The sequence below is a fragment of the Marinobacter persicus genome, assembly GCF_002934325.1.
Classification (GTDB): Bacteria; Pseudomonadota; Gammaproteobacteria; order Pseudomonadales; family Oleiphilaceae; genus Marinobacter; species Marinobacter persicus_A.
Genome location: NZ_PTIV01000008.1, coordinates 1 through 57,671, shown reverse-complemented (window position 1 = coordinate 57,671; position 57,671 = coordinate 1). Strand labels below are relative to the sequence as shown.

Sequence of the window (57,671 nt, the reverse complement as noted above, 5' to 3'; positions counted from 1 at the left end):
AAAACCACCAGGCGGCCGTCGCACAGCTCATCGGCCAGATCACTCATGCGCTGAGTAAGAATGGCAAAGCCCGTCTCATCCATGGCGCAGATCATGTCGAGGTAATGGCAATCGAAACCCGAGGAAACCAGCAGGATATCTGGCTGGAATGCCTTTGCAGCGGGCTTCACCACTTCGTCGAACACCTTCAGAAGTGCCGCGTTTCCGCTGCCCGGAGGCAGGGGGACGTTGAGCTGAGAGCCGACGCCTGCTCCGGCCCCGGTGTCATGGAGTAGCCCGCTGCCCGGATAGAACGGCGCCGCGCAGTGGCTATCAACCACCAGCACGGAAGGATCGGAGTAGAAGATTTCCTGCGTGCCATTACCGTGGTGCATATCCCAGTCCCAGATCATCACCCGCTGATAGCCAAGGCTCTCACGCGCATGGGCAGCGGTAACCGCAATGTTGTTATACAGACAAAAGCCCGAGGCGTGGTCGGAATGGGCATGATGGCCGGGTGGCCGCAAAACACAGAATGCCCGCCGCGCGGCACCCCCCGAGATGGCCTCCACAGCGCTGATTCCCGCTCCTGCAGCCAGGGAGGCCGCTTCCACACTGCCTGGCGAGATAGCAGTGGTATCTTTGGCCAGCCAGCAAGATTCGCCCGCCAGAGACTCTATTTTGGCGACATAGTTTTTGTCATGAACCCGCTCGATTTGAGCCGTGGTGGCCGCCGACGGCAGCATCCAGCGCACCCCTTCAATTGGCTCAAGCATCAGTCGGTCAACGATCGCTGTCAGTCGGTCCGGGCGCTCCGGGTGGCTGTAGGTTTGCAGGTCGCTGCCGGGATATTGCAGCGTAATCATCGCCTTGACCGCCTCGGTCCAGGCAGGGTTAGCGGGATCCCATCCATGTGGATTATGGCCGAGCATGCGCATGTCGTAGTAGAGCAAGACGGGTGTTGTCATAACTATCATCCCTATTTCGGGCCACCGGTCTAAACATTTCTTTACAGCTCACAACCGATATCCGTGCTTTGAAGTCAGTACTCTTCTGCGATGAATAGTCCTCTGATGGCAGCCCCCTTTCCGGTCAGGACTGGGTAGCATCCCGATCACGACAAACCAGACGGTATTGGTCAAGGGTATTCCTTCAAATTCGCAAACATGCCAGAAGCCTGTTCGTTTGGCCCAACTTACCCCAAAAACAGAACGGCCTCTGTGCGCTAACGCACCTGGACAGGTCTGTCTTGGTTCGCGCACAGACAGCCCCAACGCTTCAAAAGACGATAATTTTTTCTACGCTATGTGGCCCAGCGTACAGACCAGGCAACGCTGGTACCTCAATCTAGACCTTGATGAGGCAATGGAGCGGCCAATACACGGAGTTGCATCATCCGCCGCAAGGAACGCGGCGCAACCAAAATTGCAGTTTCTGGGAAAGGTAATCTCTCATGAACAACATTGTTTATATCGTCGGCGCAGTCGTTATCGTTCTAGCAATCCTTTCCTTTCTTGGTTTTCGCTGAACCGAGGCGGGTTGATTAGCGCAACTCGGAATTCACCGAATTCCTTACGTGCTGGGCGGAAAATTGACAATCAGGTTGGTCAGATCGACCGACTCCAGCCCCATCCACACGACAAACACCCCATACATCACCAGCAAGCTCCAGGATTCTTTACGGCTTAAAGTCATATCAGTCCGCATCATCAGGAACAGCGCCAGTGTGGCCAGGGTCAGAACAGCCATCAGTGGGGCAGCGACAGAATAATTGATGACGGCACTTCCGGCGATCAGCACGCCAATAGGGATACAGCAGAGTAAATCAAAAATGTTGCTACCCAGAACGTTAGCGGTGCTGGTTATGCCTCTGCCATGACGCGCAGCGCGAACCGATACGAAGGCATCAGGAATCGAGGTTCCTGCGGCTACGATGGTAATGCCCCACAGGAAGCTTGGAGTGCCCAGAATATCGCCAAAGTTAACGGCTGCCCTAACCAATCCCTCGACACCGATTAGAATCAACACCAGACCGCCAGCCAGACGCCCCCACTCTCTTCCGGGGCGAATGTGCGACACGTCCTCATCGGACTGATAGTCCATGGTGTCCTGGTACTGAACAAATACGTAAATCCCATAAAGCGCCAGCGGCATGATCGCAAGCCAACGGGTGAGCTCACCACGCAGGACTCCACCCGCCGCTTCAACCGGGTTGTAAATCACCGCAAACGAGAACATCAGAAGCAGCGCGGCCACGGCGATCATGTAGAACTGCGCTTCTTTATAAACCAGATCCCGATTGGTCATTAACTGATCTTTGGCAACCAGCCCGCACAAGGCAGGTATAACCATGATATTAAACAACGCTGAACCTACGATGGCCGCAACGCCCAATTCGAATTCGCCATGCACCAACGTGGATACCACCACTGTCGCCAGCTCTGGAAAACTGGAACCGATAGCCACAACAATCGCGCCCTGAACGATCTCCGGCAGGCGGTAATAAAGAGACAAACGCTCGCTGGCAGATTCCAGCAGACCACTGCCCTTCCAAACGATTCCCGTGCCTATGACAGCGACCACGGTCCAAACTAGCAGTTGTAAAATACATCCTCCCGATAGCCGGCTTAGAGGGCCAGTTCCAGGTTCATTGGTCGCAATCCGGCTGAGGGAATCGTGTTCCGCCCGAACGCGAATTCAGTTGTTCTATGTTAGTCGGCGATCCTTCCCTGTCCAGATCCACCACGCCAATACCCGCATTGTTCCAGAGCCTCTCCCCTGCTTCGCGGCCCTCTGGCAGTCGGGGCGTCACGCGCATACGCCGTCGCTTGGTAAACCAATTGAGTGGTGACCAGGGTGCATAGAGCCATCGATTCATCCGGTCCAGCCACTCCAGAAGCGTGTGGGGAAACTCGTTCTTGATTCCACTGCTGGTAATCTGCCAGATTCTGGGCTGATCCGGCCGATGCCGAAGGCGCACATCGTAGGCGAAGGAATAGTGAACGTCACCGGACAGTATCACGAAGTTTTCCGGCGTACGGGAATGCCGGAAGATGTTCAGTAACACGCTGGCGGCACCGCGATGGGCCATCCAGTTTTCGGCATCAACCACCAGAGGTTTGCCAAAGAAGGTAAACACCTGCTGGATGGTTTCAATCAGCTTCACACCGAACATGGGGGCCGGAGAAACCACGACCACGGCCTTTTGGCCAATGATTTCCTGCTGAAACTCAGTCAGAGCCTCCCAATCCATCAGCCCTGATGGGCGGGCTCGATTAAGCTCGCTTCGCCAGCGGCGGGTGCGTGAATCCAGCACCACGATTATGGGCGATGTCTTCAGCGTGTAGTGCCAGCCCTCAAACTGCAGGAGATCATCAATTAACGCATCCTGGCGGGACGGACAGTAAACAGCGCCCTGTCCAGCCGATTCCGACAACGCCTGGATGGATGGCAGGATGTCATCGAAGGCGTCGGGGTTATTACCCCACCCCTGGCACAGCAGATAGGCAATCAGCGCGTTACCCACGATGCGACGGGCGAAGGGGTGCTCATAGGTTGTTGTCTCCCATAGTGCCGATAGGTTCCAGTCATCGGTGATGTCGTGATCATCGAAAATCATATAGTTCGGAATGTGGGCAAGTGCTCGTGCAGCACGGGGCAAGCCGCTGACAAACTCATCTATCGCTGCGCGCTGCTCCAGATAGGTATTGGCGTCCCCCGCGCTCAGAACTGGTTGCTTCATGTCGACCAGACGCCAACACACCGGCGACCAGACCAAAAGGTACATGGCCATGACTTCACTTAGAGAGATCAGATGGTTGTGCGCATTGGCAGTGCTGAATACCGGTTTCCTTACCCCGCCGAAGAATCGCTCGATTAAAGCCTCATTGCTACGGACATCCGGCAACAACTTCTCGCGGTGAAAATAGGTATCCGGGTTATCCCGCAGCTCCTTGCTGTCGTTGACCAGGCTGCCGTTCAGCGCTTCGTCGTAAAGCCCCAGGCAGCCAATCAGCTCATGGATGGCCCGAAGCATGGGACCTGCAACATCGTCGGCATAGATCTGATCACCGGTCATGAGCATAAAAGCCGGACGTTTGGCGCTATCCTCCTGAGTCTCTTGAAGCAACTCGTCGGCTCGTACCAATCCGTCAGCGGCAAAGGAATGGGGCCTGCGGCAGGATCCATGAATAAGCCGCTCCAGCCGATCCTTGATAATAAAGTCCGGCCGGCTTTTCCCCGACATGTAAAGGTGTGGCGCCCAATCCGCTATCCAGGACTCTTGATGGTGTTCCGGACCGCTCGAAGCTGGGTCAGAAACACCCAGGTCATATTCAATGCGGGTATTGAGAGGCAAAGCATCGTCCAGAGTGAGATCGATCAGGTGTAACCAGGCCGAAGTGCCAAAACGAACCCGAGTGACTTCCTCTGCCGTCAGAATCCTGTCAAAACACGGCTCATCATACGGCTCCTGGTAAAGTCGTATGCGTACCGTCAGCGATGAGGAACCTACAAGCCAGATCGTTACCCTATCGGAAGTAGTGTGCCTGAGAATTGGCCCCGCCAATACTGGCGGCAAAGACGATAAAGACCGCTCACTCATTGATTTCCCCCAGCACACCTTGATGGTTTATCAAAACACCCATTCTCCCAGCCAGGTCCAGTGTTTCCATAAGGACCACCAAATCCTTTACCCTTTTTGAAACCTTCCCAATACATCCTGTGAATATGGGACAAGGAGACCGACATGGCCGAAAAGCCGCTCGATATTCAGCGCCTTGAACGCTACAGCAGCATGCAGACTGAGTACACCCTCGCGATTATTACAGACGAAGATCACGCTTCCGAGGTAGAACTTGAAGATGGCCAAACAGCCTGGAAGTCCACCCTACGCTTCGACAAACTCTATCGCGAAATAGATCCAGACACGGGGAAAGCCTTCTACAGGCTGGAAGAAATCCCCGAAGAGCAAGGGGGCGAACATCATCTAATCAGCCTGATTGCCGAAGGTGGCCGAGGTGCGGAGTTCTCCGAACTCGTCCAGTTCGGCGAGCGCTTGGTCACCTTCGACGACCGAACGGGGCTGGTATGTGAAATCCGCAACGACAACCAATTGGTGCCCCGCCATATCCTGATGACAGGCAGTGGCGACGAGAAGTTCAAGGGATTCAAGAGCGAATGGGCCACCCTCAAGGGCGATGAAATGATTGTCGGCAGCCACGGAAAGAACGCAAAAGAAGAATGGATCAAGGTTCTGAGTCGAAACTATGGCCTGGAGAGCATCAATTGGCACAACCACTATCAGCGCATCAGAGATGCCCTAAATGTCGGCGACCAGGGTTACGTAACCCATGAAGCCGCAGAATGGCACCCCTATCGCAACTGCTGGCTGTTTTTCCCGCGCAAAATTTCCCAGACACCCTTTGAAGAAGCCATCGACGAGAAGGAGCGCGGCGGCAATACGCTTATTATTGCGAACGCCGACTTCACGGATATCAAGACACTGGAAATTGGCCAGCGAATGCCCGAGCGTGGGGTATCGTCCTTCAAGCTGATTCCCGGTCGAACCGACGAATGCATCGGTCTTAAAAGCGTGGAAATCGGAGATCGTACTGAAACCTACCTGTTCTGTTTCGACCTGGAGGGCAACGTATTGCAGGACGATACATTAATAGGCCGTTATAAATGTGAAGGAGTGGAAATCCTCTGAAGCCGGCTATTAGACGGATTTCACTGCAATCTTAATAATGCGCAGCAATATTGCCTCAAAGTGAACGGGTATTAATAGTACTTTAAATTGCGGAATCTGTTATTAGCGTTGTGAACAGAGGCAAAAGATGTAGTGCATGAAAACATTGCCCGAATTCATACACCCCGAGATCAAAAAGGAGATCGGATTATGAAACGCACAACCCTTTCTCTCGCAATCGCTTCAACTCTTGCGCTAGCGCCGGCCGCCGCTCTGGCTGAGGAAAGCCCGTATCTTGCTGCGGATGGCTCATGGATCACCCTGAGCGGGAAAGTGACGAGCACCACCGCAGACAGCTTCAAGCTGGACTATGGCGAGGGCTTGGTCACAGTTGAAATGGATGACTGGGACTGGTTTGAAGAAAGCGGGGAAGTGTTGCCAGGTGACGAAGTCACCGTTTACGGCGAGGTAGACGACGATACTTTTGAATCCGCCAAGATAGAAGCCAACAGCGTCTATGTCGATAACCTTGGCACTTACTTTTATGCCAGTGACGCAGATGAAGAAAGCGTCAACGACCTTGATATCGCTCCAACCATCGATCTTGGTCAGATTGTCCTGACTGGCACGGTGACCGGTGTTGACGGCTCGGAGTTTACTATTGATTCCGGCGACCAGAAAATGACGGTAGATACTGCCTCTATGCCTTACGATCCCATGGATGACGAAGGTTACCAGAAGATTGAAAAAGGCGACCAGGTAACCGTTACCGGGGATATGGAAACTGACACCCTGGAGGCTGCCGAACTGATGGCGGACAGCGTCGTTACACTTGACGATGACAGCAGTTCTTAATAGCTCCAGCCCTACCAGCCCCGCCCAAGGCGGGGCTTTATCTCGCCCGGTTCGTCAACGGCACCGGAGGACGTCCTGCAAGCTTCTAATCGTAGTTCAGATCCGACAGAAACTGCTGCAAGCGGTCAGTTTCGGATAAATCTCCGTAGAGCACTGACACATCACCGCCTTGGCCCACTTTCATCAAAGCCGGTGTGGCAAACACAGAGTGCTTAACCCCCTCTTTGGGCTTTTCCAGCAAGTCGATCTCATGGGGCTGGATATCATCACGCCCGACTTGCTCCAACATCCGAGCCAAGTTCACCCGAGCGCGCTGGGAGCGCGGTGCGGTACCGGTAACGAATAGCAACAGTACCGGCATGGAAAACTCCGTTGATTCCGCACGACGACTCATGACAGATCTCCTTCATCAGTACCCTTATGCACCGAGGGTATTTCGCACTCAGGATCACGGCGTTCTCTTATTTTGCTGCGGTAAACCTGGGCTAATGACTCTGCGTCGGCCAGTTCCTCTTCTTCCAGTTTTAACTCGGCCTCAAGACGGCGGCGCTCCTGTTCAGCAAGCTCCATTCGTCTCTCCAGCTCCAGTCGACGTTGCTGGTGCTCCAGCTTTTGCCGACGTTCCTTCAGGGCAGCTTCATTTTCCATAGCCACTCGGGCGGTACCCATCACAACATCGGTACCCAGCTCGTAAACATCAGCCAGGTCAATCCCGGCATCCGAGAGCAGCAGTTCACGCTGTTGATTGGAGTGGGCCGATCCTCGTGACTTGATGATCGATAAAGAACGGTTTCGCTCACCGGCGCGGACGTTGTAATCAAGAACCATCCAGCTATCAGCAATGGTCGAGACCTGCCCCCGGGTGGCCTCTCCTTCCGGATCCTGCAAACCAGTCAGCGATGTAAGTACGGTGGTGATACCCCGTCGCCGGACCAGATCCATCAGGTGCTCGGTCACCATGCAGGCTTCTTCCGAAGCCGTTGCCTTGAGCAACGCGGAGACCGGGTCAATGACAAGACATTGAGGCTCGAATTCATCGAGTAGCCGGCGCAGAGCAAAAAAGTGCTCCGTAACCTGCGACGCATGAGCTGAAAGACTCACAAAACGTAGCAACCCGGCTGTCATTGGGCTGCGCAGATCAACACCCACAGACGCCAGATTGCGCACATAAGGGCCCGCGAGCTCGTCAAAACTGACGTAAAGGGTACGCTCACCGCGCCGGCAGGCGGCTTCGGCAAAATGGGCCGCCAGCGTACTTTTGGCAGTGCCGGGGCGGCCGGAAATCAACAGGCTGGATCCCCGGTAAACGCCTCCATCAAGCAACTTGTCCAGCTTGGGAATCCCGGTGCTGACACGTTCGGTGCTTGCTGTGGCATCCGCCCCCGGCAACGGCTCATGGAAAGGGAACTCGATGCCATCATCGTCCATAATCATCGGCAGCTCATCGGTGACATGCCCGGAGCCCCGGAACTTGGCAATCCGCAGGAAGCGTTTGAGTTGATGATCACACACCTCAGCGGACAAGATCAGGGTTGCCGACAGCAAAAACTCAATCCCGTCCAGATGAGCCGGAGTCATACGACCACCATCGGTTTTTCCGGTGAGCAGCAAGGTCCAGCCCCGCGCCTCACAATGATCGCTGATGCGACGAACCTGTTCGACGGCAGCCCGCTGACTGGGCTGGTACTGTAAAAGCTGGTCGATGCCATCAAACACGATCCAGGTTTCACTGGCATCCTCCACCGATGCGCCAACCACACTGAGAAGCCCCTCGATGTCGAACTCGCCGGCCACCTGTGCATCAGGGTGCGGGCGGGCATCAATCAGTTGCCATCGCTCAGAGCCAAGCAGCTGCCCGGCCCAACTGAATGAGCAGGCATCACGCTTCACCTGGGCCGTCGATTCCTCAAAGGTGACAAACACAGCCGATTCGCCGCGTTCAATGGCATTCGCCAGAATCTGCAGGCCCAATACAGTCTTGCCGGCTGCCGCCTGACCCAAAACAAGGGTGGCCTGACCAGACGGCAGACCACCACCGGTAACACTGTCGAGACCTGGAATGCCGGTTCTGCGTTTTTGGAGTTTTGTTTGTTCTGGGTCCACTTTAAGCACCTTGTAAGTATCGACAACGATCCCTGGTTATTAACTCTAATGCCTGCCGAGCGGCAGCAGACTGCGCTGTTCCAACAGCCAGCAAAAATCTTCTGCCTCCAACGGCATACTGTAGAAATATCCCTGACCAGAGCGGCAGCCGATAGCCAACAGGGCCTGAACAACCTCGTCCGACTCAATGCCTTCGGCAATAACCTCTGCATTCAGCGCCCTGGCCAGCATCATTACCGCTTCAATAATATTACGGTTGAAGGGGGCGTCCAGCATGTGAAACACGAAGCCCTGATCAATCTTGATTTCATCGAACGGGTATCGTTGCAGGTATAGCAGCGAAGAATACCCCGTACCAAAGTCATCCAGAGAGAGCCACACCCCCATATCTCGGAGTTCGCACATCTGTGCCAGAAGCACATTGGACTCCTGCTCAAACACACTTTCAGTGACTTCCAGTGCCAGCTCCTGCGGCGCCACACCACATTCCTCAAGCACAGCACGCACCTGACCGGCAAAGTCACCCATCTGGAACTGCACCACGGATACGTTGACGGCGACACGCACGGGCTGCAGACCCGCATCGCGCCACTCCCGCAGGTGCTGACAGGCACGGCGCAATACCCACTCCCCGATAGGCGCAATCAGTTGGCTTTGCTCTGCAATGGGGATGAAAACACCGGGCGAGACCAGGCCCCGTGTTGGATGATTCCAACGAATCAGCGCTTCGCAAGCAATAAGCGTCCCGGTTGCCAGATCGACCTTGGGCTGGAAATGCAGTTCAAACTGGTTTTCGGCAATGGCCTGTCGAAGTTCACGAGTCAGTGCAATGCGCTGTTCATCCTCTTCACGCAGGCGATCACTATAAGCAACCCACGGTTGGATGGCTTCGGAACCATGCCGGAAAAGAGCCCGCTCCGACTCTCGCAGCAGATCTTCAACCGGGCGAGCACGCTCTCCCAAACGCGTGTAACCAAGCCTAACCCCGATTTCAATCACAATACCGTCCAGCTCGAAAGGGGCCAGCAGCGAATCGACCAATCGTCTTAACTCAGCTTCCAGCGCTTCCGAAGACTCGGGAAGCAAAAGCAGGGTGAATTCATCACCCCCTAACCGGCCCGCCAGATCGGGCTCCTCCGATTCCTCCTGCAGCCGTCGGGAAAATTCCGCAAGCAACTGGTCGCCAATCTCATAGCCATAGGCGTCGTTGATATTCCTCAGCCCGATAATGTTTATCACGGCCACGGCCGCCGACGATTGCCAGCCATGCGTTTCCATGTGATGCTGCAATTGCCAGTTAAAGCCGAGCCGTGACTGAAGGCCGGTCAGCCGATCTTCAAATGCCATTCGGCTCAGTTGCTGCTCGGCCTCCTTGAGGGCGGTTATGTCCTGTTTGATCGCGACATAATGAGTGATGCGCCCCAACTCGTTCTTGAGTGGCGAGATAACCTCGGATTCCCAGTAAGGCGTGCCGTCCTTGCGACGATTCTTCAGCTCCCCTTTCCAGATCCGGCCAGAACGAATGGTGTCCCACAGCTCCCGATAAATGGTTGCGGAAGTATCTCCGCTCTGGATAAGCGCAGGAGTTTTGCCGAGGAGCTCACCCATTGAGTAACCAGAGAACTGCTCGAAGGCGGGATTCACATACTCAATGTGGCCTTCGAGGTTGGTAATCGCGATCGCTGCCGGGGCCTGCTCCACGATATGAGACAACCGGCGAAGTTCTGCCTCTTTCTTCCGCTGTCCGCTAATATCCTGAAAGGCTCCCTGCACCTGGGTAATACGGCCCTTCTCATCAAACACGGGCTCGCCCACCTCGCGTACCTGCAGGGGCTGCCCCCGGGCATCGATGATCTGCAACTCTTCGTCGTACGGCGTCCCTTTTTCGACGCATTCATTGAACACAGTGCGGATGCGTTCGCGACATTCCGGAGCGTAAAACGACAGCGCCTCACTGATCGGCGGAGCGTAGCCATGCGGCATGCCGTGCATTTCCGCAACCACGTTTGACCACTGGATCTGACGGTTTTCCAGGTCCACCAAAAAGCCACCAAACCGGGTAACCGTGGCAGCCATGTCGAGCAGATCCGCCTGGCGCAATAACTCGCTTTCAATCTCGCGGGTTTCGGTGACATCGGCAATAACCGCACCAATGCACTTTTCCAGACGGCCTGGCACATTAATCGGGTAGTAACGGATCAGAAGCTTGCGGGGACCGAGGCGACGGTATTCCCGTTCAGCCTCGTAGCGCTGGGTTACACCGGTCAGACAGCGATCCATTCTGGGCTGGACAACCGCGCGGAAATAGTCTGCGCCAAGCACCTCAGGGACACTGAGTCCACGCATGCCTTCACGCTTGAGGTCATGCCAGTCGCGATAAGCCTTGTTGGCCCAGATATAGCGATAGTTGGCATCAACTATGGCACAAAGATCTTGGGTAACCTCCAACAGCGCATCGACCAGGCCTCCCAGGTCACCAATAGTGTCATGGCTTAACGTCTTGTTATCCAATGAACCTGAACCGTCAACCAAAAGGAGGCTCTCCAGCCGATAAAAAAGCATTGAGTTATATTTGAATGTACTACACCAGTTGCACGTCCAATTCAATGCCACTGATTGGGCACCTTAACAGTCAACCGGATTTTATGTCGCTTTTATCGGGCAACCGCACTTGAACGGACCGTTTTCTTCAAGCAGCATCCCCCTGCGGTCGACCCTGACAGAACACAAATAAGGAGCCTGAATGGAGAACAAGCGGCCAGGTGCAGTCTTTTACATCTCACTGCTCATTCTAATCGGATTTGTTACAGTGGGCGCACTTTATCCCGAGCGCCTGGCAGCAAACGCCTCGCAAGCACTCGGCTTCACCACGGATCACTTCGGGTGGCTCTATCTGTTTGTAACCACCGGTTTTTTGTTGTTCTGCATTGGCGTGGGCCTGTCGGATTACGGCCACATCCGCCTGGGCGCCGACGGTGAAAGCCCCGAATTCCCCTACCCGGCCTGGCTGGGCATGATCTTCTCCGCCGGTATGGGCGTGGGGCTGGTATTCTGGGGCGTGGCCGAGCCGATGACCCACTACAACCAGCCACCGCTGGGCATGGCGGAGCCACAAACCCCTGACGCCGCCAGCCTCGGCATGCGCTATTCGCTGTTCCACTGGGGCTTTCATCAATGGGCAAACTTCGCCCTGGTGGGGCTGGCTATCGCCTATGTACGATTCCGCCGTCAACGGCCGGGCCTGATCAGCGAGGCGTTTCGGGCCACCATGGGAAATCGCGTAGACGGCGCATTTGGTCACGGTATTAATATCCTGGCGGTGGTTTCCACCGTTTTCGGTGTTGCCACCACGCTCGGGCTGGGGATTATCCAGATCAACAGCGGCCTGGGTTCGGTGGCCGACGTCGGCTTCGGGAGCACCCAGCAACTGGCCATTCTCGGCGGTGTTGCCGTCATCTTTTTACTGTGCTCACTGATGCCCCTGGAGAGCGGCGTTCGCTACGTCAGTGATGCCAACATGGTCCTGGCGGCCGCCCTGCTATTGTTTGTTTTCGTCATTGGCCCGACCGATTTCATCACCGCCGCCATGACCAACGCCATTGGCGAGTATTTCAGCAACATGATCGGCATGAGCCTGGTGATGACGCCATACACCGGCGAAGACTGGGTGGAGCGCTGGACCATCTTCTACTGGGCCTGGGGGCTGTCCTGGGCACCGTTTGTAGGGAGCTTTATTGCCCGAATTTCCCGCGGGCGCACCATTCGCGAATTCATCCTCGGCGTGATCGGCATGCCGGTGTTACTGAGTATTGTCTGGTTCGCTACCTTCGGTGGTTCGGCTCTCTTTTATGAGATATTTGAGAATGGCGGCATTGCCGCCTCGGTCAGCAAGGAAATCAGCTCCGGGCTGTTCCATATGCTCGAATTCCTGCCCTTCGACAACGTGACCGGCCCGCTGGTGCTTCTGCTGATCATCCTGTTTGTGATCACCTCGGCCAACTCCGCCACCTTTGTCCTGGGCATGTTTACCAGCCATGGAACCATCACCCCAAAGCCGCTGATGCGAGTGCTATGGGGTGTCGTGCAGGTGATGGTGGCCGGAGTTCTGTTGATGAGTGGTGGGCTACAGGCGCTGCAAACCATCTCCATCGTCGCGGCGTTGCCGTTCATGATATTGATGATTTTCATGGCGGCTTCCTTGCTCAAATCCCTTAGGGAAGAAAAAAGGCAGGCCGAATTCCATGAGGCCCTGCAACGCAGCCGGATGGAGCGCATGCTGGAAGAATACGAGGATGCAAAAGCCAACGCAGATCCCGATCCGTGGAACGCGCCAATAGAGCAGCCCAAGGACTACGTTGACCATACACTCTAGTGTCCCGTCTGGTTAATTCATTGACCAGACGGGACACTAGTTGGCCAACGAAAGGGTAAAGATACCGCGTTTCACGACGCCGTCACGGAAGGTGATAACCGGCGGTCCCAGGACCGCTGGATCGCTTCAAACAAGCTGTCGGTGGTCAGTGCCAGCAGGCCAATCAGGATGGCCCCTTGCAGCACATACGCCGTATTACCGTTGACCAGCCCGGCAATAACCGGGTCGCCCAAGGTCCGGGCACCGATGGTGGAACCAATCGCTGCCGTGGCAATGTTGATCGTAACGGAGGTACGTATGCCAGCAAGGATCACCCGCCCGGCCAGGGGCAGTTCCACCTGCAGCAGTACCTGCATCGGCGACATGCCCATACCGCGTGCGGCCTCGCGCACGGCCGGATCCAGCCCCTCCAGCCCCGCCAGGGTGTTGCGCAGGATGGGCAGCAACCCGTAGAGAATCAGCGCCACCACAATAGGTGCTTCGCCAAACCCCAGGGCCGGCACTGCCAGCGCCAGCACTGCCACCGGCGGAAAGGTCTGGCCAATAGAGGCGACCTGATTCACCAGCGGCAGATGGTTCTGCAGCAGGAACAGGAAGCTTTCCCGCTTGTAGATCACCCCCTGCTTGTCCGGTTGCAGCCACTGGAACAGCGGCTGAAGGGTATCCATTCCCACACTCAGGCCGCACAGCAGCAATGCCAACAGCAGCGGTGGCAACCAGATCCGCATCAGGCGCCTCCCTGCATCAGGCGTTCACGGGTGACAAAGCCAATCTCCTGGCCATCGGCATTCACCACCGGCACCTGTTCAGCGCCCTGCCAGAGCACAATCGACAACGCCAGTCGGGCGCTGTCGTCTTCTCTGACCGTGTCAACGCCGGGCTCCGGATGACGAGAATCTCTATGGGCCGTCATCACTTTTCGCACCGACTGCAAGCTCATCAGCTTCAGGCCACGATCCTGCTTGCCGACCAGGTTTTCCACAAATTCAGACGAGGGGTCGCGGAGAATGTTCTCCGGCGTGTCGTGCTGAAGGATGCGGCCCTGGTCCATCACGGCAATGCGAGTAGCCAGCTTCAGGGCCTCATCGATATCGTGGGTCACGAACACCGTGGTTTTCCGTACCTGGCGTTGGATTCGCAGCATCTCCAGCTGCAGGTTCTCCCGGGTGATGGCATCCAGGGCCCCGAAGGGTTCGTCCATCAAGAGGATATTGGGGTCAGCCGCCAGCGCCCGGGCCACGCCCACCCGTTGGGCCTGACCACCGGACAGCTGCTGCGGGTACTTGTGCGCGTGGGCCTGCGGGTCAAGATCCAACAGTGTCATCAACTCGTGCACCCGGGCATCTATCCGCTCTTTCGGCCATTTCAGCAGGCGCGGCACCATGGCGATGTTGCGGGCCACCGTCCAGTGGGGAAACAGCCCTGTGCCCTGGATCACATAGCCCATGTTGAGCCGGAGCTGCTCGGGGTTCATGGTGGTAATATCTTCACCATCCACCAGGATCTCCCCTTCGCTGTGGGGCAGCAGGCGGTTGATCATCCGCAAGGTGGTGGATTTGCCACAGCCGGAACTACCCACCAGCACGCAGACCTCCCCCGTCTCGATGGTCAGGTTGATGTTATCCACGGCAACCGTCTCCCCAAAGCGCCGCGTGACATTTTTCAGTTCGATCATCCAGACACTTCCTTCTTCCTTCAGGCCGTTGCCGGGGTGGGTTTGAGACTGGCTGCCAGCATGGTTAGCAAGGCATCCGCCAGCAATGCCAGGGCAATGGTGGGCAAGGCACCAAGCAACACCAGATCCATCGCTGCCTGCCCCAGCCCTTGGAAAATGAACGAGCCAAAGCCACCAGCGCCGATGAGCGCCGCCACGGCGGTCAGGCCGATGGCCTGAATCGTGGTGATGCGCACCCCCTCGATAATCACGGGCAGCGCCAACGGTAGACGAAGTTGGAAAAACAGCTGCTTTTCAGTCATGCCCATGCCCCGGCCGGCGTCGGCCAGGCTTTCCGGCACTTCGGTAAGCGCAACAAAGGTGTTGCGAACCATGGGCAACAGGCTATAGGCAATCAGCGCCAACAGCGCCGGCGCCCAGCCTATTCCCCGAATGCCCATGGCCTGTAATACCGGGAAGGCAGATGACAGAGCACTAAGCGGAGCGATTAACAAACCAAACACCGCCAGGCTCGGAATGGTCTGCAGGAAACTCACCAGTGCCAGGATGGGCCGTTGCCAGGCCGGGCTGCGCGTCATCTTCAGGGCCAGCCCGAAGGCGAGGCAGGCACTGATGGAGACCGCCCCCAACGCCAGCGCCAGGTGTGTATAAAGGGCCTGCTCGAATTTGCCCGGCCGGGCACTGAATTCCCGAACCAGGGAAAGACTTTCCAGGCCATCGCCGCGAAATAGCAACAACCAGCTGCCACTTAGCGCAACCAACAGAAACAATTGCAGCCAGTGGCCGGTCCTCAGCCGTCCCAGGACCTCAATCAGCATCAGCGAAAGTAAAAACAGCAGGCACCAGAACCCCGCCCCGATTGAAGAGCGGGCATAGGGAGCGTCCGCCGGAAGATGACGACCAGCGAACACTTCCAGCAGCAGTGGCAGCGCTGCCAGTGAAGCCCCGATCAACCCCAGAAGTAGCAGGTAGCGCTTCGGGATTCGTGCTATCGACAGCAGTATTGCGCCAGCGAGGACAACAGTGACCACCGCGGCCCCGGGCCAGCCAAGCGCCGACCACAGGCCGTGGCCAGTGCCTGAGACAATGCGGTTGGGCTGAATCACGCCGAAATCGAGGATCCAGACCAACGCCAGGGCAAGCAACCCCAGCGCGGGGATCACCCGATTAGGACGGTCAGCGATGAAACCGGAATGCGGAACCGACAAACCTCAGTCCTGGCCCAGGCCATCCAGATAATCCCGCGCCACTCGGCTGGCCGGCACGCCATTGACCGCGACCTGGCCGTTCAGGCGCTGCAGGGTTTCGAGGTCCAGGGATTCGAAGATGGGCTCAAGCACCTCCCGGATCTCCGGGTAGGTCTCCAGCACCTCCGCCCTCACAATCGGCGCTGGCTGGTACACCGGCTGCACGCCCAGGGTGTCTTCCATCACCTTCAGGTCGAGTGCGTTCAGGCCACCGTCGGTGCCGTAGGTCATGGCGCCGTTCACGTCGTTGTTGTTGAGGGCCGCCGCCCGCAGGGTGGCTGCAGTGTTACCACCAGAGAGAATCAACAACTGGTCAGAGTCCAGTTTAAAGCCATAAGCCTCCTGGAACGCCGGCAGCGCGCTGGCCGATTCCACAAACTCGGCACTGGCCGCAAACTTGAAGGTACCACCGTTATTGATATACCGGGCCAGGTCTTCGAGGGTATTGAGGTTGTGCTTCCGGGCCAGATCGCCCCGCACGCTCATGGCCCAGGTGTTATTGGCTTCGGCCGGGGTCAGCCAGACAATGTTGTGGGCTTCCCGGTCAAGACGGGCAGCCTGCTCGTAGGCCTTGTCGGCGTCTTTCCAGATATCCCGGTCAGCCTGATCGTGGAAGAAGGCGGCATTGCCGGTGTATTCCGGGTACAGGTCGATTTCACCGGCCTTGATGGCGTTGCGCACAATGCTGGTCCCGCCCAACTGAAGCCGGTTTTCGACCGGCACACCAGCATCCTCCAGGGACTGCAGGATCATCTGGCCCAGCACGGCGCCTTCGGTATCAATTTTGGATGACACCACCACCGGGTCGGCCGCCATGGCCTGACCGGCGAACAGCAGGACGGTGATTGCCGCAGCGCGGCGGAAACAGGACATTAAAGGCACAGCCATTCCTCTTTGTTGTCGATTCGGATCCGTTCACTTTCAGTCTATGGGACACCCGGCCCAGCGCAAGGCTTTACTCAATTTCCGGTGTTGGCCTGACCAGAATTTCGTTCACGTCGACATGGGCCGGCTGGGCCACCGCGTACATGACCGCGTTGGCAATGTCTTCCGGCTTCAGGGCGTGGGCCGGCGGTTCATCGAAGAACGGGGTGTTCACCATGCCCGGTTCAATCAGCGTGACACGGATGCCCGAGCCTCGAAGCTCCTCACGTACGCCATAGCCAATGCCGGACACCGCCCATTTGGTGGCACTGTACATGGAGCCGGGAATGGTCACGCGGCCCGCCGCCGAGCCAGTCAGCAGTAGGTGCCCACGGGTTTCCCGAAGCGCCGGCAAGCAGGCCTGGATGGTGAGGCCCACGCCCAGTACATTGGTGAGAATCATGTCTTTCCAGACCCCCGGATCGGCCTTGCTGAAACCACCCGGTTCGCCACCACGGCCGGCATTGGCGAAGACCGCATCAATCTGCCCGAAGGTATCAAGCGCCTGGCGAACCATCGCTTTCTGGTCGCTTTCACTCTGCACATCACAGCGGACGGTCAGCACGTTTTCCTCGCCACCGAGTTCCTGCTGCAAGCCAGCCAGTTTGTCTTCCGAGCGGGCGGCCAGCACCAGGCGGTAGCCTTCCCGAGCGGCGGCTCGTGCGGTTTCGGCACCAATGCCCGATGAGGCACCGGTGATCAGCATTACGGGTTTCTCCGGCATGCTCCCTCCTTGTTTCGCTGACTTACGTTTTTTGCTGACTTATGCCAGGCTACGCTGCCGGCGGCTCTCCCGATCACCCGACAGCGTGTGCCCCCACATCGCGAATTCCATCGTGTCACGGGCATTGAGAATCGGCGTATCAGTGCTTGGTCGACTTTTCAAAGTCTTCGATCTGCTTTTCGGCCTCTTCTTTTGAAAGACCGTAGGCCTGCTGAATCTCGCCTGCAAGCTGATCGCGCTTCCCGTCAATCTCGGTCAAACGGTCATCACTGAGCTTACCCCACTGTTGCTTTACCCTAGCCTTGAGTTCTTTCCAATTACCAGCAATGGTGTCTTTGTTCATTTTTACTCTCCTCTGGCCTTCCCGCCGATTAGCGGAATCGTTGGCGACTATCAACGACACAAGAAGCATTGCGCCGTTAACCGCTAATACTGCCCTTTAATCAACTCCGTGTCTGTTGGCTATCAAACACACGGAGACACGTGGGCAAGCGCACAGAACTCACCCCGCTTTTCTGTCAGCTTCCAGAACCATTCTGCATTGGTTAATACGGAGCGAATAACTGTGTCCACCGCTGTCTGGTTTATACTGATCGGAGCCCTGCTGGTGACTATGGGGCTACGCACGTCCATTCTTCAGCGCTTGAATCTGACACCATCTCTTGTCTACCTGGCTATCGGACTCACCCTCGGCCCCTCGATTATTGGCGTTTTCCATTTCAACCCGTTGAAACAGGCTCATTTACTGGAAATTCTTGCCGAACTTGCCGTTCTTTTGTCGCTGTTTATTGCCGGTATGAAAATGCCCATTCCGTTCCAGTGGCGGGAATGGCGGGCAACAGTGCGCCTGGCCTTTATCTCCATGACCCTCAGCGTCGCCCTGACTGCGGCTTTTGGCTACTACGTGCTGTCGCTACCCTGGGGAGCGGCCATCTTACTGGGAGCTATCCTGGCCCCCACCGACCCGGTGCTGGCGACGGATGTCCAGGTTCGACACATGGGGGATACGGACCCATTGCGATTCACCCTGACAAGTGAAGCTGGCATGAATGATGGCAGCGCTTTTCCGTTTGTCATGCTCGGCTTAGCCATGCTTGGCGCGCCGGCCGACGTCGAGATGATCGGGGGCTGGATCCTGAAGGACGTTTTGTGGTCCACCGCGTCCGCCCTGGCTGTCGGGCTCGCGATGGGGCGTTTATTAGCCGAGGTTATACAGAAGCAACACCTTCACAACGCCGAGAACCGGTTACTGGACGATTTCCTTGGCCTGGGATTGATCGGTCTGGTCTATGGTGCCTGCCTCCTGATCGATGCCTGGGGGTTTCTGGGCGTCTTTGTCGCAGCCATTTCGCTTCGTCAGTCGGAACTGAAACTGGCCCGCCCCAACGCGTCCATCATAAGCCCACGGATCATCACGACAGTGCCGGCTGATGCCGAAAACCACAACCCAGTCCCCAGCCAGGTATCCGAAGGTTCGCTGTTATTCAAGGAGCCCCTGGAGCGCTTGTCCGAGCTCGTGCTCGTCCTCCTGCTGGGCGGGATGCTTTTTCTCGACTCATGGAGTTTCAGGGCCGTCGGCCTGGCATTGTTCCTGTTCATAGTTGTTCGCCCTGTCAGCGTTTTTCTGGGCCTGCTTGGCTCTGGCACACCATTTCGATTGCAGATGCTGGTCGGCTGGTTTGGTGTACGTGGTATTGGCTCGCTCTATTATCTTATGTTCGCTGTCGCCTTTGGCCTGCCAGAGGGCCTGGCACTGGAGTTCATCCACATCACGCTGGTTGTCGTGGTGCTCTCAATCATCATCCATGGACTGACGGTGAAACCGATGATGTCGAAATGGTGGTAATCCCTTTTCAGCACCCTGTGTGCGCTTACGAACAGACGCAAGGCAGGCCAAGCACCGATTCTAAGGCATAGCGTTCGCATCCGCAGACCTTTCACAAAGGTCTGATGCGGCATCGTTCGTGCCAACCATGTCATGGCACGTTCCGCACATAAAGCCTGAAAAACGCAAGCAAGGAGTTTCACATGATCAAACTCAACACGGCAGCAATAACACTTTGCCTTCTCGGTGCACTGCCCATGTCAGTCGCGGCACAATCCTCTTCAGTTGGGCCAAACCAGGGTGACAGGGAGTTCTCACTCTCGGGCACCGGCAGCAGCGATCGCAATCTGGATAGCGGCAGTTTCGGCGTGAGCGGCGACCTGGGTTGGTACCTGAGTGATAATCTGGTGGCGGGTGCTCGACAAAGCATCAACTACGCCAGTATCGAAGGTGCGGACATTGAAGATGATTACTGGAATGGATCCACCCGGGGCTATCTCAACTATCAGTTCCTTGACAATCGTGCACGCCCGTTTGTCGGCGGCAGCCTGGGTGGCATCTACGGCGACGGTGTCAAAGACAGTGCCTTCGCCGGCCTGGAAACAGGGCTGAAATACTACGTGCGACCAAAGACCTATTTCATTGGGCGCGTCGAGTATCAGTTCTTCTTTAGCGATAGCGATGAGGCTTCCGATGCATTCCAGGATGATGGAGCCTGGGCCTATACAGTGGGTCTGGGTTATAACTTCTGAACCACTTCAAAGTGCTGTTCCGGAGGCAGGGATGTCGGAGCCATCGGCCAGCACATCGCGCCTGGTGCTACGGCCATAAAGCCGCCGGATACCTCGCAGGTCCCCGGGCTGAAGCTCGGGGAATTCCTCGGTATAGCGAAATCCCATCACCTGCCCCGAGGGGCCGGGGTGGTCCAGGCCGATGGCGTGCCCGATCTCGTGAATCAGGGTATAGCGGAGATCATAGACCTCCGTGTCGCCACCGAAACCCACCTTCCATTTCTTGTCGGGGTTCAGGCATACCAGCGACTGCTCAATGGCACGCATGCCCTCTATCAGCTCTTCCGATTCCTCGGTGTAGGAAACATTGGCGAAGGCTCGCATCTCAGGCTGGCCCTGTGCACCCAGAATGATATCCGCATCCCGAGCATCAGCAACCTGATAAAATGAAAGGTCAGCAGCGCGTTCCCAGACCCGAAATGCCGCCGCAGTCTCGCGGGCCAGTATCTCAAAAGAGAGGCCCGGTCCCGACAAGCTTTTCATCGGTTCCAGATCGCGACAATTCCGTGCACCATCAAACCGCAGCGTCTCATCAGCGAAAGCATAACTGACATTCGCCCCCACCCCTAACCTCTGCTCGCCCCACTTGACCAGATTGCCGTCCAGCTCAAGCAGCCGGTAGCCATTTTCTTCCCGGTCTTCGGCAAGCAAGGGAAGAGACAGCGGCAGACATGCAGCCACTAGCAGCGTTTTGATGATATGCCCGGAGTGAACAAGGCGTTCCCGTGGTAACAATACTCGCATCATTCAGACAGAGTACGGATCGCCCCGGAAGGTGTCGGTTGCAGTTTGGTAAGGGAATGTATATCTGGGAATGGTTATCCGAGCTGGGGAAAGCACAAAGCTCGGATAACGGGTCAGTGACGGGCGCCCCCTTCAGCCTTTCGATTTACGCTGAAAAAGGCTCAGGATGGCAAGCAGTATGACGGCACCGATAAGCGACACGATGAAGCTCATGACGGTGATGCCATCATTGATGGAGCCTGCACCAAGCAGCGGCCCGATCAACCACCCACCGATCAGTGCACCGACGATGCCGACCACGACGTTAAGGATGATGCCCTGCTGGCCATCCGTGCCCATGATCAGGCTTGCAACCCAGCCGACCACGCCACCCATGATAAGCCATATGATAATACCCATCATTTCGTCCTCCAGTAGATAGTGTCATTCAGCGGTTCAATCCTTGTCAGTTGCCTCCTCGATGGCATCGCCGGCCTCCTCGACTGACTCGTCGACTTCCTCACCAGCCTCTTCCATGGGGCCATCCTGCTCACAAGCAGACAGCGTGATCGTCAAGGCGCTGATAAACATGGCAGCGGCAATCGTTTTACTGAGTTTCATTATTCATCTCTCATTGTTTGCTCGGTTGGCGTTAATCATGGAAACGGCAGAGGCCTTTGCCCCTGCCGTTTATCCATTCCAACCCGAACGGGAATATCGGAATTTAGTTTTGCTTTTCAAACTTTGGCGCGGATTGCAGCTCGTCACGGGTTACGTTAACCCGCAGCTTCTGCCCATCCGAAGTGCCTGATGCTGTCAGCTGATCCCAGCTTATGGCGACATCTTTTTCACCCATTCCCAGGAATCCACCAACGCCCACGACAACGGCTACAACCTGACCGTTTTGGTCAATGATCAGGTCGCTGACTTCGCCCACATTTTCATCACCAGTGGTTGTAATCTCCGCACCGATCAGACCACTTGCCCGCATGCCGTTCGCGGGGGTAGAGGCGATATAGTCCTGGTTTTTCATTCCAGACTGATCGCGCATGGCTTTATTGCTATCCGAGTGCATTTTGCCGTCTGACTTCATTTTTGAATCAGATTGCCCTGCACTCTGCTCATACTGAGAGCTCTCTTTTTGCTGATCACCATCCTGGCCAGCAGCCAGAACGGAGCCGGCTCCAAGCGTCAAAACCGGCGCGACCAATGCGTAAAGTGCCATGGAACGTAACTTATTCATGAGAATCTCCTTAACGTTGACTCTGTTTGCCGGACAAAACGTCCTACTTAACCACCTCATCAAAGCCCTCCTTACCCGGCATGATCACCGGGCAGGAAGCTGAACTGCCATAAAGTAAAGTATGGAGTTCGGGATGAGACTCAAATGTACGCTGATGGCATGGGCCGATCGGTTCGCTGACGCACGCAAGAAAGGCCAGAAAGATGATAAAAAGGTAATCTTGGGGTTGTTGGTGGCCGGGCAGGGTATGTGCTGTGGAATCGGTTATTCTGCATTCGGCTAAATATGTTCTATAATGTTATAAACATAGAAACCTGAATTCTTGCAAGGAGGAAGTTCAATGAGAAAGGCGCTTACGGCAATACTGATGGCATCGGCATTCGCCGCACCTGCCTTATCTCAGGCGGCTGATCAACGGGTCGAAGAGGCCCGCGCACTGGTGAAGAGTTTTGGTGGCTCGTTAAAGCAGGCCCTGAAACAAGCCATTGAAAACGGCGGCGTCGTCAATGGTATTGCTGCCTGTAATACGCTGGCTCCGGAAATAGCCGCCCAGAACAGCAAAGGCAACTGGCACATTGGCCGCACCAGCCTGAAACTGCGAAATCCCGACAATGCGCCGAGTGACTGGCAGGAAATGCAGCTACAAGCGATGGACAAGCAGCCAGTGGTGAATGGCAAACCGGTGGAGGTCTGGCAGGTTTCAGACGCCGTGGGTCAGCCGGAATTTCAGTACATGAGTGCCATTCCCACCCAGAAGCTGTGCCTGAACTGCCACGGCAGCGATATCAAGCCCGACGTGCAGGCAAAGATCAATGAACTCTATCCCCAGGACCAGGCCACCGGGTTTTCAGAAGGGGATCTGCGCGGCGCCTTTGTGGTGACCTATCGTCCGGCTGAGGATTAATGGCCGACAGCTCCGCCAGGTTCAGGGCGCCTCTGCCCTAACCTGGCGAATCCACACGGTGAGGGCATTCCCCGCTCAGGCACCGCTCACAAAACGCATCCATGTCGCGTATTTCTTCCAGGCACAGGCTGTGTTCCATGCCATAGCGATGGTACTCGGGCGCATAGCCTTGCGCCTGCAACACCTCGACCGCCCGTTGACCCAGAGCCTCCGGCACCATGGGATCATGGCTGCCATGGCCTACAAAAATCGGTAGGTTCTGGTTCACCTCCGAGCGCTGAACGCTATCGGCCGTGGCGTAATAAGTGGACAACGCAAACAGACCGGCCAGCGGCGCCGGGTAGCTCAGTGCCGCTTCATAAGCCACCGCCCCGCCCTGGGAGAAACCACCCACCAGGATGTTCTCCGGCGCAATACCTTTTTCCCGCTCCTGATCCACCAGCTCTGCCACGGCCTGGGCCGACGCCCGCAGCTGTTTCTCGTCCAGCTGGCGATCAATGTTCAAAGCCAGGATGTCGTACCAGGCGGGCATGCGCATACCACCGTTGATGGTTACCGGAAGGTCCGGGGCATGAGGAAAGATAAAGCGGACGGCGCGCTTTTTGGCAAAGGCCAGTTCCGGCACCACGGGTTCGAAATCGTGGCCGTTGGCACCCAGGCCATGAAGCCAGATCACAGACGCTTCCGGGTTGGGACCGGTTTCAATAATCAGGGATTCCAGAGAAGGCATTGACTGCTCCGACTGTTGAATAAAGGGCAACAGGATACCAGAAGCAGTCGGCCGGCGGGCACAGCGCCCACCGGCAAACAGAAGAGGCTTAATTGACGCGGAAGGCTTCCAGCATCGCGGGAATACCGGGGAACATGCCGATGGCCAGCATTACCACGCACAGCACGGCAAATACGATACCAGGGATGATCCAGCGGCCGGTATGGCCCAGGTCAGCACTGCGCTCTTTGCTGCCAATCAGGCCCAGGTTATCCAGCAGTACCGTCAGCGACCAGCCAAACACCGGGTTCACCATGGAGGAGGCAAAAATGACGATGGCGGCAGACTCGGTGGTTTTACCCTTGCGTGTCATCTGCATACCCGCCTCCAGCAGTGGCAGGAATACACCCACGATCAAGGCAACTCGCAGCACCGGCGGCCACACCGCCAGATCCATCGGGTAGCCAATCAGCGCTGTGGCCAGGCACAGAATACCTGTTAGTACCGCCCCGGCTGGAATCGGGCGCTTGGCAATGGCAGCCGGTACCATGTAGGTCCCCCAGGAAGAGGCAATGTTGGCGCCACCCAAAGCGCTACCCACAACCTGTCGTGCCGAGGCACCAATCATGGTGTCATCAATGTTCATGATGACCCGGTCGCTGTTCTTCGGGTAGTTCAACTTCTGGAACACCTGATGACCCAGGAAGTCCGGGGACCACATGGCTACTGCCAGAACCGCAAACGGAGCCACGGCGAGGAACGCCTGAAAGTCCGGAAGACCCAACTGCCAGCCGGTGTCCTCACCCCACCACCAGGCCGGGTTCACGATTGGAAAACCGGGGTCGGTGCTGAATTCAAACGGCGCCCCCAGGGCGAAAGCCACCACCCCGGCCAGCAAACAGCCCAGCGGCACCGCCAGCCAGCGCTTGCTGATATGCTCAAGCCAGGCGTACATAACAATGGTCAATATCAGCACCACGAAGGCCAGATACCCCATGTCAAAGCCTTCGGCCCAGTTGAACAGGGCCTTAACCTGGCTGGTCACGCCAATAAAACCCAAATAGAGCAGCAGGCCACCGGCCACGCCGTTACTGGTCAGTTTGGTCAGCAGACTACCGCCCTTGGTGATACCCAGAATAAAGCCGAGAACACCCACCATAATGCCGAGGGCCATGGGGTGGCCGCCGGACGCTACAATCAGCGGAATCATGGCAATCAGGGGGCCATGAGTACCGGCCAGGTTAGCAGTCGGGTTCAGGAAACCGGAAATCAGAATAACGAACAGGAGGCCAGCAATCACCAGCTCGAAGCGGACGTTTTCGGTCACGAATTCTGTGGACAGGCCCAGCGGAGTGGCAAACGCTGCTACGATAGCAGCAACCATGACCACCTTACCGATGGTCGCGGCCATGGCAGGCACCCAGTCTTCCCACTCAAAGTTGTAGTCCCGGAACGGGAGGTTGGGCCGCCAGCGGCGTGGCGCCATGACTTGCAGTTCGTGCTCCAGATATTCTTCACGAGTATCAAACTCGGATCTTGGCTTCCGTTGCGCAAGATAACTGTTCTTCGCGTTCAGCTCAGACATAGGAGAATCCACGGCTTGAGAATTTTCGTCGCGGATACTAGGAGGGTGGGCAGCCTCAATCTATAAGCCCTTTGGCTAAGATGAGTCTTTTTTAGACAAAATTGGCTTATCGATTGCTAAATAGACTATAATTTGAGCTTTGCAACCAGTCGCATAAAACAGTTTTTTATATGGATATTCACGACCAGAGGCGCCAGATCGTTAACCGCGCAGTGATTGCAGCGGTTCTGACCGGCATTGTCGTGGCTATCGCGGTATCCATACCCTTCATCAAAGAAACCCACAACCTGACCGAACAGTTGGCCACCAATGTCGCCAACACCAAGACCGAAAGCATTCGCACCATCCTTGACCAGCACCAGGATCTGGCCCGACAAACCGCCAGCCGCTCTGAACTCGCCAGAATGCTGGGGGAATACGCCCAGGGACACATCAGCCTGAAGGCCCTGCAGGCGTTCACTTACCCACGCCTCAGAGATGGCGCCCGGGGCATGGACAACCTTGCCGCAATCATTCGTTACGACATCGCCGGCAATGAGGTGGCTCGCATTGGCCCCTTGGCTGACCGTTTGCCACGGCTAGTGCCACTCCTGTCCGGCCTCGATATCAAACAGTACTCGCTGGAAAACAACACTTCTTCGACACCCCTGTTGCACACTATCGGCAAGATACAAACCGGCGGCGCACAAGTCGGCTACGACATGCTGTTGTTCACACCGGAGCCGTTTCTGCGCGTGTTCAATTCCGGTGACGGCTTTCAGGTTTGCCTGCTGGATAACGCCCAGACCAAGCGCCTGGCCCTGGACTCCGGCACCGGTCGGTTGGTGCTGACCCCACCGGTAGGCTGCCTGCATGAAGGTGAACCTTTGCAGGAAACCTACTCCGAAGGCTACATAATGGCTACCGAGGCGGATGGTACCCAGGTGTTAAGTTTCCTTCGGCCCCTCGATGGCTATGACTGGGAAGTACACGTACGGTCGGACATGTCGGATGTCTTTTCCGGCGTGTTTCGTGAAGCCATCATAGCGCTGTCCATCATCTTTGGCCTGTCCGGTCTTTCCGGATTGCTCGTCAAACGCTCCCTTAAACCCCTGGCCCATACCCTGACCAGCCAGGCCGAGGAAATCGCCCGTTCCTCGGAAGAACTACGCCTGGCCTACCAGGTGTTTGAACACACCCATGAAATCGTGGTGATTTCCGACACATCGCTCAACATTATCCGCGCCAACCCCGCGTTTCTGGATATTACCGGCTTACCCGGACGCAAGGTCATGCGGATGAAGATGAGTGACTTCCTGATCACCGAAAAGCCAGAGCAGGAAATCACTGAATGGCTGCGTAAACGCCTGTCGCGGGAAAAGATGTGGCAGGGCGAAGTCTGGCTGGAAACCGCCAAAGGGCAAACAACCCCGTACCTGGTCACGGTGTCGCCAATTGCCGATACGACGGGCGTTATTCAGCACTACGTCATGACCTTTACCAATATTACCGAGCGGGTAAAGTCCGAAACGCAGATCCGTCGCATGGCACACCTCGACAACCTCACCAACCTGCCCAACCGGGCCGCCCTGGAGCAGCACCTTCGCCAGACAATCGACCAGTGCCAGCCCACGGACACCCGATTCGCCGTGATGTTTCTTGATCTTGACCGTTTCAAACCCGTTAACGACATCTACGGTCATCAGGCGGGGGATGAGCTACTGATTAACGTCGCCAGACGCCTGGAGAACTGCCTGCGGGAGGACGACTTTGTTGGCCGCCGGGGCGGCGACGAATTCGAAATTATCTCCGGCCCATTACGCAGCCCCGATGATGCCCGCCCGATAGCCGAAAAGCTGGTGGCCGTACTGAACCAACCTTTCAGTATTCAAGGCCATACGGTGGATATCGGCGCCTCCGTGGGTGTCGCCATCTACCCCGTTGATGGCATTACATCGGTAGACCTGCTGAACGCCGCCGATGCCGCCATGTACAACGTCAAAGCCAGCGGGCGCAACAACGTTGGCTGCGCCCGAGGTTGTTTCTGAACTCAACCCTGCTCGTATTCGCGCACCAGCTCGTGCAGAAAATGCATGCCCGCAGAGCTCAAAAAATAACGCTCCGCGCCGGCGCGGAACAGCAGGTTTCGTTTATCCAGATAATCCAGCGCTTCGGCCAGCCCTTTTTCAAAACGGGCGGCCCGCAGGATATCCTGGTATTCCTCGTCGGCCGCCAGCGCCTGAAGGTCCTGCTCGTTTAGTCCGGCTTCCGGTCGCCCGAGATAATCGAGATCCCGGCCGCTTCGGGCGAAATAACGACCGATCAGCAACAGCACCACCTGCACCCGAAAGGCATTCTCGTCGTGCTCCTCGCTGTCGTTGTCGCTGCTCTCCTTCAAAAAGAAGAACGCTCCGTTCTCATCAAACACCAACTCGCTGCCCAGGTGCTCGTAAAGCGTGCGGAAATGCGCCAGATGGTTGTACAGCAGGTTGTATTGGGGATTAGCCACAAGCTCGGAACGGTTGCTGTCCCAGACCTCCCGGACTATCACACGACCGGCCTGGAATTCGCGATAGATCGCGGCACTCTGTGCCGGCAGAATATCCTCAAAGCTGGTCATCGATGGTTCGCCAGCATTGATACCCGGCTCAGTCGCCACGGTTGCTTCAGTCATCGTTTACCTCGGTTCGTGGTTCCAGGCGGCGCTTGCGGTAGACAAACTGTTCCCCGGCTTCCGGCAGGGTACTGTCGGTTTCCAGAATACGGAAGCGATTGGTCGTCACCACCTGGTATCCCGGCGGTGGCGTGTTCACCAAGCGGTTGAGCGACGCAAGCAGGTCCGGCGGGCGGTAGCCGGGGATAAATCCTTCCAAACGACCATGCAGCTCGCGCACCAGATCCTCAGTCGGGCGCAGCTCCAGGCTCTCCAGCCAGTCGTAGAGCCGTCGAATGCGCTGGACATCAACGCGGGCATTTCGGCCACTGCCAGACACTTCCTGCAATACCGGCACCTCGTCCTGGCGACGGATGTCCGACAGTCGCAAATCCAGTTCGCTAAGCAGTAACTGGTAGTAACTGGACGATTGCCCGAACGCGTAGTGTTTGGGCCGCTGCTGCGCGCGCAAGCCCACCAGGAACCCCGTGTTGCGGGCAAACGCCCCGCCCTCCAGCCACTTACGGCGTAGGCTCAGGGTTTCAGTGTCGTCCTTCAGGGAACGCAACTGGCTGTAGAAATGCTCCATGGCGTTGTACTGCACCATGCCCTGGCGGGTTTTACGCAGAAAATGCTCCACTTCCCGCGCCACCGACTGAATTGGCTTGTACAGCGCATTGAGGCTGAGCGCTGAACGGAAAATCTGGTCAGCCAGGCTGTGATCACCGTTGGCTTCCAGCAACCGCACCATCGCTTCCAAGGTGTCGAACAGGTTGCTGCCGTCGGGCAGCCGGGTGTCCGGGTTAAGGAATACCAGCGTTGGCTTGATATGGCGCTCGTACAGGGTCACGATCTGATCAAACAGGTTCTGACGAAACTCCAGATACCTGTCCGGTGCCCGGCTGGCATCGCCGGACAACTCCGCCAGTTGGCCGGAAATGGTCTGCATGCGGATCACATTCTGGCGCAGCAGGCCAATCAGCTGACTGACCCGCTCGTTCAAGTCATCCCGCAGTTCGGTAAAGTCCGGATCAAATTCGCTGAAGCTGCTGACCTCCAGCCGATCACGGACATCCCGCAGGGTCACCAGATGCCCCCGAAGCCTTGCATCGGTAAGCTCCTGGTACAAAGACGCGTTGCAGGCCCGCATCATATTAATCAACGCGTCCTGGAACACCAGGCGACGCTCGCCTTCGGCCTTGATGATGTCGATGACCAGACCACTGCGAAACAGATTATCGGTGCTCAAAGCCAGACGCACCCGGTCTTTGTCGGCCCGGCCCAGGCGGCGCGAATAGTCCATCACCTCCGCCACCAGATCGCTCTCGCGCACGTAGCGGGCCTCGTTGCGATCCATCCGCTCGATCAGCCGAAACAGGATCTTCGGATGTTCAAACAGCAGGCGCGTGGTATCCAGCGTGCTGAAACGCTTACTCATCCACTGACTCCAGCAGGCTGTCCTGGGACTGATCCACCCAGTGGCTCACCGCTTCGCCATCGGTAAAACCTTCAGGGCCACCCCAGAACACGAGAGTGCGGTGAGGGCTATAGGGGCGTGCCGTGCGCATCTGCCCAACTTCCAGGTGCCGGCCCACCAGGTAGATCATCTCGGCACTGGCACTGTGGGTGGCCGCCGAGAACAGATTAAAGCCCTGCCGACTCAGCCGATCGAGCAGAGCCGGCATCTGGCTGACATCAACACTGGCCAGCTCATCCAGCACCAACGGGAACGACAGCTGCACACCGGGATACAGCACCCGTTTGAGCAGGCGATACACCAGCTCCAGGTTGATCAGGGCAGTTGTGGAGGTGGACTGGCCCTTGGTGTCCAGGCCAGTGGCGTTTTCCTTGCGGGTGCGATAGGAAATGCCGGTGATCACCTTGTCCATGGTCAGGTGCTTGCTACCGCCCTGCTCGCCGAAGAAGTCCGCCACAAACACCCGCAGGCGATCGTAGAAGGCATCAGACTGCAGTTCGTTGCCAAACGGGTCGATATTGTTGGCTTCTTCCACGAGATTGCGGAATTTGGGATCAGTGTGGATATCCACCCTGATTTCCACCAGGTCATTAATCCGAACGCCCTCCAGTTCCCGGTTAAGCTGGGCTTCGAAGCGGGAGATGTGCTCATGATTGGATTTCAGCGCCTGCCGGTAACTGGCCACGGTTTCATTGTGCACCTCAATCTGTTCGTGGTGCACGCGCCACTCCTCGGTCATGCTGGCAAACAGGTCCGAGAGGGCCTTGAAAGCCTCACGGATTGCCGAGGAGACCGGGCTGTCTTTCTGTAATTCATCCTCGCGATCCTCCAGGAGGCCCTGGAAGACAAACTGGTTCAGGTGGTTAAGAATGCTGCGCCGCAGGTTTTCCAGCTCATCCAGCCGGCCCTGCAGTTCCTCAAAGGCCGACTCCGACACCTGGTCCACCGCCAGCGGCTGATCGCACTGGGTGTTTTTCAGGTACTGGAACCGATGCTCAACCGTGCGCAGGCTGCGGCTAAGCTGGGTCAGTTCCCGCTCCCGCTCCTCAATGCGGTCTTTCTCCGCTCGGGCCCGGGCGGCTTTCTGTTCCACCGCTTCCAACCGCTCCCGCTCCAGGTTCCCTTGCTCCTGAACCTTGGCAAGAGCCTCTTCGGCAGCCTCTTTTTCCGCCGTGGCATCCCGCAGCCGGGTCTCCGCCCCAGGGAAACGCTTGAGCGTATCCAGTTCCTTGGTAATCGCCCGAATTTCTTTGTCCGTGCGTTCAATCAACTGCGGCCGATCGTGCTCCTGGCCCTCGTCGGTCGCCAGCTCGGATCGTTCCTTTTCCAGGGCGTGGAGCTCGCCCTGTATACGCTGCCTTTGGGCCTGATAATCTTCAGCCCGGGCGGGCTGGCTCGCGTATTCGGTATCGAACCAGTCATAGCCCGTCTCGGTGGACGAAAACAACTGGCCGAAGGCGGTGATGGTCTCGCGGGTTTGCGCATCCAGTGCCTGCCCTGGGCTGGCAAGCATCAACCGGGGGTCCACCGCCCGCAAAGGAGCCACCACGGACTCATCCAACTGATGAGCCAACTGCCATTGCTGGCGACTTTCACGCTCAGCCAGGGCCTGCAATTTCGCTTCAAACTCCTGGCGTTTCCTCTCAATCTGCTCCAGCCGGATTTCCGCCTGGGCCGCACTCTTCAGCGCGGCCAGGTGCCCCAGTTTGCGCTCCAGCTCCTCCTGCAGGATGTCATCAATCTCCTGCAAGCTCATATCGCCGTATTGGGAGGCCAGCAACTCACCGTCGCGCTGGTCCTGCTCGGCTTTTTTCAGGTTGCGGGCCTCGGATTTGATCTCACCCTCAAGGCCTTTGGACTCCTGTTCCAGCTTTTTGAGCGCCTGTGCCAGGTGTTTCAGTGCCTCATTCTGCTCCTGATACTGCGTCACGGCCTGGCGACGCTCCCGGCCAACGGTATCCAGGGCATTGGCCAGCCCGTCCCGGAAGGCGGCAAACTCGTGCTGACTGCGCAGCAGGGCCTGATAGTTCTGATAGGCCCCGTTCAGTTTTTCAAACCGGCCCCGCTCCTTCTCAATCCGGTTCAACCGGGCCTGGCGCTGTTTTAGCTGCTCGTGACGTTCCAGAAATTCGTCGATGTTGAAATCAAAGGCGTCATCGGCGAATTTCTTGTCCGCCTCGACAATACTGGCCACGGCGTTGGCCATGGCCCGGTCGTCAGCCTTCATTTCAAACAACAGCAAAATCAGGGTTCGCAGTGACTGCACCCGGCGTTCATCCGCCTCGGCCAGGGGAAGGACCGAATAACGCACGGCGTCGGCGTTCATGAGCTCGCTGCTGTAAAGCAACGTGCGCAGTTTGGCCGGATCGCTCACAAAACGGGTCTCTTTCGACAGCTTTTTCACCGCCTCGGACACCTTCTTGAACGACAGCTCCGGTACCGCCTCTCCAATACCATCGGCATCGTCGCCACTCCAGAACAGCGGCCGCAGCTGGTCGTAGGAAACCGGAGCAAACATGCGCCCGTAACTGAGCTGGCTGCTGCTATCCCGGTAGAGAATCTGACAGTGCACACCGGCGGGATTTTCCGCCTCCATGATCAGGAAGCTGAACTGACTGGGGAAATAGTGCTGGTAGCTTTCCTCATTGGTGTAGAAGTTGCCGGCACTGGCATTGCGGAAGGCGAATTTCTTGCGGCTGTTGCGGAAATTGTTTTCCGGTAGCAGGAACAGGCGCAGCGAATTCAGGAGGCTGGATTTGCCGAGGTTGCCGGGCCCCAGGATCAACCCATGGTTGTCCACCGGAATCTCCACGTAACAAAACCCCGCGGAATCCACCAGCACCAGCCGGCGAATACCGAAACCAAACGCACTCGCACTGGCCTGGGAATCAGTCATCCAGAATCATCTCCTGCTCCATGAATTTGCCGGTGGCCTAAACAACAAAAGCCAATACCATCACAACAATGGTATTGGCTCAAGACCACACTCACTTCCCTGTGCCTGAATTCAGTCCCTGGACAACCGGAACTGCTCAATCGTCTTATGCAGGGTTTCCGCCATTGCCAGCAGATCCGCCGCGATGCGGGCGGTTTCCTGCGCATCGGTGGAGGTCTGTTCGGCGGAGCGGCTGATTTCAATCACATTGTGGTTGATCGATTCAGACACATCGCTCTGCTCATTGGCCGCGTTTTCCATTTCCTCGTTCAGACCGGTGATCTCCCGAACAGCCGCAGCGATAGTCTGCAGCTCATTCTCAACCTTCAGGATCGCATCCACCTGCTCTTCGGCCATTTCAGAGGCATGGCGCATGGTACCCACACAGTCCACCACTTCGCGCTTCAGACCATCGATCGTCTTGCGGATTTCCTCGGTGGAATCCTGGGTGCGGGAAGCCAATGCCCGCACTTCATCAGCCACTACCGAGAAGCCCCGGCCCTGTTCGCCAGCACGGGCGGCCTCAATGGCGGCATTGAGGGCCAACAGGTTGGTCTGGTCGGCAATCTCGGAAATCATTTCCAGCCGATCGGCCATTTCGGTGGTGCGCTGGTCCAGCTGTTCAATACGCTGGGCGCCAGCCTGCACTTCCGTGTTCAGGGACTCGATGCCCTTAACGGCGGTACGGGCCAGTTGCTCGCCGCTTTCGGCGGCCTGAGTGGTGTCGGCTGACTTGCGGGCGGTGTTCATCGCATTTTCCCGCACCTGCACGGCAGACGCCGCCATTTCAGTGGTGGCGCTGGCCACCTGGTCGGTGTTGTCCTTCTGGGCCAGCACTTCCCGCTCGGTGGTTTCCGCCTTGCCAGAAATGGTGCGGGCGGCGGACTCCACCCGTTCGGCGTTATCCACTACCGTCAGCATGCTCTTGCGGATATTCGCCACCATTCGGTTAAACGCGCGTGCAACCGAGCCAATTTCATCGTTGCGGCTAACGTCCAGCTCAAGCGTCAAATCGGAATTGGTGGAAATCTGGTCCATCCGATCGTGCAGGCCGCGCAAACGCGAGAAGATCAATCGGCCAAGCACAAACGTCACCAGAATAAACACCACCACAAAAATCAGGATCTGAATACCGCCACTGAACATCAGCTGCTTGTTGAGCCGGGCGTCACTCTTGGCCATGGAATAATCCACCCGCACGGCACCAAGCACCTGCCCTTCTTCAGCCTGGTGACAACCCAGGCAGTTCACGCCCTGGTAATTCTCGCTGGCGCGCATGGGTTGAATCAGGGTGTAAACCCGGCCGTCTTCATTCTTGGAGTAAGTCTCGATGCGCTCGCCATCCAACGCTCGCTTATCGATCTCCGTCAGGTTTTGCTCATCGGCGTTGGCGGTACCGAACATGTTGATAAGGTGTTGGCTGCGCAGTATCCGCACATCCAGCACTTCTTCCGGCGCCATGGTCTTTTTACGCAACACTTCCTTGTTGCCGATGGTACCGGTGACCATCATCGTGTTCAGCCCATCAAAATAGGACTTGGCCAGCCCATCCACGTACTTGTGGCTGTATTCCTCAAGATGGTCTCGCTGCGACCAGGAACTGTAGACCACCGTGAACACGAGAATGGCAATAAACGCAGCAGCAAGTGCGGCAAGCAACAAAAAGCGGATTGAGTATTGTTTTTTCATGACGCCCCGACGATAGCTGAGCAATGGTTATGATCTGTCTCTTTTGACGGCTGACTTACCGGTAACTTTACAGTCCGTCAAAATTTTTACGTTGATGCAGAGCATCTGCATGTTTCGTGCCGAACAACTCTACCCTGATTCACAGAAAGCGCCACCTAAAGCTGGCCTGAAATCTGCATGAGTCAGAAAGGACCTATCACTGACGAATTTCCGGCAATACTTTACCGCCGGAGGAGGAAACGCACCATGTCTTTGCTGGCATCGCTCATACAGGCAAGCACCCGCTTTCAGCAAGCCATGGACCAACGCCCCGCGGCCCAGGCGAGCAACAACGCTGAAACACAAACCCGCCCGACCGAAAAAGCCCCGGAACCGGCCGGTAGTCCCGGCGATGACCGCTTCACACCGTCGGGCCAGAGCATCGACAGCCTCACCAGCCTTAAAACCCGCTCACTGGCCTTGGGCGAATACAAACAAACCGTTGCCCAGGATCTGTCGTTTGTACGCGAGACATTGCGGCACAAGCTTGCCGAATACAACCTGCACCCGGCCACCACCGTGAACGTCAGCAAGGGTGAGAACGGAAAGACCCAGATCGACGGCTCCATGCCTGACGAGGTCAAAAACAAGCTGGCGCAAGACCTGAACAACAACAAGGGCTTTCAGGAAGCCTTCAGTCGGTTAAGCGTCACGGAACCGACACTGAGCTTCATGGACAACGCCCTGAAACTCAACCAGGCCTATGGGGTGAGCAATTCCCTTCTGGATTCCATGGTCAGCGAAAACCAGCAATTCAACGGCCTGCAGGACCTGGTAACCCGATACGACAATCTAAAGCGCAGCGCCAGCGAGCAACCGATTCAAGCCGCCAACTCGCAACGCTACGCCTTCAACCTCAACGCCCGGGCTTGACACCCGGACTGACTGTACAAGCGATGCTTAAACCCGGAACGGCTCAGGATCGCCCTTGCCAACCCGGGTCACTTCCGGAACATCGCCAGTAAAGTTCACCACCGTGGTGGCCTCCAGGCCGCAGCCGCCGCCATCAATGATCAGATCCAGCTCATGCTCCAGGGCATCCCGGATATCCTCGGCATCGGTCATCGGGTCCGATTCACCGGGCAGAATCAGCGTACTGCTCATGATCGGCTCACCGAGTTCCGCCAGCAACTGACGAACAATTTCATTATCCGGCACCCGCACCCCGATCGACTTCCGCTTGGGATGCAACAACCGCCGAGGCACCTCACTGGTAGCGTCCAGGATGAACGTATAAGGCCCAGGCGTGAAAGTCTTCAGCAACCGGTACTGGGTGTTGTCCACCTTGGCATAGACCCCGATGTCTGACAGGTCCCGACACACCAGCGTAAAATTGTGCTTGTCGTCCAGCTTGCGAATCCGCTTGATGCGATCCGCCGCCTGCTTGTCGCCCAGGTGACAACCAATGGCGTAACCGGAATCCGTGGGATACACAATCACGCCACCCTTGCGCAGAATCTCAACCGCCTGGGTAATCAGGCGCTTCTGTGGTGTTTCCGGGTGAATCTGGAAAAACTGGCTCATACATCGTCTCCCTGCTTTAGTTTGGCCGCCATCGACTCATCACCTTTGGAACCGCCCATGCACCCGGGCGAATCCGGCGAAGCCTGACCACTCTCGCGCCATTCCTCTGGCGTGTACAGGTGCAATGCCAACGCATGCACCGGCCCGGCCATCTCATCGGCCAATACCTGATAAATTGCCTGATGCCGCCGAACCTTCATCTGCCCCTCAAACGCTGGCGACACCATCGTCACCTTGAAGTGCGTCTCGGAATTCGGCGGCACCGAGTGCATGTGACTCTCGTTCTCCACCGACAGCACCGAAGCGTCAAACGCCTCGGCGAGTTTTGTTTCGATAGCCTGTTGTACTTTCATAAGCTTTAATCTGACTCCTCACCCGCTTTGCAATACGGCGACTGGCACAAAGCCTGACGCGCCAGTACGGAAAGCCCTCACGAAAGTGTCTGTTGCCATGGATGGCAACAGCAAGCCCCCAGGGGTGAGCCCAGCGTATATGAAGCGAAGCTTCATGCGCAGGTGAACGACTGCAATCTGTGATTGCAGGCCGGACCCGCAGGGGGTTCACGGCGTCTTTCGTGAGGGCTTTCCGTACTGGCGCCGCCCGCATATACGCGAACACCATAGCACGGCAGTCTACTACACAAATCAGGCAACCCCGGAAGCCCTTGACACAAAACCACCAAACCGCCACATTCCAACACCATTTCCAAAGCATCACCAGCCATGCACCTGTACATTGCCGAAAAACCCAGCCTGGCACGCGCCATCGCCGCCGCCCTCCCCGGCCCTTACCAGAAAGGCCAGGGCTACATCCGCTGTGGCAAAGGCCAGGATGCCGCCACCGTCAGCTGGTGCATCGGCCACCTGTTGGAGCCGGCTGAACCAGCCCGCTACAACCCCGCCTGGCAAAAGTGGCGCCTCGAGCACCTGCCCATGTTCCCCGAACAATGGCAGTTGACCCCCAAGGACAGCGTCAAACAACAGCTTAACGTGCTCCAGTCCCTGATCCGCCAGGCCGACACCATTACCCATGCCGGCGATCCGGACCGCGAAGGCCAACTGCTGGTGGACGAAGTGCTGCGGTTCGTGGGCACCCGCGCCCCGGTCCAGCGGGTACTGATCAACGACCTGACGCCCAACGCCGTGGCCCGGGCCATACAAAGCCCCCGCGACAACCGGGAATTCCGTCGCCTGTCCCACTCCGCGCAGGCCCGCCAGCGGGCAGACTGGCTGTATGGCCTGAATCTCACCCGGTTCTATACCTTGAGCTACCAACAGCAGGGCGAACAGGGCGTCTATTCGGTGGGCCGGGTGCAAACGCCCGTCCTGGGCCTGGTGGTGGAGCGGGACAACACCATTGAAAATTTCGAACCCAAACCCTGGTATCGGATTGAAGGCCAGTTTCACGCGCAGGATGAAGAAAGCGACCCACAGCCCTTCACCGCCCGCTGGCTGCCCGGCGAGGCATTCCAGGAACATCTGGATGAAGAAAACCGGTTACTGAACCGGGACATCGCCGAACAGGTTGTCCGGGAAGTACAGGGGCGCCCCGGCACCGTCACCGAAGCCCGTTTTCGCGACCGGCCCGAGCCACCACCGCTGCCCTTCTCCCTCTCAGCGCTTCAAATCGAGGCCGGCCGCCTGTATCGCATGGCCGCCAAAGACGTGCTGGATACCGCCCAGAGCCTGTATGAACGCCATCAGCTCATTACCTATCCACGCTCAGACTGCCGCTACCTGCCCGAAGAACATTTTGGCCAGGCCGGGCAGATCATGCGCTCGATCTGCCGCGTGGCGCCCGAGCTCGAAGCCTTTACGCCAGCACTCGATACCAGCCGCCGCTCCGCCGCCTGGAACGACCAGAAAGTCGATGCCCACCACGCCATCATTCCAACCACCCGGCCATCCCCGAATGGCAAACTGACATCAGCAGAGGCCAAGATCTACGGCCTGATCAGCCGCTACTACCTGATGCAGTTTGCCGACCAGGCTATCCACCGGGAAGGCCGGCTAACAGTCACCGTGCAGGAACACCGCTTTCGCGCCACCGAAACCGCCGTGGCCCAGGCCGGGTGGAAAGCACTGGAGATAAAATCCCGAGAAGAGCAGCCCGAGCCAAAAAAGTCGCCATTACCGAACCTGGAGAAAGGCGAACCGGCGATCTGCGACAGCGCCGAGGTGAAGGAACGAAAGACCCAGCCACCGCAACCTTTCACCGACGCCACACTGCTCTCGGCCATGACCAACATTGCCCGCTTTGTGTCGGATGCGGAACTGCGCAAGACCCTGCGGGAAACCGACGGCCTGGGCACCGAAGCCACCCGTGCCTCCATACTGGACACATTGTTCCGCCGCGAGTACCTGCAGCGGGACAGGCGATTCATCCGGGCCACCGGTAAAGGCAAGGCCCTGATCAGCGCCCTGCCCGATTCCATTCGCACCCCGGACCGCACCGCCGTCTGGGAATCCACCCTGGAAGCCATCCACCGGGGCGAGGCCGACCCGCGCCAGTTCATTGCCGGGTTGCAGGAAGAGATCGCCGCGCTTATTAACCGGGGCCCGGCAGAGGCCGACACCCCATCAGAGCCGGACGAACAGGCCATTCACTGCCCCAAGTGCCGCGCCCCCATGATCCAGCGGGACGGCAAGTTTGGCGCTTTCTTCGCCTGCACCCGCTACCCGAGGTGCAAAGGCACCCGGCCACTGGAAGACAGCCAGCCGGAAGATGGCACCAGCCAGAAACCCACTCCCTGCCCACACTGCTTCTCGCCCCTGGTGCGCCGACACAGTAAAAAAGGCTGGTTCTGGGGCTGCAGTAATTTCCCGGCCTGCCGACAAACACTGAACGATGATAACGGCAAACCGGCACTAAATAGCCAGCAATAGCCCTATGTTCTTCTACATATCGCTAGTGAAGACAGGCCTAATTTCTGAAATAATCCGTTACTGTTGCAAGGGGAACTTTTTACCACCCTCGCAACTCATAGCCTAACCACCCGGCAATACTATCGAGGGCCAGGATTAATGCGCATTGCTCTGCTGGAAGACGAACACGAACAGGCGCACAACATCCAGTCGATCCTGTCCGAACGCGGGCACGTCTGCGATACCTTCGCCAATGGCCAGGCATTTCTGGGGGCCGTGCTTCATCGCAGTTATGACTTGATGATCCTGGACTGGCAAATTCCCGATATGTCAGGCATTGACGTGCTGACCAACGTGCGCGCCCAACTTAACTGGCCGCTGCCGGCGATTTTCCTGACCCAGCGAGACACCGAAGAAGACATCGTCCAGGCACTCGATGCCGGCGCCGATGATTACCTGGCCAAACCGGCCCGGGCCGCTGAACTGGTTGCCCGCATCAACGCCCTGGCACGACGCAGCAATCCGGAAAGCGAACAGTCGCTGCTGCGATACGGTCCTTTCGAAGTAAACACGCACCAACGCAGTATTGTGCTGCACGGCGAGCCACTGAACCTGACCGACAAGGATTTTGACCTGACCCTGTTCCTGTTCCAGAACCAGGGCCGGTTATTGACTCGTGACATGCTTCTGGAACGTGTCTGGGGTCTGGGCCGGGATATCAATACCCGAACGGTGGACACCCACATGAGCCGACTCCGGCGACGACTGGGACTGAACCCGGAAAACGGCTTCCGGATCAAAACCATTTACCAGCGCGGCTATCGTCTTGAGGCGGTCAAGCCGTCCTCAACCACCGAACTGATGACCGACACCGTTGCCAATGCCTAACTCGTTGAACCGGCCCTTACAGCTTTTCTCAGTTCTGTTACTGGTTATTGCACCAGCACTGGCCAGCGCCAGCTTGTCCATTACCCGGGGATCAGCCATTCCCGCCGGTACTGGCATGGTGGCTGTCAGCCCAGCCAACGAGCCCTCCTGGAGCGACCGCAAACCCAATCCAGCGCGCGCAGGCTCCATCGCCGGCCAGGTCTCCCACATTTCGGGCATTACCGGTCGCAAACTTCCCTTAACGGAAAACACGTTGATTCGTGCCGGCGACGAGGTTCTGTCCACCTCCGGGTCAGCCACCATCAAATTGGCCGACGGTTCCGAACTCAGACTGTCTCCCCAGTCCCGGTTGAGGTTCAATCGCCTGGATCGCCACCGTTACTCCAAGGCCACCGACACCCGGCTGCGCCTGAAAAAAGGGGAACTGCACAGTCGAGTCAGCCCCCAGTCCGGGAAAAACAGTCATTTCGAAATCACCACCCCCTCCGCTGTGGCATCGGTTCGAGGAACCGTCTTCGCCATCCAGGCCGGCAATGACGGCAGCAGCATCCAGGTTACCGAAGGCAGTGTGGACTTTGGCTCCCCAGGAGAGACCCGGCGAATTCCAGCCGGCTATGGTGCAACACTATCCACGGAAAGCCGCCAGGGGCTGAGCATCCGCCCCCTCCCGCCGGCACCCCAGATTGGCGCCATGCCTGACGTCATCAACAGCCTTCCCGTCCAGCTCAGCTGGCAATATCAATGGCCGACCCGCTACCGGCTGGACATTTTTGATCAAAAGACCGGCAATTGGGTCAAGAGCCGTGAGATAAGCGGCACGGAGCATGCGCTTACCAATCTCGATAACGGTCGTTATGAAATCCAGCTTGCTGCACTGAACGGTCAAGGCATTGCCGGCGTTCCAGACACCATTGCCCTGGAAGTCAACGTACAGGCCAGAAAGCCGGACCTCACGGCTCCGGCAGACGGTGCCAGCGTCAACCATGACCAGCCAATGTTCCAGTGGCAGTTGAACGGCACCAACGAAAGAGCCCGCATTGAGATTGCCGAAACAAAGAACTTCGACAAACTGGTCGCCACCAGTGAATGGGCCGCCACCAGCCAGGCCGAACCTGCGCGGAGCCTCACCCCGGGACAGTACTACTGGCGCGTAGCCACCCGCGCTGGCGGCAATTCCGAGGCCGTTTCCGACACCCGCAAAGTGGTGATCAACGGCACGCTTCCGCCGGTGCGCATCATCAGCGTTAATTACCTGAACAACCAGGTACGTATTTATTGGGAAAAGGTGGATACCGCCACGGGTTATCAACTGCAGCTATCCGAAGAACCCGAGTTCCGCAACATCATCAAGGAAGCCGATGTTGACGACACCACCGCAGCCTTGCGCCTGATTCCCGGAAGACGGTATTTTGTGCGCGTCAAAGCTCTCTCCGATGGCCCCCTTGCCAGCCGCTGGGGCCCGGGCCGAGAGCTCTACCTGGACTGACCGCACGAACTAACACCGATAATAAAACCGAGGCGCATGAAAAGGGACTGGCTCGCAGTAAAAACAACCCTCTGGTCCCTCGGCCTGATCGCCATCGGCTACCTGTTTGCCCTGGCAACCGAGCAGCACCACTGGGGGGTCGCCAACGTGCTGCTCCTGCCCCTGCTGGCCGTCCCGGTGGTTAGCGGCATCCGCCTGGCCATCAACAACCGCATTCTCAAGCATCAGATGGAGGCGATCACCTGCGCTCCCGACCTGTCCTTGCGCGAGCCCGCCATTCGCCACCCGGCACAACTGCTTCGTCACTTCCAGGCACTTTTCCAACCGGAGGGCTGGCTATTCGCGGAAAATGGCGAAATCCTCCAACAACAGGGCATGCGACTGAACGAGGCTCCCCCTCTTCCCGAGGCCGCCCACTGGTACCATCAGCAACAACACAGCTGGGTTCGGCTGACTCGCGGCGACACCGAATACGTGATTGGCCTGAGTCTGCGTAATGACCTGAGCCGGGAAGTCATCCAGCGATATCTACAGCGGTTGGACCTTTGCATGGACACCCCCACCCAAAGCTCTCACCCGGCCCTGGCGAACATTTCGGCCCATATTGAAAACGTCCGCCTGGCCACCGAGAGGCAAACCCGGATACAGGCGTTCATCCGGCACAGTTTTGAGCATATGCCCGATGGCATCATTGTTACCGACCAGTTGGGTATGATCCTGTTTGCCAACCACCACATCGAGCGCTGGTTTCGTGAGCCCATGCCCAGCCTCAGCGGCATGCCCCTGACAACACTCCTGGAGGGGCATGATCCCCGGGATCTGCCCCCATGGCACGAAACCGTATCAGACACGCTCACCCAACAGGAAAGCCGCACGGTGGACCTGAAGGTTCATGGCAAGGATTTCCTGATCCATTTCGCGCCGTTCACCCTGCCCGACAGCAACCAGCCAGGGATCATCGCCAATATTTCCGACATTTCAGAGCTCCGTGAACAGCAACGCCAGCACCGTGAGGCCATCGACTTCATCTCCCACGATGTCAGGTCGCCGCTGGTTTCCCAACTGGCGTTGATTGAACAGCTCAAACGCGATCCCGGCCACATCGATGCCCAGCAGATCGAACAACTCGGCCGCCTCGCCCGCCGCAGCTACCACCTGGCTGAAGAATTCGTACAACTGGCGCGGGCGGAGCAGCTTACCGAGACCCGCTTTTACGATTGCGAATTGCTGGCCATCGTCGAGAATGCACGGGACAGCATCTGTGAGCAGGCCCAGGAAAAACAGATTTCCCTGCAACTTCATGGTACCGAGGATCTTTGGCTGAACGGCAACGCCGAACTACTGGAACGAGCGGTGATCAACCTGCTGACCAATGCCATCCAGTACAGCCCTGAAAGCTCATCCATCCAGATCGAGGTTTACCGGGCCGGCCACCTGGCCTGCCTGGCGGTCGCTGACGAGGGCATCGGTATCGACGCCAAAGAACTCCCCTACCTCTTTGACCGTTACTACCGGCAGAAAAGCAGTGAGCTGGCGGGCATTCACGGCACCGGGCTGGGCCTGTCATTTGTTCGCACCGTGATTGAGAAGCATCATGGCGAGATCAACGTCGATTCCAGCCCCAACCAGGGCGCGACGTTCACGCTCAAGCTTCCCATTGCCAATCCGATGGTGTGATGGCGTTGAGCCATTAGCCGGTGTAATCTACAACTGTCTGCATCAGACATGGACAAGGAAAAGGAGATCTGTAGATGAAACTCACGAAAACCCTGATCGCGCTGTTCGCAGTTGCTGTTCTCGCTGGCTGTGCCGCCACTTCCAGCAGCCCCATTCCGCAGAAGGAAGGCAAAACGGCCCTTACCCAGATCAACATGTGGTCCTACAAGGGCGAACTGGAAACCACCCATTACGCCGTGGACACCCTGATTCCGGTCAATTCCGAAGTTCAGATCCTCGACACTTCCGGTAGCACCATTACTTTCCGTGTGGTCGATACCGGCATGGAAGTGACCCTGGTGAACAAGCAGAAGTACACCGGCATGGGCATTGACGGCATCTACGACCGCTACTTCGGCGATTCAAAAGTGAACCTGAGCAAGTTCAGCGACCTGGAGCGTGAAGCCATCGAAAATGGCCGCGTGGTACCGGGCATGAGCAAGGATGCGGTACTGGTTGCCCGTGGCTACCCGCCCGCGCACCGCACACCGTCTCTGGAAAGCGACAGCTGGCGTTACTGGCAGTCCCGCTTCAACACCATCGTGGTGAACTTCGAGGACGGCAAGGTTGTGAACATCCGCAACTGATGCGCAAACCACCCTGCATCAAAATCTGAAAAAACGGGTTGGCAAAACGCCGGAATATCATTATGATGCGCCTCACGTTGATCGGGCGCACCGGTTAACAACCAGTTTGATGCGGGGTGGAGCAGTCTGGTAGCTCGTCGGGCTCATAACCCGAAGGTCGTTGGTTCGAATCCAGCCCCCGCTACCATATAAAAGAAAGGCAGATCAGTAACTTACTGGTCTGCCTTTTTTGTTTGTCTTTGTGAAAATTGGCTCCGTGCCCTCAGCGTGCCCTGACCGTGCCAATTTTGAAACCCGCTTCTTAGCTTCCTTTTCAGTTTTGACCGCAAGTCATCTTGGGGCACGAAAGCAAACCGCCCCCTTCCCTACTGCGAGTCCTCCTCTACTTTGCCCTCATCTGAGGATGATTTTGCCGGCTCTTTGATATGAGTAATCAGCCGATCAATATCGCAGTCAAAGTAGTTGCAAAGCTTATCTAAATTGTCAGTTACAGTGCTGTGACCTGGATGGTTGATGATCTTCGAAAGCGTCATCCGGTTAATCCCTGTCTCCTTTGCTATCTCACCAATCGTGATTCTTCTTTTTTCTTCAAATTCTTTGTCAGCTATCAGCTCTTTGATGTGGTATCGAATCATCCTACGACCAACCGATAAATAAAATTATCAAAAGACGCTTGAAATTATCATCAAACGATGTATATTGATGATCAAGTGATAACAAAAGTTATCATGTGATCGTTAAAGTTAGTGATGAGGATAGTCGCATGAACAACACATACCTGACAACTGAAGAGTTGTCCGATCGCATCAAGTACGACTCACGCACCATTCGCCAATGCCTCAAGGATAGCGTCCTGATCGAAGGCAAACACTACATTCGTCCTTTTGGTGGCCGCAAAATCCTCTATATCTGGGAAGTGATTGAAGAAGACATGCTAAACAGCGCCCACGATACCCTCTCGATCCCAATGGCTGGTGGAGGCGTTTGTCATGGCTAAGGTTCGTGTTCGTAAGGATACCCAAAAGCTATTTATCGATTTCAGGTACGAGGGCATGCGCTTTCGCGAGCAGACACTCCTGAACGACAACGTGAAGAACCGGAAAAAGCTGGAAGCCCTGATCGATCGCATGGAGGCCAAAATGCTGATCGGTGAATTCAACTATGCAGAATTTTTTCCTAATAGCAAAAACCTGCAAAAACTGATCAAAAAGGGACTGATTCCGGGCACCAGTGAGTATGAGCAAGCCACTGCAATCACAGACCAGGAGGTCGAGCAATCTCCTCTGTTCACGGACTTCGCAGACCAGTGGCTTCAGGAAAATAAGGTCCAATGGCGCGCCTCTCACCTGCGCAATGTGGAGTCCATTCTTGAAAGTTCGCTAAAGCCGGCGCTCAAGAAAAAGCACCTCAGTGAGATCACCAAAGCTCACATTCTCGCCCTGCGGGCAAAAATGGCGAACCGTAAAGGCCGTGGCGCGAATGGTCTTGTGTCACCCAAAACCGTTAACAGCCACATGGCTATTTTGCGGATGATTTTGACTGAGGGAACCGAGCGGTATGACTTGCCTAACCCCTACCGCAACATCAAGCCGCTGAGGCTTCAGAAGGTCCATATCCAGCCCTTCTCGCTGGACGAGGTGGAACGGATCATCAAGTACGTCCGGGAAGATTATCGCAATTACTACCAGGTGCGTTTCTACACCGGCATGCGCACCGGTGAAATTGATGGTTTGAAATGGGAGCACGTGGATTTCAAAAACCGGGAGATTCTGGTTAGGGAGACATTGGCGAATGGCCAACCCGAGTATACCAAGACCGACGGTTCCCAGCGTGAGATTCCCATGTTCGGGCCTGTCTATGAAGCCTTGAAAAACCAGTACGAGGCCACCGGCAAGCTCAGCAAGTACGTGTTCTGCAATCGTGAAGGCCAGCCTCTCGATCACAACAATGTGACCAAACGAGTTTGGTATCCGTTATTGGAGGCTTTGAAGCTTAAAAAGCGGCGGCCTTATCAAACCCGACATACCGCAGCAACGCTGCTGTTGGCCTCTGGGGAAAATCCGGAATGGGTTGCCCATCTGCTCGGGCATTCCTCCACGGAAATGCTGTTCAAGGTCTATTCCCGGTATATCCCGAACCTGACCCGTATGGATGGCAGTGCCTTTGAGCGCCTGATCCAAAGCCGTGTAACCACCGACAAGGGGGTGGATGATGAAACTGAATGAACTTCGCCCAATTCTGCAGGAAACCTTCACCGGCACGTACCGACTGACTGGCCGCGTTGCACGCTTCGATGATGAAGGTCTGCCCTATCTGAAACTTCGCCTGAGCAGCAGTCACACCGATTGTTTTGCCCTCGCCGTACTGGATTCCATAGAGATTCCAGAGCGCCTGGGACCGATGGAGCTGGTCGCTGTCAAAGGTCAGGTGTGCCTGGGCCCCGAAGAAAGCACGGTGGTACTGACTGACATGCGCCGGCCAACCCCGGCCGATGTACTCCGCCTACCAGCGTTGCAGACCCTACCACGGGTTTTCTGCCCGGAACCCGAGGCATTGGATGAACTGGTCGGTGCGGTTCGCAGCCTGGAGTCGGTTCATTTGCAGTCGTTTCTGACACGAGTGCTGGAGCGCCGGGGTCGCCTGGAGGTATTTTTGAAAACACCGGCCAGCCAGAACTATCATCACAATTATCCAGGCGGTTTGCTGGTCCATTCCCTGGAAGTCGCCAAAGGCGTTCTGGGCATGGTGCAGATGAATGAACCCGAGACGTCTAGGGCGATGCAGGAAGTCGGCTTTGTAGCCGGGTTGCTTCACGACATCGGTAAAATCTACACCTGTGACGTCAAAGGCCGTCCTACCGCTGCAGCGCGTCTTTGTGATCATGCAGACCTGACGCTGGAGGCCTGCGCCCTGGGTCTGGCGTATCTGGACAGAGCGGACCCAGAGGCGGCTCTGGCCTTGCGCCATATCTGGACCTGTGCCTCACCCGGCGCCCGTTACGGCAAGCCTACGGCCATGACCCTAGCCCGTTACGTTCGGGATGCCGATGGCCAAAGTGCCATGGCGGACAACCAGCGAAAAGCCTACCGGAACCGTCAGGCCAAAGGCTTTGGTCAGCTTGGCCGAAATGCTTACTGGTTGCCCGCCCTTGAGGCCCGTTAAACGATGTACTTACACCATCAAGGGGGTGTGGCAGGAGGCATCCACACCCCCTCCGACCGGAGGAAATGAGATTCAAACGGTGCTATGGTCAAGGCTCAAAAACTCCTGAAAGAGCCACTGCGTAACGACCATGCCAAGCTTCTACTACCTTCACGGATTCGCCAGCCACTTTGATATTGCCAGTCCGAAGATTCATACGCTCGCCATGCTGGGCCCGGTGCGCGGCCACAATATTGACTACACAATGCCTGCCGAAGATGTGATCGAGGACAGCCTGGACAAGCTGATGCAGGTGAATCCGGACGTCATCGTGGGAACGTCCATGGGCGGCTGGTTAGCCGGCATACTGGCCACTGAAGCAAGCATGCCGTTTGTAGCCATAAACCCGGTGGTTGATCCCTCAAAAGCCCTGAAGAATCACATCGGCACCGGCCAGGATTACCAGGGCTCGCCTTATGAACTGACACAATCGGTTGTCGAAACCTACTACACATTGACGCAAAACGGCCATGGGCTGATTTTGTTGGATAAAGGCGATGAGGTCATTGATTGGCGGGAAACTTACGAAGCATTGAACGGGTATTATCCGGTGCATACCTTTGCAGGAGGCAGTCACCGGTTTGAGCACATGCAGGAAGCGCTGGGCTTGATTCGTGAACACATCAGCGGGTGGAGCTTTTGAGAGTGACTCCTATATGTCAAAAGCTGAAAGATGGCGCTCCATTGGCGTCAACGTTTCATGCCGGGCATCAGTAATTGTTAAACCCGCCCTATCGAGCCATATCGGCAAGTTCACAGGCCAATCCGGAAATTTTCTTCCCCCAAGCCAACGGCTCCAACCACCGAGCCGGAATAGACGCCACACCCCAGGCCGCCCCGGCAATTTGACCCGTCACCGCCCCAACCGTATCGGCATCGTCGCCCAGATTCACCGCCGCAATTAAGGCATCTTCAAAACATTCTGTGTGATAGCAGCTCCACAATGCAGCTTCCAGGGTATCGATCACATAGCCGCTGGAAGAAATCTCATCCCGGGTGAAATGCTTGAAAAAACCGTGCTTAACCCGGCCAATCTTCATTCCGCGTTCAGAGGTGTCGGGTACATTCTCCAGTACCGATTTCAAATCAGCGCCTTCCCGCAGCTGCCACAAAATAGCCGCCAACAACTCTGCAGCGTCCAGACAATCGGCACTGGCGTGGGTAGCACGGCTGCTGTTTACCGCATAAGCCAGCGCGGTTTCATCATCATCAGCCGCAATCACGGCCGGTGCCAGACGCATAATCCCACCGTTTCCGCTGGCAAACGGATTATCGGTTCCAGCGTAGGCAACCCGGGTCCGTGAGAACCGGCGCAAAGCCTCACGGGTTGTATTGCCGATATCAATGCACTTTTGCTGGCATGCCATATAACCCTCGTCCATCCAGCGCACATAACGGCTTAACTGATCTCTGGAATCAAAGCCCTGACACTCAATCAGGCTTTGGGCGAGGCACAGCGCCATCGCGGTGTCATCGGTCCACTCTCCGGGCTTAACCGCAAAAGCGCCCCCGCCAGTCATCTCTGTATGCAACGCAAAGGTATTGCGACGGCGAAATTCCACAGTCGTACCCAATGCATCACCCACGGCTAAGCCTAGCAGTGCGCCATTACCAAAATCAGTTTTGCTCGTCATAGGTCTCTCCTTTATCGCTGCAACCACTTTAATTCACCAATGCGTCAAATTATGTCGCACTCAGACATTGCCTAGTACGACATGAATTGACGCACCAAGGGTTCACAATGGAAACAACTGAAGGAGACACCCAATGACAAGTGATCAAACAACTACGCTTACATACGATGTGATTGGAGACGTACACGGCCAACACGATAAGTTGGTCGCTCTGCTGAAAAAGCTTGGTTACCAGAAAACTAACCAGGCTTGGTCAAAAGCCGGTCACCAGGCCGTGTTTGTCGGGGATTTGATTGACAAGGGCCCAAAAGCCGCAGGGGTTCTGAAAACCGTTCAAACCATGGTCGAAGCCGGTACAGCGCTTATGGTGGTGGGCAACCATGAGCTGAACTGGATCCAGGATGCTGCTGACTATACGGCCGATCCAATCGCGTTTATGGATGCTACCGAGAAACACCCTGATCGTCGCCAGTTAACCGAAGCCTTCAAATATCAACCAGAAGCGTTGATTGGTATTTTCCAGTGGCTCCGCGAACAACCCATATACATCGATCAACCGGATCTTCGCATCGTGCACGCTTGTTGGGACGAAGATGCCCTAGCCGTTTTGAAAAATGCCGGCATCGACCGCCTGAATAACCGAGCATTGGCCGGCTACCGTGATACCTATTCCGATGTCTATTTGGCGATTGACTGCGTGGTCGCCGGTTGTGCCCACACATTCCCAGCGGAGCGAGCATACAAGTCTGAATTTCGAAGCAAACGATTTCGCATCCAGTGGTGGCCTGAAAATCGAGTCGCCATCAATCCCATTGAAATCCAGCCGGTAGCCGGGCAAGTCCGATTGCCCGAAAGCCATAAGGCTCCGGTCTTTTTCGGCCATTACGCCATGGTCGGCATCCCCGACACCCTTGGCAGCAACATTGCGGGCCTGGACTACTCGGCTGCCTATGGGGGCACACTCACCGCGTACCGACATCGGCCCAATCAACCGCTTGATCGCACACACTTTGTTACCTAAACACCGTGCTACCCAAAGGCCGCTCTGCTAGTCTGTTTTGCCAGAATAGACCGGACAGGATGTTACTTTGGCCAAACTAATTCCCCCTTTCGAATCCATTGAACACAATGCCTTGCCCAACAGCGAGCGGCGGGTTCTGGAACACCTGAATCAATTAGACTTCCCTGGCCTGGAGGTGTATTTCAGCTTACCTTTGGTGCGTGAAAAAAAACTGGGCACGTTTCGCAGTGAAGCTGATTTCATTCTGTTTCATCCGGCTCATGGCATCCTGGTTTGGGAAGTCAAAGGGGGTGGCATATCCTATCGAGAGAGCCAATGGTTTTCGGAAAACAACAGCGGTACCCACCCGATCAAAGACCCCGTCAAACAGGCGGATAACGCCATTGGGGATATCATCACCCGCATCAAACGCATCGTGCGCGATGGTTTGATGCTCCCTATCGGTCGAAACCTGGTATTTCCGGACACCGTTGCCCAAAACATGACCCTGCCCCTGGGATTGGTGCGGGAAGACATCATCGATTACCACGGTTTGCAGAGCCTGGATCAAGCGGCCTTGATCAAACTGTTCAAACGCTGGCCGCATCAGGACAAGCTTCCCATTGGCAAAGCCGATGCCACCTTTGTTCGCGACAAAGTACTCAACCCAACCTTTCACCTTGCTCCAGCCATCGAGGCACGTGTGGATCAGGTGGAGTCACGCTTGGTTCAACTGACCAACCAGCAGGTCTGGGCACTTGAACTGCTGCGGTTTGTGCCAAGGCTGACCATTACCGGCGGTGCCGGTACCGGAAAAACGCTGTTGGCTCGTCACAAAGCCCAAGACTTGGCTGGCGAGGGTAAAAACGTATTGGCCCTGTGTTTCAACAAAGCCCTGGCAGCTCATATCCACGATGCTCTGGAAGACGCCGATGAACACCTTGAAGGCTCCATCACTGCCTCCAGCTTCCACGATTTCGCCAGGGAACTGATTGAAGGCGCCGGCCTTGCCTGGAATCCGCCCGAAGTGCCTAAAAACAAGCCCGCCTTCTACGAAGAAACGGTTCCAACCCTGCTGGCCGATGCAGCCATCAAGTTGCCGCAAACCTTCGATGCACTGCTGGTGGATGAGGCGCAGGACTTCCACCCACTCTGGTGGATGGCACTGGATTCCGTGCTGACTCCCGATGCCCAAGTTGTCCTGTTCGCCGACCCGTCGCAGAACTTGTATGGACGTGACTTTGAGATACCCTCGGATGTCTTCGAAGGTATGCTGCCCTACCCATTCCAGCTTATGCATAATTGCCGGAATTCGCTGGAAATTGCCCAATGGCTGAACAACCGCTTCGACTACGCCAGCTTGCCAGCGCCTCATTTGCCGGCCGCTAACGAACGGGTACAGGAGCATAGGTGGAAGCAGATTGACGAACAAACTGAACAGTTGAATGCAGCCTGGCAAGTCCTGAAAAGCAGAGGCATTACGGCAGAACAATTGGTGGTTCTCAGTCCCTACCGCCCGGAGAACTCTGGTGGCATTTGCGCTCTGAAAAAGGCATTTCCGGATGAACCCTTTGTCGTGAGCACCATCAGCAGCTACAAAGGCCTGCAGTCGCCCTTTGTTTTTCTGGTCGACATGGACACCGGTGGCTTCGCCGCCCGAGAAGACCTTTGGTACGTTGGAGCCACCCGGGCCACGGTTGGCCTACAAACCTTCGCAAAAATCTAACGCCATCGGCTAAAACGTCACGATTTGTCGCATCACCCCCTCATACTGAGTTCCAGTCAGCAAAGAAGGGGGAATGCATGGCCGACTACGAAGATTACATCACCCGCGATACCGTCGGGGGAGCAAGCATCGCAGGCTTCCCTGGCACTGCTCTGGAAATCGACGAGTCCGACCTTTTTGCACTGGACATCCTTGATGCCCCCAACCTGGAAACGATCCACTTCAAGCGGTTGAAATCCCTTAAGCGCCCTCACCTGGTTTTCAGCAACCTCCCTTCTTTATCAACTGTGTTGCTGCCCTCAGGCCACCCCGGCGCTATTGTCCATTATAACGCTCTGAACGCCCCGAATTCGTTTGTCATTAACGGGGCCGTCAGCGAAATCGACGCGGCATGGGAAAATACCCAAACCCGGCTGGAGTCCTCACCCTACCGTTCCCATTGGACCCGCGTGGTCTGCTGCCCGGCTACACAAAAACCGCTAGAACCTGCCGGTAACGGCTTAGTGATCGTAACCGGTGATATGCCCGCCGAACACAACCAGCTTACCCTGGGCGCAGATAACGACTGGCTGATACTGAATGGCCGCGGCTTGCGCCATGTTCAGGCCAATACCTCCGGAAAAGTCATGCTGCAACAGGTCCCCGACCTGCGCACGATCAATGGCTCCGCCCACGGGCTGTCACTGGAAATCTATGGTGCCTCAGCGCTGAAACGGATTTCCGGGACGGGGGAACGTGTCATCGTTTACCAGAAGCACGCCACCACCCAAGAGCTAACCATTGCTGATAAATGGCAGCACGCGCGTATTCACAGCAAGACACTGAAACGGCTGGATTTCGCGCACGGCAAAAGCCTTGCGTTGCATCACTGTGACCGGCTGAATCATGTCAATCTACCACTAGGCATGGATGTCGAGTGCTTCGGTGCCTTGCCTGCGCCGTTAATGGCCAGTGCGCGGTTCTATTTTGACGAATCCTCGTTGAACACCTGCATGGAGCGCTTCAAAAATGGGGAATCCAGCCAGTTGCCGGGCATTCTGAGCATTCTGGCCAATGCGCATGAACGTGAGCAGGTGGTGCTCAGCCTCCAGAAAATTCAGGAACTTTGTGAGCTCGGTGTTTCCCCGGACTTAATATGGCGTACCCGACGAGAGCTGGCTGCCCGGCACCGTGAAAACCGCGGCAAGTCGAAACGGGCCAAACGCCCCTTCAACGAGGCCGCGCTGAGTAAAGCCGATCTTTATTGGCACTGGAAGTTTCCGGAGGACCTCGCCCCCCAAGGTTGGGAGGCAGACCTCAAAATCTGGCAATACTGCCACCCCACCGTTGAAGCCGCTGCCAGTTACGGCGACATCATCGCCTGTACCTGCTGCAATGATGCGGCCCTGGAAACCCTGCTGCGTTTAGCCGCCAATCTCAACAGCGGCGACGATCTGTTTTGCCTGGCCGTGCAGTGCATGAAGGAATACCTCAGCAAAAGCGAGGACTACGTACTCAACCGCAATCGAAGCCAGAAGCAAGACCCAACGCTGCGCATTATTCGGCTGATTATTGGCGAGCGGGCCACGGAGGCCGATCAACGCACCGTGATTGCGTTTTTATGCGACGTCTTGCCGATGGATACTATGGTGAAATCCGTGCCACCCATCGTTCATCTCTGTCCAGGGGTTTTCCGCAGTGTTCTGATGAGCTTGGCCCGAAAACCCGAAGGCTGGTTTATTCCGCGCATCGGCACTCTTCCCTTCTACAAACGGGGCAACGAGATCGAGCAGTACCGCCGCCAACTCATGCAGATTGCACTCGCACCCTGTGTTTCAGAAAACGAGGACGACGAAGAGGAAGAAAACACTGCAAGCGACTGTTCATTGTTTGAAGGAGAGGCCTGATATGACCGAACAAAACCGCACCACCCGTTACGCCACGCCGGCGCAGATTCACGGCATCCTCCAACATCAGCTTTCGTTGCTTGGCGAGCAGCCCGAGTTAGCACACCTCTTGCCTCCGGTCATGCTCTGGGGGCCGCCTGGTGTGGGTAAAAGCAGTATTATTCGCGATGTTTGTGAGCAGGCCGGCGTTGGCTTTATCGACATTCGCCTGTCACAGCGCGAACCGGTAGACCTGCGCGGCCTGCCGGTTCCCGATGGCGAGTCCGTGAACTGGCTCATTTCCGGTGAGTGGCCCCGCGATCCGAACAGCCGAGGCATCATTTTGTTTGATGAAATCACCGCAGCTGACCGCTCCTTGCAGGTGGCCGCTTACGAACTGATTCTGGACCGCCGACTGGGCAATCTCTACAGCCTGCCCGATGGCTGGTTGGTCGTCGCTGCAGGCAACCGCGCGCAGGATCACGCCGTGGCTCAAACGTTCTCAAGCGCGCTGGCGAACCGGTTCTGCCACCTGGACGTGGAAGCGGACCTTGACAGCTGGTGCCAGTGGGCCTCCGCCAATCAACTTCATCCGGATGTGATCGGCTTCGTGCGTTTTCGTCCGGAGTGCTTTTTCAACATGAACGGCCCTATCGAACAGGGCTGGCCAAGCCCGCGAAGCTGGACTCGCGTGGCCAGCACCCTGGAACACGCCGACAACCATCTGGATGAAAACACCATCAGCTTGATCATTCAGGGCCTGGTGGGTGCCCCGGCTGCCACCGAGTTTCTGGCCTTCCGTCGTTGGAGCAAGGAGCTACCCGACATACCAGCGATGCTTCGCGGTGAGTGCCCGATTGCCATTCCCGACCGGGCAGATCAACGCTTCGCGTTTTGCAGCAGCCTGGCCCACCATCTCTGGAAGGGGCCGGAAAACCAGCAACAAAATCGCCTGACCCAGTTCTTCAAAATTGGACAAGCACTCACCTCGGATTTCGCCACGCTGGCTCTGCTGGATGCCACCGCTGCCACAGGCGATTCCTTGCAGGATCAGCGCGCCATGGATGTGTTCTGCCACCCGGACTTTGAAGCCTGGAGCAAAAAACACGGCAAAGTGTTCAACCAACACATGGAGAAAGTGGCATGACGGCCCCTCAATACGCCATGGCGTTTGACCCCAGCGAAGACGATCAGGCTCTGAAACAATGCATGCGGAAAACACTGGAGGACGATCGGGCCATCTTGATGACCGCCCAGCCCTTCACCGCAATGCTGGCTATGCAGTTGAACCTGATACCGGTGGTTGATAGCCGCTTACCAACGGCGGGTACCGATGGCAAAAACGTCTTCTTCAACGCCCGATTCATGGCAGACCGATCCCGGGCCGACCGCCGGTTTGTTCTGGCGCACGAAGTATGGCACTGCGCCCTTGGCCATTTTCGCCGCCAGCTGGGACGGGATTCAGCCCTGTGGAACCAGGCATGTGACTACGAAGTAAACCACCTGCTCAGTGACGAACTGGGCCATTGTCCGAAAGATGCCCTATGGGACCGCCGTTTTCAGAGCTTGTCTGCGGAAGAGGTGTATGCCCGGTTATGTCATGGCATCGAGCAAGCTCGTAAAGGTCAACAGGTTCTGGATACCCACGATCTGGAACAAGCCCTGAAAGAACAGTCAGAAAACCTTGTGATAGACCCCGACTTTGCACCCGAAACACCGGCTACCAGCCAAGAAGAGCAAGCCCTCAGCGAGGCCTGGCGCCAGCGCTTGCTTGGCGTTGCTCAACAACGTGAGCGCATGCCCGGCAACCTGCCCGGACACCTGCGACGCATCATTGGTGGCATTCGGGAGCCACAAGTGCCCTGGCAACAGCTGCTTGCCCGCTTCCTGAAAAAGCAGCAGGGCGGCGACCGCCAATGGCTTCCGCCCTCTCGCCGGCACATCCATCGGGGCTTATACCTCCCCAGCCGCCGGGGCAATCTTCTGGAACTAACAGTAGCTCTGGACAACTCTGGCAGCTGCCTGGACGACATCCCGGCCTTCCTCGGCGAACTCAAAGGCATGTTGGCTGCGTTCAACCGCGTTAACCTCCGGTTAATGATCTTCGACACATGCATACAAAGTGACCTGCAACTGACAGAGCAGGATCTGTATCAACTGGACAAGATGGAATTGAAAGGTGGCGGAGGAACCAATTTTCGACCGGTGTTTGCAGCATGTAATGAACAGCCGCCCCAGGCGCTGATTGTATTGACTGATGGCTGTGCAGAAGCACCAGAGCATCCGCCAACCTATCCGGTTTTATGGGCATTGACCAAAGACGGAAAACGCCCCGTAAACTGGGGCAATGCTCTTAATCTGACCGACCACACCGTCTAGGCGTGGAACCCGATAGCTCGGTGGCTGAATGATCCACTCTGCAACGCCTGCTCCTGCTCAAGTGCCGTTAGTAAACGATCCAGCTTAGGACGCAATCCCAACAACTGAAGCTGGCTTAATGCAGCCTGTATCAAGCCCGGTGTCACCGCTGTGAAGTGGGCCAGTGCCGAATCCGGCAGCTGCGAAACACGATCCGCATCAACCACACAGGTCGCAAGCAGCCCCTTTAGCTGAGCTGGCGCCAAGTATCCGAAACGAACCTTCAACTGAAAGCGGCGCATCACGGCCGAATCCAGGCTATCCATACGGTTGGTGGTGGCCAGAAACACCCCCTTGAAGCGCTCCATGCGAACCATGAACTCATTGGTCATACTGACTTCCCAGGAGCGGTTAGCGGTTTCGCGGTCAAATAAAAAGGTGTCAGCCTCATCCAGAAGCAACACAGCACCACTGCGCTCAGCCTCGGCAAAGATACCGACAATGTTCTTCTCCGTTTCACCAACAAAGCAGGATTGCAGGTCGCTGCCGCTGACTAGCTTAAACGGGCGCCCGATACGGTCGGCCAGCTCACTGGCGTAGGCCGTTTTACCAGCCCCCGGTGGGCCATAGAGGCACAAGCGGGCGGGTTGGCCTCGGCGAAGCATACGCTCTACATTCCGCAAACTTGGTTTGGTGTTCAGCCACTCACCAGAAAATACCAGGCCAGATGATTCCCGGGATTGGGGTTCGATGGACACATTCACTGATTCACCGCTGGCAAGCGTAAGACGGTCTTCCAGTACCGACTGCAAGCGCTGCTGGTTACGTTGGGGCTGGTTCGGGGGTAGCAGCGCCCCTACTTCGCGCAGATTGCTGGCCAAAGCTGGCGTCATCCAAGGTTTCTTGGCCAACGCTGTCGACCAGTCCTTGCTCACCGGTAACGGCTTGAGTGTGTCTACAATGCTGGTCATACGGGTGGAACCGTTGTCTCTAATGGGCAGGACCAAAGTGAAACGGCGTAAAAACGCCGGATCAATGTGGTCTACCCGATTACTGATCCAGATCGTCGGCACGCGATTTTGTTCAAGTAGCTTATTGAGCCAGCCTTTGGCCAGTTCACGGTGATCGCGGAACGCATCTTCCATCTCATCAAATAACAACACTACGCCAGGACGATCTTTCAGGAACGATTGCGCAACATAGGCCGAATCCAGGCGCTCTGAACCGGTCAGCGATGCTTGGCACTCACCGACCGTGGGCACCTCATGCAACGAGGAACCCAGGTGGGAAGCCAGCGCTCGGGCAAGCTCCGTTTTCCCAGTCCCCGGGGGACCATACAACAGCACATTCGCGCCCTGGCGACTCTGTTCTAGAGCCTGCCGTAAATAGTCGATCACCAACTGCAAATCGCCGACGCCTGAAAATGCCGGCAAGGGAAAAGATGGGCGAGGCGCAAACGGGCAGATGGTCTGCAAAATAAGCTCGATGGCATCCTCATGCTCACCAGAATCGTGTACCAAGGATTCAGTCACCTTGCGCAACACAGCTCCGGGGCAAAGAAACTCATCTACATTCTCCCGATGGCCACTTTTCCAAGCTTTCAGCAATCCAGAAAGGACCAGAGGCTTATCTTTATCAACCGCTTCGAGAATGGCTGATACGGGCTCCCGCAGACAATACTCAAGCACCCGGAGTGAGTGCTGGGTGTCTAAGGTGTTTATATCTATCAGTAGATTCCGGACCCAATGAAACTGAATGCTAAGAATCGCCAACGTCAGAATCTTTGTTTCTACCTGTGTCAGGGTAAGCCGGGTTTTCAGAGTTTCGAGAAGGGCATTGAAACCCAGGACCGGAGGCTGAGGGGCTGCTCTAAGCTGCTGCTCAAGTTCGGCTTGCCGATTTTTCAATGAACGCTTGAAAGCCTCAATGGTCGGGTAAGGATAAATAGCCGCTTCATCCTGGTGATGCCCATTATCGCCAAGGCGAGGAGGTTGGAAGTTCAGAGTCTTTAAAACCTGATCAGTGATCGGCCCTTCAGGAATATCAACACCGCGAACCTCCTCCAACTCAAGTAAATTGGCCTGGTAAATCGCATCCTTCTGACAAAACAAAATATTCGCATCCGGCGCCGTCATTAAACGGCACACATACAGTTGAAGCAGCATTTTTGCATCCGGATTCGGATTGCCCTCTGCAGGGGGCTCAACATGCTGGTCAATCAGGTCGGTCCACTTCATTCACAATCCTCCAACTCTATGGAGAACAGTTTATGGGACCAACGCGACATCTGCTGACGCAGCCCACAACAACAAATGCCAAGCGACAGCGTCGGGTAGGGCCATGTATTGATGTGTGGTAGAAAGTCCCGGAATCCGAGGGCCTAATCTGAGTTAACCTGCCGCTTCTCATTCCACTTAAGTGACTTTTCCAGCGGCATCAACCAGAAGTCCACGCCCTCAAAACGACATTTCCCGAAGTCATCCTCAAGAAACGCCAGCAGTTGCCGGTATTGCTCACTCCCCTCAGTTGGTGCGACATCCAAATAAATCGAACCTCTGTAAGGCGCAATCAACGTTCCAGGAGAAATATGAAAACAGGGTTCCCAACGTAAGCGTTCATTCCACGACGTAGTGGACTTATTTCACATCGCGTAGCGGCCTGAGCAACCCGGGCGAGACCTTATATTGTTTGGTGCCATCCTC

General features: G+C 56.6%; 49 protein-coding genes and 1 tRNA gene (1 of these 50 running past the window's edge). 23 read left to right on the top strand and 27 right to left on the bottom strand.

Annotated features, from left to right (window positions below; translation table 11 throughout):
* From BY454_RS06425 to BY454_RS06415, 3 genes are all read right to left on the bottom strand, one after another.
* Positions 1-947, bottom strand: partial view of a histone deacetylase family protein gene (locus BY454_RS06425; protein WP_181049661.1) — the 5' portion only. It extends 187 nt beyond the left edge of the window; 947 of the gene's 1,134 nt are visible here — the first part of the coding sequence; it begins with the start codon at positions 945-947; the stop codon falls past the left edge of the window.
* A gap of 604 nt (positions 948-1,551) precedes the next feature.
* Positions 1,552-2,562 (bottom strand): sodium:calcium antiporter, encoded by a 1,011-nt coding sequence (locus BY454_RS06420; protein WP_258075582.1) that lies wholly within the window; start codon positions 2,560-2,562, stop codon positions 1,552-1,554.
* A 64-nt stretch (positions 2,563-2,626) separates the two neighbouring features.
* Positions 2,627-4,057, bottom strand: a complete 1,431-nt coding sequence (locus BY454_RS06415; protein WP_308471494.1) for an alkaline phosphatase D family protein — start codon at positions 4,055-4,057, stop codon at positions 2,627-2,629.
* A 669-nt stretch (positions 4,058-4,726) separates the two neighbouring features.
* Here BY454_RS06415 and BY454_RS06410 point away from each other — a divergent pair.
* Both BY454_RS06410 and BY454_RS06405 read left to right on the top strand, forming a co-directional pair.
* On the top strand, positions 4,727-5,689 hold the full coding sequence (locus tag BY454_RS06410) for a hypothetical protein (RefSeq protein ID WP_104415981.1): 963 nt from the start codon (positions 4,727-4,729) through the stop codon (positions 5,687-5,689).
* A gap of 189 nt (positions 5,690-5,878) precedes the next feature.
* On the top strand, positions 5,879-6,523 hold the full coding sequence (locus tag BY454_RS06405; RefSeq protein ID WP_104415980.1) for a NirD/YgiW/YdeI family stress tolerance protein: 645 nt from the start codon (positions 5,879-5,881) through the stop codon (positions 6,521-6,523).
* An 85-nt stretch (positions 6,524-6,608) separates the two neighbouring features.
* Here the strand turns inward: BY454_RS06405 and BY454_RS06400 are convergent, their stop codons facing one another.
* The 3 genes from BY454_RS06400 to BY454_RS06390 are packed head-to-tail and all read right to left on the bottom strand — an operon-like array spanning position 6,609 to position 11,158.
* The gene (locus BY454_RS06400) at positions 6,609-6,917 is read right to left on the bottom strand and encodes a circadian clock KaiB family protein (protein WP_219820613.1); all 309 of its coding nucleotides are present in this window, start codon (positions 6,915-6,917) and stop codon (positions 6,609-6,611) included.
* Positions 6,914-8,626, bottom strand: a complete 1,713-nt coding sequence (locus BY454_RS06395) for an ATPase domain-containing protein (RefSeq protein WP_104415979.1) — start codon at positions 8,624-8,626, stop codon at positions 6,914-6,916. The genes BY454_RS06400 and BY454_RS06395 overlap by 4 nt, the downstream gene beginning before the upstream one ends.
* A 45-nt stretch (positions 8,627-8,671) precedes the next feature.
* Entirely contained in the window at positions 8,672-11,158 is a 2,487-nt protein-coding gene (locus BY454_RS06390) for a sensor domain-containing protein (protein ID WP_219820612.1), read from the bottom strand.
* 211 nt (positions 11,159-11,369) lie between these two features.
* Between BY454_RS06390 and BY454_RS06385 the strand changes: the two genes are divergently transcribed.
* On the top strand, positions 11,370-12,998 hold the full coding sequence (locus BY454_RS06385; RefSeq protein WP_104415977.1) for a BCCT family transporter: 1,629 nt from the start codon (positions 11,370-11,372) through the stop codon (positions 12,996-12,998).
* Between the two features lie 71 nt (positions 12,999-13,069).
* Here the strand turns inward: BY454_RS06385 and BY454_RS06380 are convergent, their stop codons facing one another.
* The 6 genes from BY454_RS06380 to BY454_RS06355 form a co-directional block, all read right to left on the bottom strand.
* Positions 13,070-13,726, bottom strand: coding sequence for an ABC transporter permease (locus BY454_RS06380; RefSeq protein ID WP_104415976.1), 657 nt, complete (start codon positions 13,724-13,726; stop codon positions 13,070-13,072).
* Entirely contained in the window at positions 13,726-14,673 is a 948-nt protein-coding gene (locus BY454_RS06375; protein ID WP_104415975.1) for an ABC transporter ATP-binding protein, read from the bottom strand. Before BY454_RS06375 ends, BY454_RS06380 begins: the two co-directional genes overlap by 1 nt.
* A 20-nt stretch (positions 14,674-14,693) precedes the next feature.
* On the bottom strand, positions 14,694-15,881 hold the full coding sequence (locus BY454_RS06370) for an ABC transporter permease (protein WP_258075581.1): 1,188 nt from the start codon (positions 15,879-15,881) through the stop codon (positions 14,694-14,696).
* 3 nt (positions 15,882-15,884) lie between these two features.
* Positions 15,885-16,793: a glycine betaine ABC transporter substrate-binding protein OsmF gene (gene osmF, locus BY454_RS06365; protein ID WP_104415974.1), complete on the bottom strand. Its 909-nt coding sequence runs from the start codon at positions 16,791-16,793 to the stop codon at positions 15,885-15,887.
* Between the two features lie 82 nt (positions 16,794-16,875).
* The gene (locus tag BY454_RS06360; RefSeq protein ID WP_104415973.1) at positions 16,876-17,568 is read right to left on the bottom strand and encodes an SDR family oxidoreductase; all 693 of its coding nucleotides are present in this window, start codon (positions 17,566-17,568) and stop codon (positions 16,876-16,878) included.
* A 139-nt stretch (positions 17,569-17,707) separates the two neighbouring features.
* Positions 17,708-17,911 carry a CsbD family protein gene (locus tag BY454_RS06355; protein WP_104415972.1) on the bottom strand — a complete coding sequence of 68 codons (204 nt, stop codon included), beginning with the start codon at positions 17,909-17,911 and terminating at the stop codon, positions 17,708-17,710.
* A 222-nt stretch (positions 17,912-18,133) separates the two neighbouring features.
* On the opposite strand from BY454_RS06355, the gene BY454_RS06350 reads away from it, so the two are divergent.
* On the top strand, positions 18,134-19,414 hold the full coding sequence (locus BY454_RS06350) for a cation:proton antiporter (RefSeq protein ID WP_104415971.1): 1,281 nt from the start codon (positions 18,134-18,136) through the stop codon (positions 19,412-19,414).
* 182 nt (positions 19,415-19,596) lie between these two features.
* Entirely contained in the window at positions 19,597-20,145 is a 549-nt protein-coding gene (locus BY454_RS06345; RefSeq protein WP_104415970.1) for a hypothetical protein, read from the top strand.
* A gap of 6 nt (positions 20,146-20,151) precedes the next feature.
* Here BY454_RS06345 and BY454_RS06340 read toward each other — a convergent pair whose 3' ends face one another.
* The 4 genes from BY454_RS06340 to BY454_RS06330 all read right to left on the bottom strand — a co-directional run bounded on the left by BY454_RS06340 (position 20,152) and on the right by BY454_RS06330 (position 22,150).
* Positions 20,152-20,865: a matrixin family metalloprotease gene (locus BY454_RS06340; protein ID WP_104416037.1), complete on the bottom strand. Its 714-nt coding sequence runs from the start codon at positions 20,863-20,865 to the stop codon at positions 20,152-20,154.
* A 195-nt stretch (positions 20,866-21,060) separates the two neighbouring features.
* A complete protein-coding gene (locus BY454_RS06335) occupies positions 21,061-21,330 on the bottom strand; it encodes a GlsB/YeaQ/YmgE family stress response membrane protein (protein ID WP_258075580.1) in 270 nt (89 codons plus the stop codon).
* 33 nt (positions 21,331-21,363) lie between these two features.
* Complete coding sequence (locus tag BY454_RS16850; RefSeq protein ID WP_181049660.1) at positions 21,364-21,528, bottom strand: hypothetical protein; 165 nt, start codon at positions 21,526-21,528, stop codon at positions 21,364-21,366.
* A 103-nt stretch (positions 21,529-21,631) separates the two neighbouring features.
* On the bottom strand, positions 21,632-22,150 hold the full coding sequence (locus BY454_RS06330; RefSeq protein ID WP_104415969.1) for a PRC-barrel domain-containing protein: 519 nt from the start codon (positions 22,148-22,150) through the stop codon (positions 21,632-21,634).
* Positions 22,151-22,490: 340 nt separating this feature from the next.
* On the opposite strand from BY454_RS06330, the gene BY454_RS06325 reads away from it, so the two are divergent.
* Positions 22,491-23,054, top strand: a complete 564-nt coding sequence (locus BY454_RS06325) for a Tll0287-like domain-containing protein (RefSeq protein WP_104415968.1) — start codon at positions 22,491-22,493, stop codon at positions 23,052-23,054.
* Between the two features lie 37 nt (positions 23,055-23,091).
* Here BY454_RS06325 and BY454_RS06320 read toward each other — a convergent pair whose 3' ends face one another.
* Positions 23,092-23,784 carry an alpha/beta hydrolase gene (locus BY454_RS06320; RefSeq protein ID WP_104415967.1) on the bottom strand — a complete coding sequence of 231 codons (693 nt, stop codon included), beginning with the start codon at positions 23,782-23,784 and terminating at the stop codon, positions 23,092-23,094.
* An 88-nt stretch (positions 23,785-23,872) separates the two neighbouring features.
* Entirely contained in the window at positions 23,873-25,348 is a 1,476-nt protein-coding gene (locus BY454_RS06315; RefSeq protein WP_104415966.1) for a DUF3360 family protein, read from the bottom strand.
* 170 nt (positions 25,349-25,518) lie between these two features.
* On the opposite strand from BY454_RS06315, the gene BY454_RS06310 reads away from it, so the two are divergent.
* On the top strand, positions 25,519-27,375 hold the full coding sequence (locus BY454_RS06310; protein WP_104415965.1) for a diguanylate cyclase domain-containing protein: 1,857 nt from the start codon (positions 25,519-25,521) through the stop codon (positions 27,373-27,375).
* A 2-nt stretch (positions 27,376-27,377) separates the two neighbouring features.
* On the opposite strand, the gene BY454_RS06305 is transcribed toward BY454_RS06310, so the two are convergent.
* From BY454_RS06305 to BY454_RS06290, 4 genes are all read right to left on the bottom strand, one after another.
* Positions 27,378-28,001, bottom strand: a complete 624-nt coding sequence (locus BY454_RS06305) for a condensin complex protein MksE (RefSeq protein WP_258075579.1) — start codon at positions 27,999-28,001, stop codon at positions 27,378-27,380.
* Entirely contained in the window at positions 27,994-29,418 is a 1,425-nt protein-coding gene (locus tag BY454_RS06300; protein WP_104415964.1) for a hypothetical protein, read from the bottom strand. The genes BY454_RS06305 and BY454_RS06300 overlap by 8 nt, the downstream gene beginning before the upstream one ends.
* Positions 29,411-32,353 carry a hypothetical protein gene (locus tag BY454_RS06295; RefSeq protein ID WP_104415963.1) on the bottom strand — a complete coding sequence of 981 codons (2,943 nt, stop codon included), beginning with the start codon at positions 32,351-32,353 and terminating at the stop codon, positions 29,411-29,413. The genes BY454_RS06300 and BY454_RS06295 overlap by 8 nt, the downstream gene beginning before the upstream one ends.
* A 111-nt stretch (positions 32,354-32,464) precedes the next feature.
* On the bottom strand, positions 32,465-34,081 hold the full coding sequence (locus BY454_RS06290; RefSeq protein ID WP_104415962.1) for a methyl-accepting chemotaxis protein: 1,617 nt from the start codon (positions 34,079-34,081) through the stop codon (positions 32,465-32,467).
* A gap of 246 nt (positions 34,082-34,327) precedes the next feature.
* On the opposite strand from BY454_RS06290, the gene BY454_RS06285 reads away from it, so the two are divergent.
* Positions 34,328-34,993, top strand: a complete 666-nt coding sequence (locus BY454_RS06285) for a hypothetical protein (RefSeq protein ID WP_104415961.1) — start codon at positions 34,328-34,330, stop codon at positions 34,991-34,993.
* 27 nt (positions 34,994-35,020) lie between these two features.
* Here the strand turns inward: BY454_RS06285 and BY454_RS06280 are convergent, their stop codons facing one another.
* Complete coding sequence (locus tag BY454_RS06280; RefSeq protein ID WP_104415960.1) at positions 35,021-35,644, bottom strand: L-threonylcarbamoyladenylate synthase; 624 nt, start codon at positions 35,642-35,644, stop codon at positions 35,021-35,023.
* Positions 35,641-35,997, bottom strand: coding sequence for a BolA family protein (locus BY454_RS06275; RefSeq protein ID WP_104415959.1), 357 nt, complete (start codon positions 35,995-35,997; stop codon positions 35,641-35,643). The genes BY454_RS06280 and BY454_RS06275 overlap by 4 nt, the downstream gene beginning before the upstream one ends.
* A 369-nt stretch (positions 35,998-36,366) precedes the next feature.
* Here BY454_RS06275 and BY454_RS06270 point away from each other — a divergent pair, with 369 nt between their 5' ends.
* The 6 genes from BY454_RS06270 (at position 36,367) to BY454_RS06245 (ending at position 43,372) form a co-directional block, all read left to right on the top strand.
* Positions 36,367-38,529, top strand: coding sequence for a DNA topoisomerase III (locus tag BY454_RS06270; protein ID WP_104415958.1), 2,163 nt, complete (start codon positions 36,367-36,369; stop codon positions 38,527-38,529).
* Positions 38,530-38,667: 138 nt separating this feature from the next.
* Positions 38,668-39,396 carry a response regulator transcription factor gene (locus BY454_RS06265; protein WP_104415957.1) on the top strand — a complete coding sequence of 243 codons (729 nt, stop codon included), beginning with the start codon at positions 38,668-38,670 and terminating at the stop codon, positions 39,394-39,396.
* Positions 39,389-40,882 (top strand): FecR family protein, encoded by a 1,494-nt coding sequence (locus BY454_RS06260; RefSeq protein ID WP_104415956.1) that lies wholly within the window; start codon positions 39,389-39,391, stop codon positions 40,880-40,882. Before BY454_RS06265 ends, BY454_RS06260 begins: the two co-directional genes overlap by 8 nt.
* 36 nt (positions 40,883-40,918) lie before the next feature.
* Positions 40,919-42,559 carry a sensor histidine kinase gene (locus tag BY454_RS06255; RefSeq protein WP_104415955.1) on the top strand — a complete coding sequence of 547 codons (1,641 nt, stop codon included), beginning with the start codon at positions 40,919-40,921 and terminating at the stop codon, positions 42,557-42,559.
* 74 nt (positions 42,560-42,633) lie between these two features.
* Positions 42,634-43,185 (top strand): hypothetical protein, encoded by a 552-nt coding sequence (locus BY454_RS06250; protein WP_104415954.1) that lies wholly within the window; start codon positions 42,634-42,636, stop codon positions 43,183-43,185.
* 110 nt (positions 43,186-43,295) lie between these two features.
* Positions 43,296-43,372: transfer RNA gene (locus BY454_RS06245), tRNA-Met, on the top strand.
* 178 nt (positions 43,373-43,550) lie between these two features.
* Here BY454_RS06245 and BY454_RS06240 read toward each other — a convergent pair.
* Entirely contained in the window at positions 43,551-43,820 is a 270-nt protein-coding gene (locus BY454_RS06240) for a helix-turn-helix domain-containing protein (RefSeq protein ID WP_104415953.1), read from the bottom strand.
* 128 nt (positions 43,821-43,948) lie between these two features.
* Between BY454_RS06240 and BY454_RS06235 the strand changes: the two genes are divergently transcribed.
* The 4 genes from BY454_RS06235 (at position 43,949) to BY454_RS06220 (ending at position 47,029) form a co-directional block, all read left to right on the top strand.
* Complete coding sequence (locus BY454_RS06235) at positions 43,949-44,182, top strand: hypothetical protein (protein ID WP_104415952.1); 234 nt, start codon at positions 43,949-43,951, stop codon at positions 44,180-44,182.
* Positions 44,175-45,410, top strand: coding sequence for a tyrosine-type recombinase/integrase (locus BY454_RS06230; protein WP_104415951.1), 1,236 nt, complete (start codon positions 44,175-44,177; stop codon positions 45,408-45,410). Before BY454_RS06235 ends, BY454_RS06230 begins: the two co-directional genes overlap by 8 nt.
* The gene (locus BY454_RS06225; RefSeq protein ID WP_258075578.1) at positions 45,394-46,347 is read left to right on the top strand and encodes a TraI domain-containing protein; all 954 of its coding nucleotides are present in this window, start codon (positions 45,394-45,396) and stop codon (positions 46,345-46,347) included. Before BY454_RS06230 ends, BY454_RS06225 begins: the two co-directional genes overlap by 17 nt.
* 130 nt (positions 46,348-46,477) lie before the next feature.
* Positions 46,478-47,029: a YqiA/YcfP family alpha/beta fold hydrolase gene (locus BY454_RS06220; RefSeq protein WP_104415949.1), complete on the top strand. Its 552-nt coding sequence runs from the start codon at positions 46,478-46,480 to the stop codon at positions 47,027-47,029.
* An 88-nt stretch (positions 47,030-47,117) separates the two neighbouring features.
* On the opposite strand, the gene BY454_RS06215 is transcribed toward BY454_RS06220, so the two are convergent.
* Complete coding sequence (locus tag BY454_RS06215) at positions 47,118-48,047, bottom strand: ADP-ribosylglycohydrolase family protein (RefSeq protein WP_219820611.1); 930 nt, start codon at positions 48,045-48,047, stop codon at positions 47,118-47,120.
* 106 nt (positions 48,048-48,153) lie between these two features.
* Between BY454_RS06215 and BY454_RS06210 the strand changes: the two genes are divergently transcribed.
* The 5 genes from BY454_RS06210 to BY454_RS06190 all read left to right on the top strand — a co-directional run bounded on the left by BY454_RS06210 (position 48,154) and on the right by BY454_RS06190 (position 54,990).
* Entirely contained in the window at positions 48,154-49,041 is an 888-nt protein-coding gene (locus BY454_RS06210; protein WP_104415947.1) for a metallophosphoesterase, read from the top strand.
* Positions 49,042-49,108: 67 nt separating this feature from the next.
* Positions 49,109-50,746 (top strand): AAA family ATPase, encoded by a 1,638-nt coding sequence (locus tag BY454_RS06205; RefSeq protein ID WP_104415946.1) that lies wholly within the window; start codon positions 49,109-49,111, stop codon positions 50,744-50,746.
* Positions 50,747-50,823: 77 nt separating this feature from the next.
* A complete protein-coding gene (locus tag BY454_RS06200) occupies positions 50,824-52,632 on the top strand; it encodes a hypothetical protein (protein ID WP_104415945.1) in 1,809 nt (602 codons plus the stop codon).
* Between the two features lies 1 nt (position 52,633).
* On the top strand, positions 52,634-53,758 hold the full coding sequence (locus BY454_RS06195) for an ATP-binding protein (protein ID WP_104415944.1): 1,125 nt from the start codon (positions 52,634-52,636) through the stop codon (positions 53,756-53,758).
* Complete coding sequence (locus tag BY454_RS06190; RefSeq protein ID WP_104415943.1) at positions 53,755-54,990, top strand: vWA domain-containing protein; 1,236 nt, start codon at positions 53,755-53,757, stop codon at positions 54,988-54,990. The genes BY454_RS06195 and BY454_RS06190 overlap by 4 nt, the downstream gene beginning before the upstream one ends.
* Here BY454_RS06190 and BY454_RS06185 read toward each other — a convergent pair.
* Positions 54,987-57,206 carry an AAA family ATPase gene (locus BY454_RS06185; protein ID WP_104415942.1) on the bottom strand — a complete coding sequence of 740 codons (2,220 nt, stop codon included), beginning with the start codon at positions 57,204-57,206 and terminating at the stop codon, positions 54,987-54,989. The genes BY454_RS06190 and BY454_RS06185 overlap by 4 nt on opposite strands.
* Positions 57,207-57,671 lie beyond the last annotated feature (465 nt).

Excerpts from the sequence above, each read along its gene's own strand:
- BY454_RS06415 (WP_308471494.1), bottom strand. The coding sequence starts at position 4,057 with ATGACCGGTGATCAGATCTATGCCGACGATGTTGCAGGTCCCATGCTT.
- BY454_RS06410 (WP_104415981.1), top strand. The coding sequence starts at position 4,727 with ATGGCCGAAAAGCCGCTCGATATTCAGCGCCTTGAACGCTACAGCAGC.
- BY454_RS06405 (WP_104415980.1), top strand. The coding sequence starts at position 5,879 with ATGAAACGCACAACCCTTTCTCTCGCAATCGCTTCAACTCTTGCGCTA.
- BY454_RS06400 (WP_219820613.1), bottom strand. The coding sequence starts at position 6,917 with ATGAGTCGTCGTGCGGAATCAACGGAGTTTTCCATGCCGGTACTGTTG.
- BY454_RS06385 (WP_104415977.1), top strand. The coding sequence starts at position 11,370 with ATGGAGAACAAGCGGCCAGGTGCAGTCTTTTACATCTCACTGCTCATT.
- BY454_RS06380 (WP_104415976.1), bottom strand. The coding sequence starts at position 13,726 with ATGCGGATCTGGTTGCCACCGCTGCTGTTGGCATTGCTGCTGTGCGGC.
- BY454_RS06375 (WP_104415975.1), bottom strand. The coding sequence starts at position 14,673 with ATGATCGAACTGAAAAATGTCACGCGGCGCTTTGGGGAGACGGTTGCC.
- osmF (WP_104415974.1), bottom strand. The coding sequence starts at position 16,793 with ATGTCCTGTTTCCGCCGCGCTGCGGCAATCACCGTCCTGCTGTTCGCC.
- BY454_RS06360 (WP_104415973.1), bottom strand. The coding sequence starts at position 17,568 with ATGCCGGAGAAACCCGTAATGCTGATCACCGGTGCCTCATCGGGCATT.
- BY454_RS06355 (WP_104415972.1), bottom strand. The coding sequence starts at position 17,911 with ATGAACAAAGACACCATTGCTGGTAATTGGAAAGAACTCAAGGCTAGG.
- BY454_RS06345 (WP_104415970.1), top strand. The coding sequence starts at position 19,597 with ATGATCAAACTCAACACGGCAGCAATAACACTTTGCCTTCTCGGTGCA.
- BY454_RS06335 (WP_258075580.1), bottom strand. The coding sequence starts at position 21,330 with ATGATGGGTATTATCATATGGCTTATCATGGGTGGCGTGGTCGGCTGG.
- BY454_RS16850 (WP_181049660.1), bottom strand. The coding sequence starts at position 21,528 with ATGAAACTCAGTAAAACGATTGCCGCTGCCATGTTTATCAGCGCCTTG.
- BY454_RS06330 (WP_104415969.1), bottom strand. The coding sequence starts at position 22,150 with ATGAATAAGTTACGTTCCATGGCACTTTACGCATTGGTCGCGCCGGTT.
- BY454_RS06325 (WP_104415968.1), top strand. The coding sequence starts at position 22,491 with ATGAGAAAGGCGCTTACGGCAATACTGATGGCATCGGCATTCGCCGCA.
- BY454_RS06320 (WP_104415967.1), bottom strand. The coding sequence starts at position 23,784 with ATGCCTTCTCTGGAATCCCTGATTATTGAAACCGGTCCCAACCCGGAA.
- BY454_RS06315 (WP_104415966.1), bottom strand. The coding sequence starts at position 25,348 with ATGTCTGAGCTGAACGCGAAGAACAGTTATCTTGCGCAACGGAAGCCA.
- BY454_RS06310 (WP_104415965.1), top strand. The coding sequence starts at position 25,519 with ATGGATATTCACGACCAGAGGCGCCAGATCGTTAACCGCGCAGTGATT.
- BY454_RS06305 (WP_258075579.1), bottom strand. The coding sequence starts at position 28,001 with ATGACTGAAGCAACCGTGGCGACTGAGCCGGGTATCAATGCTGGCGAA.
- BY454_RS06300 (WP_104415964.1), bottom strand. The coding sequence starts at position 29,418 with ATGAGTAAGCGTTTCAGCACGCTGGATACCACGCGCCTGCTGTTTGAA.
- BY454_RS06295 (WP_104415963.1), bottom strand. The coding sequence starts at position 32,353 with ATGACTGATTCCCAGGCCAGTGCGAGTGCGTTTGGTTTCGGTATTCGC.
- BY454_RS06290 (WP_104415962.1), bottom strand. The coding sequence starts at position 34,081 with ATGAAAAAACAATACTCAATCCGCTTTTTGTTGCTTGCCGCACTTGCT.
- BY454_RS06285 (WP_104415961.1), top strand. The coding sequence starts at position 34,328 with ATGTCTTTGCTGGCATCGCTCATACAGGCAAGCACCCGCTTTCAGCAA.
- BY454_RS06280 (WP_104415960.1), bottom strand. The coding sequence starts at position 35,644 with ATGAGCCAGTTTTTCCAGATTCACCCGGAAACACCACAGAAGCGCCTG.
- BY454_RS06275 (WP_104415959.1), bottom strand. The coding sequence starts at position 35,997 with ATGAAAGTACAACAGGCTATCGAAACAAAACTCGCCGAGGCGTTTGAC.
- BY454_RS06270 (WP_104415958.1), top strand. The coding sequence starts at position 36,367 with ATGCACCTGTACATTGCCGAAAAACCCAGCCTGGCACGCGCCATCGCC.
- BY454_RS06265 (WP_104415957.1), top strand. The coding sequence starts at position 38,668 with ATGCGCATTGCTCTGCTGGAAGACGAACACGAACAGGCGCACAACATC.
- BY454_RS06260 (WP_104415956.1), top strand. The coding sequence starts at position 39,389 with ATGCCTAACTCGTTGAACCGGCCCTTACAGCTTTTCTCAGTTCTGTTA.
- BY454_RS06255 (WP_104415955.1), top strand. The coding sequence starts at position 40,919 with ATGAAAAGGGACTGGCTCGCAGTAAAAACAACCCTCTGGTCCCTCGGC.
- BY454_RS06250 (WP_104415954.1), top strand. The coding sequence starts at position 42,634 with ATGAAACTCACGAAAACCCTGATCGCGCTGTTCGCAGTTGCTGTTCTC.
- BY454_RS06240 (WP_104415953.1), bottom strand. The coding sequence starts at position 43,820 with ATGATTCGATACCACATCAAAGAGCTGATAGCTGACAAAGAATTTGAA.
- BY454_RS06235 (WP_104415952.1), top strand. The coding sequence starts at position 43,949 with ATGAACAACACATACCTGACAACTGAAGAGTTGTCCGATCGCATCAAG.
- BY454_RS06230 (WP_104415951.1), top strand. The coding sequence starts at position 44,175 with ATGGCTAAGGTTCGTGTTCGTAAGGATACCCAAAAGCTATTTATCGAT.
- BY454_RS06225 (WP_258075578.1), top strand. The coding sequence starts at position 45,394 with ATGATGAAACTGAATGAACTTCGCCCAATTCTGCAGGAAACCTTCACC.
- BY454_RS06220 (WP_104415949.1), top strand. The coding sequence starts at position 46,478 with ATGCCAAGCTTCTACTACCTTCACGGATTCGCCAGCCACTTTGATATT.
- BY454_RS06210 (WP_104415947.1), top strand. The coding sequence starts at position 48,154 with ATGACAAGTGATCAAACAACTACGCTTACATACGATGTGATTGGAGAC.
- BY454_RS06200 (WP_104415945.1), top strand. The coding sequence starts at position 50,824 with ATGGCCGACTACGAAGATTACATCACCCGCGATACCGTCGGGGGAGCA.
- BY454_RS06195 (WP_104415944.1), top strand. The coding sequence starts at position 52,634 with ATGACCGAACAAAACCGCACCACCCGTTACGCCACGCCGGCGCAGATT.
- BY454_RS06190 (WP_104415943.1), top strand. The coding sequence starts at position 53,755 with ATGACGGCCCCTCAATACGCCATGGCGTTTGACCCCAGCGAAGACGAT.
- BY454_RS06185 (WP_104415942.1), bottom strand. The coding sequence starts at position 57,206 with ATGAAGTGGACCGACCTGATTGACCAGCATGTTGAGCCCCCTGCAGAG.